The sequence below is a fragment of the Streptococcus oralis genome, from assembly GCF_023109315.1.
In the GTDB taxonomy this organism is placed as follows: domain Bacteria; phylum Bacillota; class Bacilli; order Lactobacillales; family Streptococcaceae; genus Streptococcus; species Streptococcus oralis_BS.
Genome location: NZ_JALDUF010000002.1, coordinates 202,162 through 259,832 on the forward strand (window position 1 = coordinate 202,162; position 57,671 = coordinate 259,832).

At 41.1% G+C, this 57,671-nt stretch carries 54 protein-coding genes and 1 pseudogene (1 of these 55 running past the window's edge); 52 read left to right on the forward strand and 3 right to left on the reverse strand.

Annotated elements, in window-relative coordinates; genetic code table 11:
* The 19 genes and pseudogenes from M1F74_RS03670 to M1F74_RS03760 all read left to right on the forward strand — a co-directional run.
* Nucleotides 1-654 (forward strand): Spy0128 family protein (locus M1F74_RS03670; RefSeq protein WP_247946315.1); only part of this gene is annotated, 654 nt, incomplete at its 5' end.
* Nucleotides 655-841: 187 nt separating this feature from the next.
* Nucleotides 842-1,252, forward strand: a complete 411-nt coding sequence (locus M1F74_RS03675) for a GNAT family N-acetyltransferase (RefSeq protein WP_247946316.1) — start codon at nucleotides 842-844, stop codon at nucleotides 1,250-1,252.
* Between the two features lie 204 nt (nucleotides 1,253-1,456).
* Nucleotides 1,457-2,053, forward strand: coding sequence for an HAD family hydrolase (locus tag M1F74_RS03680; protein ID WP_247946317.1), 597 nt, complete (start codon nucleotides 1,457-1,459; stop codon nucleotides 2,051-2,053).
* A gap of 146 nt (nucleotides 2,054-2,199) precedes the next feature.
* Nucleotides 2,200-2,409 (forward strand): helix-turn-helix transcriptional regulator, encoded by a 210-nt coding sequence (locus tag M1F74_RS03685; RefSeq protein WP_001107495.1) that lies wholly within the window; start codon nucleotides 2,200-2,202, stop codon nucleotides 2,407-2,409.
* A pseudogene (locus M1F74_RS03690) lies at nucleotides 2,399-2,886 on the forward strand (DUF6773 family protein). Before M1F74_RS03685 ends, M1F74_RS03690 begins: the two are co-directional and overlap by 11 nt.
* A 116-nt stretch (nucleotides 2,887-3,002) precedes the next feature.
* A complete protein-coding gene (locus M1F74_RS03695) occupies nucleotides 3,003-4,463 on the forward strand; it encodes a nicotinate phosphoribosyltransferase (protein ID WP_247946318.1) in 1,461 nt (486 codons plus the stop codon).
* Nucleotides 4,460-5,284: an ammonia-dependent NAD(+) synthetase gene (nadE, locus tag M1F74_RS03700; RefSeq protein ID WP_247946319.1), complete on the forward strand. Its 825-nt coding sequence runs from the start codon at nucleotides 4,460-4,462 to the stop codon at nucleotides 5,282-5,284. Before M1F74_RS03695 ends, nadE begins: the two co-directional genes overlap by 4 nt.
* 207 nt (nucleotides 5,285-5,491) lie before the next feature.
* A complete protein-coding gene (locus M1F74_RS03705; protein ID WP_247946320.1) occupies nucleotides 5,492-6,043 on the forward strand; it encodes a GNAT family N-acetyltransferase in 552 nt (183 codons plus the stop codon).
* 163 nt (nucleotides 6,044-6,206) lie between these two features.
* Nucleotides 6,207-6,917, forward strand: coding sequence for a cytochrome c biogenesis CcdA family protein (gene ccdA2, locus M1F74_RS03710; protein ID WP_247946321.1), 711 nt, complete (start codon nucleotides 6,207-6,209; stop codon nucleotides 6,915-6,917).
* A gap of 13 nt (nucleotides 6,918-6,930) precedes the next feature.
* Nucleotides 6,931-7,494, forward strand: coding sequence for a redoxin family protein (locus M1F74_RS03715; RefSeq protein ID WP_247946322.1), 564 nt, complete (start codon nucleotides 6,931-6,933; stop codon nucleotides 7,492-7,494).
* Nucleotides 7,495-7,503: 9 nt separating this feature from the next.
* The gene (gene msrB, locus M1F74_RS03720) at nucleotides 7,504-8,616 is read left to right on the forward strand and encodes a peptide-methionine (R)-S-oxide reductase MsrB (protein ID WP_247946323.1); all 1,113 of its coding nucleotides are present in this window, start codon (nucleotides 7,504-7,506) and stop codon (nucleotides 8,614-8,616) included.
* A 262-nt stretch (nucleotides 8,617-8,878) separates the two neighbouring features.
* On the forward strand, nucleotides 8,879-9,616 hold the full coding sequence (locus M1F74_RS03725; RefSeq protein ID WP_033584528.1) for a response regulator transcription factor: 738 nt from the start codon (nucleotides 8,879-8,881) through the stop codon (nucleotides 9,614-9,616).
* Complete coding sequence (locus M1F74_RS03730; protein ID WP_247946324.1) at nucleotides 9,613-11,304, forward strand: cache domain-containing sensor histidine kinase; 1,692 nt, start codon at nucleotides 9,613-9,615, stop codon at nucleotides 11,302-11,304. The genes M1F74_RS03725 and M1F74_RS03730 overlap by 4 nt, the downstream gene beginning before the upstream one ends.
* A 109-nt stretch (nucleotides 11,305-11,413) precedes the next feature.
* A complete protein-coding gene (locus M1F74_RS03735) occupies nucleotides 11,414-11,977 on the forward strand; it encodes a TIGR01440 family protein (protein WP_247946325.1) in 564 nt (187 codons plus the stop codon).
* 2 nt (nucleotides 11,978-11,979) lie between these two features.
* Nucleotides 11,980-17,913: a ZmpA/ZmpB/ZmpC family metallo-endopeptidase gene (locus tag M1F74_RS03740; RefSeq protein WP_247946326.1), complete on the forward strand. Its 5,934-nt coding sequence runs from the start codon at nucleotides 11,980-11,982 to the stop codon at nucleotides 17,911-17,913.
* A 74-nt stretch (nucleotides 17,914-17,987) separates the two neighbouring features.
* Nucleotides 17,988-19,706, forward strand: coding sequence for an aminodeoxychorismate synthase component I (gene pabB / locus M1F74_RS03745; protein WP_247946327.1), 1,719 nt, complete (start codon nucleotides 17,988-17,990; stop codon nucleotides 19,704-19,706).
* Nucleotides 19,707-19,830: 124 nt separating this feature from the next.
* On the forward strand, nucleotides 19,831-20,790 hold the full coding sequence (locus tag M1F74_RS03750) for an ROK family glucokinase (RefSeq protein ID WP_000078551.1): 960 nt from the start codon (nucleotides 19,831-19,833) through the stop codon (nucleotides 20,788-20,790).
* A gap of 93 nt (nucleotides 20,791-20,883) precedes the next feature.
* Nucleotides 20,884-21,318 (forward strand): GTP pyrophosphokinase, encoded by a 435-nt coding sequence (locus M1F74_RS03755; RefSeq protein ID WP_247946328.1) that lies wholly within the window; start codon nucleotides 20,884-20,886, stop codon nucleotides 21,316-21,318.
* A gap of 51 nt (nucleotides 21,319-21,369) precedes the next feature.
* Nucleotides 21,370-22,209, forward strand: a complete 840-nt coding sequence (locus M1F74_RS03760) for a thymidylate synthase (protein WP_084868725.1) — start codon at nucleotides 21,370-21,372, stop codon at nucleotides 22,207-22,209.
* Nucleotides 22,210-22,252: 43 nt separating this feature from the next.
* Here the strand turns inward: M1F74_RS03760 and M1F74_RS03765 are convergent, their stop codons facing one another.
* Complete coding sequence (locus M1F74_RS03765; RefSeq protein ID WP_001051782.1) at nucleotides 22,253-22,423, reverse strand: DUF3042 family protein; 171 nt, start codon at nucleotides 22,421-22,423, stop codon at nucleotides 22,253-22,255.
* 120 nt (nucleotides 22,424-22,543) lie between these two features.
* Here M1F74_RS03765 and miaA point away from each other — a divergent pair, with 120 nt between their 5' ends.
* The 15 genes from miaA to bgaA all read left to right on the forward strand — a co-directional run bounded on the left by miaA (nucleotide 22,544) and on the right by bgaA (nucleotide 42,578).
* On the forward strand, nucleotides 22,544-23,428 hold the full coding sequence (gene miaA, locus M1F74_RS03770; RefSeq protein ID WP_247946329.1) for a tRNA (adenosine(37)-N6)-dimethylallyltransferase MiaA: 885 nt from the start codon (nucleotides 22,544-22,546) through the stop codon (nucleotides 23,426-23,428).
* On the forward strand, nucleotides 23,421-24,659 hold the full coding sequence (gene hflX / locus M1F74_RS03775; protein WP_247946330.1) for a GTPase HflX: 1,239 nt from the start codon (nucleotides 23,421-23,423) through the stop codon (nucleotides 24,657-24,659). Before miaA ends, hflX begins: the two co-directional genes overlap by 8 nt.
* Complete coding sequence (locus M1F74_RS03780; protein ID WP_247946331.1) at nucleotides 24,652-25,275, forward strand: cystathionine beta-lyase; 624 nt, start codon at nucleotides 24,652-24,654, stop codon at nucleotides 25,273-25,275. The genes hflX and M1F74_RS03780 overlap by 8 nt, the downstream gene beginning before the upstream one ends.
* Nucleotides 25,276-25,289: 14 nt before the next feature.
* Nucleotides 25,290-26,219 carry a ribonuclease Z gene (gene rnz / locus M1F74_RS03785; protein ID WP_247946332.1) on the forward strand — a complete coding sequence of 310 codons (930 nt, stop codon included), beginning with the start codon at nucleotides 25,290-25,292 and terminating at the stop codon, nucleotides 26,217-26,219.
* Nucleotides 26,220-26,240: 21 nt separating this feature from the next.
* Nucleotides 26,241-26,996, forward strand: a complete 756-nt coding sequence (locus tag M1F74_RS03790) for an SDR family NAD(P)-dependent oxidoreductase (protein WP_247946333.1) — start codon at nucleotides 26,241-26,243, stop codon at nucleotides 26,994-26,996.
* 202 nt (nucleotides 26,997-27,198) lie between these two features.
* Entirely contained in the window at nucleotides 27,199-27,768 is a 570-nt protein-coding gene (locus M1F74_RS03795; protein WP_247946334.1) for an SMI1/KNR4 family protein, read from the forward strand.
* Between the two features lie 18 nt (nucleotides 27,769-27,786).
* On the forward strand, nucleotides 27,787-28,224 hold the full coding sequence (locus M1F74_RS03800; RefSeq protein ID WP_247946335.1) for a hypothetical protein: 438 nt from the start codon (nucleotides 27,787-27,789) through the stop codon (nucleotides 28,222-28,224).
* A 2-nt stretch (nucleotides 28,225-28,226) separates the two neighbouring features.
* The gene (locus M1F74_RS03805) at nucleotides 28,227-29,291 is read left to right on the forward strand and encodes an ankyrin repeat domain-containing protein (RefSeq protein WP_247946336.1); all 1,065 of its coding nucleotides are present in this window, start codon (nucleotides 28,227-28,229) and stop codon (nucleotides 29,289-29,291) included.
* A gap of 44 nt (nucleotides 29,292-29,335) precedes the next feature.
* Nucleotides 29,336-29,923: an SMI1/KNR4 family protein gene (locus tag M1F74_RS03810; protein WP_247946428.1), complete on the forward strand. Its 588-nt coding sequence runs from the start codon at nucleotides 29,336-29,338 to the stop codon at nucleotides 29,921-29,923.
* The gene (locus M1F74_RS03815) at nucleotides 29,920-30,669 is read left to right on the forward strand and encodes a hypothetical protein (RefSeq protein ID WP_247946337.1); all 750 of its coding nucleotides are present in this window, start codon (nucleotides 29,920-29,922) and stop codon (nucleotides 30,667-30,669) included. The genes M1F74_RS03810 and M1F74_RS03815 overlap by 4 nt, the downstream gene beginning before the upstream one ends.
* An 18-nt stretch (nucleotides 30,670-30,687) precedes the next feature.
* Nucleotides 30,688-31,644 carry a hypothetical protein gene (locus M1F74_RS03820; protein ID WP_247946338.1) on the forward strand — a complete coding sequence of 319 codons (957 nt, stop codon included), beginning with the start codon at nucleotides 30,688-30,690 and terminating at the stop codon, nucleotides 31,642-31,644.
* Nucleotides 31,645-31,840: 196 nt separating this feature from the next.
* Nucleotides 31,841-33,592, forward strand: coding sequence for a glycoside hydrolase family 13 protein (locus tag M1F74_RS03825; RefSeq protein WP_247946339.1), 1,752 nt, complete (start codon nucleotides 31,841-31,843; stop codon nucleotides 33,590-33,592).
* 52 nt (nucleotides 33,593-33,644) lie between these two features.
* Nucleotides 33,645-34,367, forward strand: a complete 723-nt coding sequence (locus M1F74_RS03830; protein ID WP_247946340.1) for a DUF4241 domain-containing protein — start codon at nucleotides 33,645-33,647, stop codon at nucleotides 34,365-34,367.
* 11 nt (nucleotides 34,368-34,378) lie between these two features.
* On the forward strand, nucleotides 34,379-34,936 hold the full coding sequence (locus M1F74_RS03835; protein WP_247946341.1) for an SMI1/KNR4 family protein: 558 nt from the start codon (nucleotides 34,379-34,381) through the stop codon (nucleotides 34,934-34,936).
* Nucleotides 34,937-35,339: 403 nt separating this feature from the next.
* Complete coding sequence (gene bgaA / locus M1F74_RS03840) at nucleotides 35,340-42,578, forward strand: Ig-like domain-containing protein (protein ID WP_247946342.1); 7,239 nt, start codon at nucleotides 35,340-35,342, stop codon at nucleotides 42,576-42,578.
* 178 nt (nucleotides 42,579-42,756) lie between these two features.
* Here bgaA and M1F74_RS03845 read toward each other — a convergent pair whose 3' ends face one another.
* Nucleotides 42,757-43,119, reverse strand: coding sequence for a DUF3397 domain-containing protein (locus M1F74_RS03845; protein WP_247946343.1), 363 nt, complete (start codon nucleotides 43,117-43,119; stop codon nucleotides 42,757-42,759).
* Nucleotides 43,120-43,210: 91 nt separating this feature from the next.
* Here M1F74_RS03845 and M1F74_RS03850 point away from each other — a divergent pair, with 91 nt between their 5' ends.
* From M1F74_RS03850 to M1F74_RS03870, 5 genes are read left to right on the forward strand one after another with little or no spacing between them, the layout of a single operon-like run.
* Entirely contained in the window at nucleotides 43,211-44,167 is a 957-nt protein-coding gene (locus M1F74_RS03850) for a TIGR01212 family radical SAM protein (protein WP_000867027.1), read from the forward strand.
* Complete coding sequence (locus M1F74_RS03855) at nucleotides 44,151-44,708, forward strand: tRNA (mnm(5)s(2)U34)-methyltransferase (RefSeq protein ID WP_247946344.1); 558 nt, start codon at nucleotides 44,151-44,153, stop codon at nucleotides 44,706-44,708. Before M1F74_RS03850 ends, M1F74_RS03855 begins: the two co-directional genes overlap by 17 nt.
* On the forward strand, nucleotides 44,701-44,955 hold the full coding sequence (locus M1F74_RS03860; RefSeq protein ID WP_000361094.1) for a hypothetical protein: 255 nt from the start codon (nucleotides 44,701-44,703) through the stop codon (nucleotides 44,953-44,955). The genes M1F74_RS03855 and M1F74_RS03860 overlap by 8 nt, the downstream gene beginning before the upstream one ends.
* 11 nt (nucleotides 44,956-44,966) lie before the next feature.
* Nucleotides 44,967-47,021: a cation:proton antiporter gene (locus M1F74_RS03865; RefSeq protein WP_247946345.1), complete on the forward strand. Its 2,055-nt coding sequence runs from the start codon at nucleotides 44,967-44,969 to the stop codon at nucleotides 47,019-47,021.
* 29 nt (nucleotides 47,022-47,050) lie between these two features.
* The gene (locus M1F74_RS03870; RefSeq protein WP_000759526.1) at nucleotides 47,051-47,911 is read left to right on the forward strand and encodes a YihY/virulence factor BrkB family protein; all 861 of its coding nucleotides are present in this window, start codon (nucleotides 47,051-47,053) and stop codon (nucleotides 47,909-47,911) included.
* A gap of 69 nt (nucleotides 47,912-47,980) precedes the next feature.
* On the opposite strand, the gene queA is transcribed toward M1F74_RS03870, so the two are convergent.
* Complete coding sequence (gene queA, locus M1F74_RS03875; RefSeq protein ID WP_001090141.1) at nucleotides 47,981-49,009, reverse strand: tRNA preQ1(34) S-adenosylmethionine ribosyltransferase-isomerase QueA; 1,029 nt, start codon at nucleotides 49,007-49,009, stop codon at nucleotides 47,981-47,983.
* A gap of 149 nt (nucleotides 49,010-49,158) precedes the next feature.
* Here queA and M1F74_RS03880 point away from each other — a divergent pair, with 149 nt between their 5' ends.
* From M1F74_RS03880 to M1F74_RS03940, 13 genes are all read left to right on the forward strand, one after another.
* On the forward strand, nucleotides 49,159-49,866 hold the full coding sequence (locus tag M1F74_RS03880) for a glucosamine-6-phosphate deaminase (RefSeq protein ID WP_247946346.1): 708 nt from the start codon (nucleotides 49,159-49,161) through the stop codon (nucleotides 49,864-49,866).
* A 103-nt stretch (nucleotides 49,867-49,969) separates the two neighbouring features.
* The gene (locus M1F74_RS03885) at nucleotides 49,970-50,587 is read left to right on the forward strand and encodes a class I SAM-dependent methyltransferase (RefSeq protein WP_247946347.1); all 618 of its coding nucleotides are present in this window, start codon (nucleotides 49,970-49,972) and stop codon (nucleotides 50,585-50,587) included.
* Nucleotides 50,588-50,599: 12 nt separating this feature from the next.
* Nucleotides 50,600-51,220 carry a Type 1 glutamine amidotransferase-like domain-containing protein gene (locus M1F74_RS03890; RefSeq protein WP_247946348.1) on the forward strand — a complete coding sequence of 207 codons (621 nt, stop codon included), beginning with the start codon at nucleotides 50,600-50,602 and terminating at the stop codon, nucleotides 51,218-51,220.
* A gap of 117 nt (nucleotides 51,221-51,337) precedes the next feature.
* Complete coding sequence (locus M1F74_RS03895) at nucleotides 51,338-51,895, forward strand: hypothetical protein (protein ID WP_000695595.1); 558 nt, start codon at nucleotides 51,338-51,340, stop codon at nucleotides 51,893-51,895.
* A 93-nt stretch (nucleotides 51,896-51,988) separates the two neighbouring features.
* On the forward strand, nucleotides 51,989-52,165 hold the full coding sequence (rpsU, locus tag M1F74_RS03900; RefSeq protein ID WP_000048054.1) for a 30S ribosomal protein S21: 177 nt from the start codon (nucleotides 51,989-51,991) through the stop codon (nucleotides 52,163-52,165).
* 131 nt (nucleotides 52,166-52,296) lie between these two features.
* Nucleotides 52,297-53,232: an HPr(Ser) kinase/phosphatase gene (hprK, locus tag M1F74_RS03905; protein ID WP_033585588.1), complete on the forward strand. Its 936-nt coding sequence runs from the start codon at nucleotides 52,297-52,299 to the stop codon at nucleotides 53,230-53,232.
* On the forward strand, nucleotides 53,225-54,013 hold the full coding sequence (gene lgt, locus M1F74_RS03910; RefSeq protein WP_212576447.1) for a prolipoprotein diacylglyceryl transferase: 789 nt from the start codon (nucleotides 53,225-53,227) through the stop codon (nucleotides 54,011-54,013). The genes hprK and lgt overlap by 8 nt, the downstream gene beginning before the upstream one ends.
* Nucleotides 54,014-54,397: a DUF948 domain-containing protein gene (locus M1F74_RS03915; RefSeq protein WP_007520313.1), complete on the forward strand. Its 384-nt coding sequence runs from the start codon at nucleotides 54,014-54,016 to the stop codon at nucleotides 54,395-54,397.
* A 15-nt stretch (nucleotides 54,398-54,412) separates the two neighbouring features.
* Nucleotides 54,413-54,811 (forward strand): YtxH domain-containing protein, encoded by a 399-nt coding sequence (locus tag M1F74_RS03920; protein ID WP_247946349.1) that lies wholly within the window; start codon nucleotides 54,413-54,415, stop codon nucleotides 54,809-54,811.
* A gap of 73 nt (nucleotides 54,812-54,884) precedes the next feature.
* Complete coding sequence (hemW, locus tag M1F74_RS03925; RefSeq protein ID WP_247946350.1) at nucleotides 54,885-56,015, forward strand: radical SAM family heme chaperone HemW; 1,131 nt, start codon at nucleotides 54,885-54,887, stop codon at nucleotides 56,013-56,015.
* A gap of 4 nt (nucleotides 56,016-56,019) precedes the next feature.
* The gene (locus tag M1F74_RS03930) at nucleotides 56,020-56,757 is read left to right on the forward strand and encodes an acyl-[acyl-carrier-protein] thioesterase (protein ID WP_000524790.1); all 738 of its coding nucleotides are present in this window, start codon (nucleotides 56,020-56,022) and stop codon (nucleotides 56,755-56,757) included.
* Nucleotides 56,758-56,767: 10 nt separating this feature from the next.
* The gene (locus tag M1F74_RS03935; protein WP_000323537.1) at nucleotides 56,768-57,541 is read left to right on the forward strand and encodes a TIGR01457 family HAD-type hydrolase; all 774 of its coding nucleotides are present in this window, start codon (nucleotides 56,768-56,770) and stop codon (nucleotides 57,539-57,541) included.
* Nucleotides 57,531-57,671: the 5' portion of a TIGR01906 family membrane protein gene (locus tag M1F74_RS03940; protein ID WP_000694706.1), read on the forward strand. 477 nt of this gene lie beyond the right edge of the window; only the first 141 of its 618 coding nucleotides appear in the window; its start codon is at nucleotides 57,531-57,533; its stop codon lies beyond the right edge, outside the window. The genes M1F74_RS03935 and M1F74_RS03940 overlap by 11 nt, the downstream gene beginning before the upstream one ends.

Below are 57,671 nucleotides of genomic sequence, written 5' to 3' on the forward strand. Positions count from 1 at the left end.
AACGCTACTGTGACTGTAAATGTCACAAAAGACGCTCAAACAGGTCTGTTGAACGCTGCTGTAACAATGCCAGCTGACAGCGAATTTAACAACTATGCGGTAGCCCCAGTCACAGCGCAGTTCAATTTCACTAAGAAGCTTGAAGGTCGTAAATTGAAGGCTGGTGAGTTTAGTTTTGTTCTGAAGGACGAAAAAGGAAATGTGATTGAAACTGTAACCAACGATGTAACTGGTAAGATTCAATTTTCAGCTCTTACATTCAAACGTGGCGAGGAAGGAATTTATATCTACCATGTAGAAGAAGTGAAAGGTACGGAAGCTGGTATTGAGTACGATCGCATGATTGCTACTGTTGGTATTAAAGTGAAGAAGGATGGTAGAGTGTTGACTGTAACTACTCAGTTGCCAGCCGATACCGAGTTTAACAACAAGGTGACACCACCGACACCACCGACACCACCGACACCACCAACACCATCAACACCACCGACACCATCAACACCACCGACACCACCAACATCAGAAAAATCTAAGGGTCGTGAGTTGCCCAACACTGGTGAACAATCTAAATCTGAAGTTGTCACTCTTGGTGCTGCACTTGGTCTGGTAGGTCTAGGTTTGATTGCAAAACGCAAAAAGGAAGATGAAGCATAATATTTCGTTTTCTAAAATGAATCAAGATTTGGCTTATAATATCTAAATTAAAGATATTATAAAAGCGCTAATACCTTTATTAAATAAATTATGAACTCATCAACTCTGCTTGGTGAGTTTTTTTCTAGTTTGACAGTCTATTGAAATAAGATTATAATCAAGCTGTAACAGTTCGAAGGAGGTTTGGATGCATTTTAGATTGGAAAATAAGGAATCTCATAAAGCGCAAGAAATAAGAAATTTGATTCGTGCTTATAATCGTTCCAAAAGAGAAGAGGCTGAAAGCGAGCCCCTGAACCTTTATGTTGAAGACGAAAAGGGCAATCTCCTGGCAGGCTTAGTAGCAGAGACTTTCGGAAATTGGCTGGAAATCGAATATTTGTTTGTGAGAGAGGAATTGCGAGGACAGGGAATCGGTTCAAAACTATTGGAGCAAGCTGAAAGTGAAGCTAAGAATCGAAACTGTCGTTTTGCTTTCGTCAATACTTACCAGTTTCAAGCGCCAGATTTTTATAAAAGCCATGGCTACAAGGAAGTCTTTACCTTGCAAAACTATCCCTACACAGGACAAAGATACTATTACCAAAAGGATTTGTAAGCTATTACTCTGCGAAAATCAAATGCAAACCACGTCAGCGTCGCCTTGACGTGTGTATGTTACTGACTTCGTCAGTTCTATCTACGACCTCAAAGCTGTGCTTTGAGCAACCTGCGGCTAGCTTTCTAGTTTGCTCTTTGATTTTCATTGAGTATACAAATAAAATCAAAGAGGAAATCTTCACATCACTATGGAGGTGGGTTAATGGATATCATACTGGATATGGGCAACGTCTTGTTAGAATGGAACAAGGATAAGATTTTACAAGGTGTTTCGGATACGAAGGAAGAATATTTGATTTTAGATAAGGCCATTTTTCAGTCGGGGCTTTGGGAAAGATTAGATCTTGGAACCATGACGAGAGAAGAGTTGGTGCTTAAAGTTGTGTCTATGCTTGGCAGGGCCTATCAAAAGAAGGTCGAAGAAGTTATCTGGAATTGGCCTAGCCACATTGATATTTATAGGGAAGTCTTTCCTGTCTTGTCAGAACTAAAGAAAAAGGGGCATCGCATCTTTGTCTTGTCCAATACCTCAAAGGTATTTTATGACTTGCTGGAAGAGCAACTATCTCCCTTAAAAGAACTTTTAGATGGCTTTGTCCTATCCTGTGATATAAAAGCTATAAAGCCTGATTTGGCAATGTTTAAGGAGATTCTTGATAAATACCAGCTAGATCCCGCAAATTGTGTCTTTCTAGACGATATTGAGGACAATACAATCGCAGTTGAGAAATTGGGCATCAAGGCCTATCAGGTCAAGAAAAGAAGTGATGTCGTTGATATTTTGAAATCCTATATTTAAACACAACACTCTCTATTTTTTGTGGTAGAGAGTTTTTTGTTAATAAAATCTTACAAAATGACATGTATATATTGCATTAAGTTAGATATATGGTATAATGTTTTTAAAAGAAGCGCAACTTTTTAAAAATGTGAAGGAGGACGCTAGTGGCTAAAAATTTAAAATTAAAATTAGCTCGGGTGGAGCTTGACTTAACACAGGGGGATTTGGCAGAAGCTGTAGGTGTTACTAGGCAGACTATAGGCTTGATTGAAGCTGGGAAATACAATCCTAGTCTCTCCCTCTGTCAGTCCATTTGCAGATGCTTAGGCAAAACTTTAGATCAATTATTTTGGGAGGAAGAAGATGAAAAATAGATTTTTTTATTATCAATTATTAGACGAAAGAGAAGAACAACTGATGAATAAAGCTGGGACAGAGTCTTTCCATGTGTTTATCGGGCTCATTCTGCTAAGTTATTTGGTGGCTGTATTAGCACCTGCTCTTTTTAATCCTAATATTCTTCTGGTTACCCTTCTTTTAGGAATTTTCTTCTTTTTCAATCGTGCACGACAACTTGGAGTGACCTACTATAGTCGTTTTCATTTTATGATTGTAGGGTGTTTGCTGGTAACTCTCTCTATTACGACTCTCTTGATGTTGCAGAATTATCAATTCAATATCGAAATTTATCAGCACAATCCTTTAAATTTTAAATACTTGTCTGCTTGGGTTATTACTTATTTGATTTATCTTCCTTGGGTTTTTATCGGCAATCTCGGACTTAAAAGTTATGGCGAATGGGCTCAAAAAAGTTTGAGCAAGATATGGATGAACTGGAGAATGGAGAATAGCTTGTTATCTTTTTATCAATCTTGGTAAAATGTGTTATAATAGTACTAATTTATCGGATGGTGTGAAAGTGGTAGAATACGTTCATACCTTTGTAAAGTAGGAAGAAGGAAAACAGATGTATCCAGATGATAGTTTGACATTGCACACGGACTTGTACCAGATCAACATGATGCAAGTTTACTTTGACCAAGGGATTCACAATAAAAAGGCGGTCTTTGAAGTTTATTTCCGTCAGCAACCGTTTAATAACGGCTATGCGGTTTTTGCTGGTTTGGAAAGAATTGTACATTATCTTGAAGACTTACGCTTTTCAGATAGCGATATTGCCTACTTGGAGTCGCTTGGCTATCATGGGGCGTTCTTAGATTACCTCCGCAATCTCAAGTTGGAGTTGACGGTTCGTTCTGCTCAGGAAGGGGACTTGGTCTTTGCCAATGAGCCGATTGTACAGGTAGAAGGACCTCTAGCCCAATGTCAATTGGTCGAAACGGCTCTCTTAAACATCGTTAACTTTCAAACCTTGATAGCGACCAAGGCAGCACGTATTCGTTCGGTCATTGAGGATGAACCTTTGATGGAGTTTGGGACACGTCGTGCGCAAGAAATGGATGCAGCTATCTGGGGAACACGCGCAGCGGTGATTGGTGGCGCCAATGGAACCAGCAACGTGCGTGCTGGTAAGCTCTTTGATATTCCAGTCTTGGGGACTCATGCCCATGCCTTGGTACAGGTTTATGGAAACGACTATGAAGCCTTTAAGGCCTATGCGGCGACTCATCGTGATTGTGTCTTTTTAGTAGATACTTATGATACACTTCGCATCGGTGTGCCAGCTGCTATTCAGGTGGCGCGTGAACTGGGTGATCAGATTAACTTTATGGGTGTGCGGATTGACTCTGGGGATATTGCTTACATTTCCAAGAAAGTCCGTCAGCAACTGGACGAGGCTGGATTTACAGAGGCTAAGATCTATGCTTCTAATGATCTGGATGAAAATACTATCCTAAACCTCAAGATGCAAAGAGCCAAGATTGATGTCTGGGGTGTCGGAACCAAGCTGATTACAGCCTATGACCAGCCAGCTCTTGGGGCAGTTTATAAGATTGTAGCTATTGAAGATGAAAATGGTCAGATGCGCAATACCATCAAACTGTCTAATAATGCTGAAAAAGTGTCGACGCCAGGTAAGAAGCAGGTATGGCGCATTACCAGTCGTGAAAAAGGCAAGTCAGAAGGTGACTACATCACCTATGATGGTGTTGATGTGAGCGGCATGACTGAAATCAAGATGTTCCATCCAACTTATACCTACATCAAAAAGACTGTTCGTAATTTTGATGCTGTCCCTCTCTTGGTGGATATTTTCAAAGAAGGAACATTAGTTTACAGCTTGCCTAGTTTGACTGACATTCAGGATTATGCCCGTAAGGAATTCGACAAGCTATGGGATGAATACAAGCGCGTATTGAATCCACAGCACTATCCAGTAGATTTGGCGCATGATATTTGGCAAGATAAGATGGAATTGATTGACAAGATGCGTAAGGAAGCCCTTGGTGAAGGAGAAGAAGAATGAGTTTGCAAGAGACTATTATCCAGCAACTAGGGGTTAAACCAATGATTGACGCCCAGGAGGAAATTCGTCGTTCCATTGACTTCTTAAAAAAATACCTAAAAAAACACCCCTTCCTTAAAACTTTTGTACTAGGGATTTCTGGGGGACAAGACTCGACTTTAGCGGGACGTTTGGCGCAATTAGCTATGGAAGAAATGCGAGCAGAGACAGGAGATGACAGTTACCAATTTATCGCTGTCCGCCTGCCCTATGGCGTGCAAGCTGATGAAGCGGATGCTCAAAAAGCCCTCGCTTTCATCCAACCAGATGTCAGCTTGGTTGTGAATATTAAGGAATCAGCTGATGCCATGACAGCTGCAGTTGAAGCGACAGGAAGTCCTGTTTCAGACTTTAACAAGGGCAATATTAAAGCTCGTAGTCGTATGATTGCCCAATATGCCCTTGCGGGTGCCCATAGCGGAGCGGTCATTGGAACAGACCATGCTGCGGAAAATATCACAGGATTCTTTACTAAGTTTGGTGACGGTGGTGCAGACATTCTCCCTCTTTACCGCCTCAATAAACGCCAAGGAAAACAACTTTTGAAGGAACTTGGTGCAGACCCAGCACTTTATGAAAAAATCCCAACAGCAGATTTGGAAGAAGAAAAACCAGGTATTGCAGACGAAGTCGCACTTGGAGTCACTTACAATGAAATTGATGACTACCTCGAAGGCAAATCAATCAGTCCAGAAGCTCAAGCGACTATTGAAAACTGGTGGCACAAAGGCCAACACAAACGCCACCTACCAATCACCGTCTTTGATGACTTTTGGGAGTAAAAAGGTCCGGGGGACCTTTTTAGCTTCTTGCCTTGAAACTCGAGAGCAAGAATAACCTCCAGTGGAGGTTTTCAGCCCGAGTCTAGAAACGGGAAAACGAGGAACCTCCAGTGGAGGTTTTTACCCTGAGCCTAGAAATGAGAAAGCGAAGAAGGTCCGGGGGACCTTTTTAGCTTGAGCCTTAAGCTTAGAAAGCGAGGTAACATTATGGAAGCAATCGGTACGCAAACGATACAGACAGATCGTTTGATTTTGAGAAGGTTTGTGGAGAGTGATGCGGAAGCCATGTTTCAAAATTGGGCTTCGTCTGCTAAGAATCTGACCTATGTCACCTGGGATCCTCATCTTGATGTTGAGGTGACTCGAAATTCGATTCGAAATTGGGTTGCATCCTATCCCAATCCCAACTATTACAAATGGGCCATTTGTCTCAAAGAAAATCCTGAGCAAGTGATAGGAGATATCAGCATCGTTGAGATGAATGAGAAAGATTCAAGTTGTGAAATTGGATATATTTTAGGAAAAAACTATTGGGGTCGTGGTATGATGACGGAAGCCTTGAGAGCTGTGTTAGACTTTTGTTTTACTCAAGTTGGTTTTCAAAAGGCCAGAGCTCGATATGCTAGTCTCAACCCAGCTTCAGGCCGTGTTATGGAAAAAGCGGGAATGTCTTATCTAAAAACCATTACCAATGGTGTGGAGAGAAAAGACTACGTTGCGGACCTTATTTATTACCAGATAAGCAGGGAAGACAGGTGATTCTCTTTTCTGTTTCTATCAAAGTCAGACCTTGTCTGGCTTTTTTTGTGCCAGATTTCTGAATAAACTGATTAAATTCCTATTTTTTCCTATCATTGTCCCTGTTTTTTCTTAGAGTTGGGAATTATAATAGACTTATCAAATCAAAGAATGGAGGAAGGCAATGGACAATGTATTCTTTTTTACCAGTGTTTTTCTTGCTGGAATTCTTTCCTTCTTTTCTCCTTGTATCTTACCCTTGTTACCGGTCTATGCAGGGGTCTTGTTGGATGACAAAGATGGTGCTCAGGCTTCTAGCGGAAAAATTTCAATCTCACTTGTTAGTTTAGTGCGAACTCTGGCCTTTATAGCAGGGATTTCTTTTATCTTTATCTTACTGGGCTATGGAGCTGGTTTTTTAGGCAATTTGCTGTATGCTTCTTGGTTTCAGTATGTGACGGGTGCGGTTATCATTCTCTTTGGCTTACACCAGATGGAAGTCTTACATTTGAAGGGGCTCTACAAGGAAAAAAGGCTACAATTAAAGAGACAGGGTCAAAACGCTAACGGCTATAGTCAGGCATTTTTACTGGGGTTGACCTTTAGTTTTGCTTGGACGCCATGTGTGGGGCCAGTTCTGGGGTCTGTTTTGGCCTTAGCGGCTTCAGGAGGCTCAGGTGCTTGGCAGGGAGCTGGTCTCATGTTGGTTTACACGCTAGGTTTGGCGCTACCATTTTTGGTTCTAGCTCTCGCCTCCAGCTATGTTTTGAAACATTTTCGAAAACTCCATCCTTACCTCGGAACCCTCAAAAAAGTGGGTGGTTTCCTCATTATCCTGATGGGAATCTTGGTGCTTTTGGGAAATGCTTCTATTTTGACAAGATTATTTGAATAGAGAGGAAGAAGAAATGAAGAAATGGCAAACATGTCTACTTGGAGTAGGCTCAATCTGTTGCTTGGCAGCTTGTTCGGCTAAAAACATGTCAGACGAATCAACTATGAAGGAGCAAACCAAAACAGAACAAGTCGGTGCGCAAACTGCGACTAAAGGTCAGGCAGTCGCTGATTTTGAACTAACAGGAGTAGATGGTAAGACCTATCGTTTATCTGACTACAAAGGCAAGAAAGTCTATCTTAAATTCTGGGCTTCTTGGTGTTCCATCTGTCTAGCCAGCCTTCCAGATACGGACGAAATTGCTAAGGATGCTGGTGATGACTACGTGGTCTTGACAGTGGTATCTCCTGGCCACAAGGGGGAGCAAGCAGAAGCGGACTTTAAGAACTGGTACAAGGGCTTGGATTATAAAAATTTTCCAGTTCTAATTGATCCGTCAGGCAAACTTTTGGAAAGTTATGGTGTTCGTTCTTACCCGACTCAAGCCTTTATAGACAAGGAAGGCAAGCTGGTCAAAACGCAACCAGGTTTTATGGATAAGGATATGATTTTAAAAGAATTGAAAGAAATGGGGTAGAGAAAGGCTATGAATGATAAAGTAAAACTTTTTGTCTTGGCAGGGGTCATTCTCCTAGTCCTAACCGGTCTTTATTTTTTATTGATGCGAAATGCAGGGCAGACAGATAGCTCGCAAATTGAGAAAGCATCAGTTAGCCAAGGAGGAAAAACAGTGAAAAAAACAGAAGTGAGTAAAGACGCAGACTTGCACGAAATTTATCTAGCTGGGGGATGTTTCTGGGGAGTTGAGGAATACTTCTCACGCGTGTCTGGAGTGACAGATGCCGTTTCAGGCTATGCAAATGGTAGAGGGGAAACAACCAAGTACGAATTGATCAACCAAACAGGACATGCGGAAACCGTCCATGTCACCTATGATGCTAATCAAATTTCTCTTAAAGAAATCCTGCTTCATTACTTCCGCATTATCAATCCAACCAGCAAAAATAAACAAGGAAATGATGTGGGAACCCAGTACCGTACTGGTGTTTATTACACAGATGACAAGGATTTGGAAGTAATCAACCAAGTTTTTGATGAGGTGGCTAAGAAATACGATCAACCTCTGGCAGTTGAAAAGGAGGCCTTGAAGAATTTTGTGGTGGCTGAGGACTATCACCAAGACTACCTCAAGAAAAATCCAAATGGCTACTGTCATATCAATGTCAATCAGGCTGCCTATCCCGTTATTGATGCCAGCAAATATCCTAAACCAAGTGATGAGGAATTGAAAAAGAACTTGTCACCTGAGGAGTATGCAGTTACCCAGAAAAATCAAACAGAACGAGCTTTTTCAAACCGCTATTGGGATAAATTTGAATCCGGTATCTATGTGGATGTGGCAACTGGCGAACCCCTCTTTTCATCAAAGGACAAGTTTGAGTCTGGTTGCGGATGGCCTAGTTTCACCCAACCAATCAGTCCAGATGTTGCCACCTACAAGGAAGATAAGTCTTACAATATGACGCGTATGGAAGTGCGGAGCCGAGTTGGAGATTCTCACCTTGGCCATGTCTTTACAGATGGACCACAGGACAAGGGGGGCTTACGCTACTGTATCAATAGTCTTTCCATTCGATTTATTCCCAAAGACCAAATGGAAGAAAAAGGCTATGCTTATTTACTAGATTATGTCGATTAAGACTCTTCAAACTACTTCAGCGTCGCCTTACCGTCCCCATACGTATAGTTACTGACTTCGTCAGTTTCATCTACAACCTCAAAACAGTGTTTTTGAGCTGACTTTGTCAGTTTTATCTACAACCTCAAAGCTGAACTTTGCACAACCTGCGGTTAGCTTCCTAGTTTGCTATTTGATTTTCATTGAGTATAAGAGGGCTTTCCTAAGCGGTTAGAGGAGAATTTTGCTATACTGATACTAGTAAGTGACAAAGGAGCAGAGCATGACCTACACAATCTTAATCGTAGAAGATGAGTATCTGGTAAGACAAGGCTTGACCAAGTTGGTCAATGTAGCAGCCTACGATATGGAAATCATCGGTCAGGCTGAAAATGGAAGACAGGCTTGGGACTTGATTCAAAAGCAGGTGCCAGATATCATTTTAACTGATATCAACATGCCTCAGCTGAATGGCATCCAGTTGGCTAGTCTGGTACGAGAAACCTATCCTCAGGTTCACCTAGTTTTTTTGACGGGTTACGATGATTTTGATTATGCCTTGTCTGCCGTCAAACTCGGTGTAGATGACTATCTGCTCAAGCCCTTTTCTCGTCAAGATATTGAGGAAATGTTGGGGAAAATAAAGCAAAAACTAGACAAGGAAGAAAAAGAAGAGCAGTTACAAGATTTATTAACCGATAAGTTTGAGGGAAATCTGGCCCAGAAAATCCAGTCTCATCTGGCTGACAGTCAATTTAGTTTAAAGAGCTTGGCCAGTGATTTGGGCTTTAGCCCAACTTATTTGAGTTCCTTAATTAAGAAAGAGTTGGGCCTGCCTTTTCAGGATTATCTGGTGAGAGAGCGTGTCAAACAAGCCAAGCTCTTGCTTCTGACCACAGATTTAAAGATTTATGAGATAGCCGAAAAGGTTGGTTTTGAAGATATGAACTACTTTACTCAACGTTTTAAACAGATTGCAGGTGTGACACCTCGTCAGTTTAAGAAGGGAGAAGGCCGATGAAGCGTTCTTCTCTTTTAGTCAGAATGGTTATTTCCATCTTTCTGGTCTTTCTCATTCTACTAGCTGTGGTCGGGACTTTCTATTATCAATCTAGTTCATCAGCCATTGAGGCTACTATTGAGGGCAATAGCCAAACAACTATCAGCCAAACTAGCCACTTTATTCAGTCATATATCAAAAAATTAGAAACCACCTCTACCAGTTTAACCCAGCAGAAGGATGTGCTAGCCTATGCTGAGAATCCCAGTCAAGACAAGGTCAAGGGAATCCGAGATCTGTTTTTGACTATCTTAAAGGCAGACCAGGACTTGAAAACGGTGGTACTGGTAACCAAATCCGGTCAGGTTATTTCTACAGATGACAGTGTGCAGATGAAAACTTCCTCAGATATGATGGCTGAGGATTGGTACCAAAAGGCTATTCATCAGGGAGCTAAGCCAGTTTTAACCCCAGCTCGTAAATCAGATAGTCAATGGGTCATTTCTGTTACTCAGGAACTTGTTGATGCAAAGGGGGCCAATCTTGGCGTGCTTCGTTTGGATATTTCTTACGAAACTTTAGAAGCCTATCTCAACCAACTCCAATTGGGTCAGCAGGGTTTTGCCTTTATCATCAATGAAAATCATGAATTTGTCTACCATCCTAAACGTACTGTCTATAGCTCAGCGAGTGAAATGGAGGCCATGAAACCCTACATCGAGACGGGACAGGGCTATACGCTGGATCACCAATCCTATGTCAGTCAGGAAAAGATTGCAGGAACAGATTGGACAGTGCTTGGAGTGTCTTCACTTGAGAAGTTAGACCAGGTTCGGAGTCAGCTCTTGTGGACCTTGCTTGGTGCTAGTGCCTTATCTCTTCTTGCCTGTCTCTGCTTGGTGTGGTTCAGTCTCAAGCGCTGGATTGCCCCTTTGAAGGATTTGAGAGAAACCATGCTGGAAATTGCTTCTGGTACACAAAATCTGCGTGCCAAGGAAGCTGGTGCCTATGAACTGAGAGAAGTGACTCGTCAGTTCAATGCCATGTTGGATCAGATTGATCAGCTGATGGCAGCTATTCGCAGGCAGGAAGAAGCGACCCGGCAGTATGAGCTTCAAGCCTTGTCAAGTCAGATTAACCCCCATTTCCTCTATAACACCTTGGACACTATCATCTGGATGGCTGAATTTCAGGATAGTCAGCGAGTGGTTCAGGTGACCAAGTCTCTGGCAACCTATTTCCGCTTGGCGCTCAATCAAGGAAAGGATTTGATTTCTCTTTCTGATGAAATCAATCATGTCCGCCAGTATCTCTTTATCCAGAAACAACGCTATGGTGATAAGCTGGAGTATGAGATTGATGAAGATCCTGCTTTTGGTAACTTAGTCTTGCCCAAGCTGGTGTTACAACCTCTTGTAGAAAATGCTCTTTACCATGGCATTAAGGAGAAGGAAGGTCAGGGCCATATTAAAGTCTCTGTTCAGAAAAAGGATACAGGGCTTGTCATCTGCATTGAGGATGATGGTGTTGGTTTCCAAGCTGCTGGCGATAGTAGTCAAAGTCAGCTCAAACGTGGGGGAGTTGGCCTTCAAAATGTCGACCAACGACTCAAACTTCATTTTGGAGACAATTACCAGATGAAGATTGATTCTGCACCCGAAAAAGGAACGACAGTTGAAATATACCTCAATAAAATCGCAACAAGCTAACTCCCAGTCTATTCTGGGAGTTTTGCTTTTAAAAATCAGAATGATTAGTTGGCCTTGATAAAATCAGTAAAAAAAGATATGATAGATAGTGACAAAAGAGGTATCAAGTATGAAGGGAAAAGACATTCAAAGAGCAACAAGCCAGATTGTAGAAGATGTATTAGAAAAGGCTAATTTGAAGCAAGGAGCTATCTTTGTTTTGGGCCTTTCTTCTAGTGAGGTGATAGGTGGTCAGATTGGCAAGGAATCCAGCCAAGAAATTGGGGAAATCATTGTGAAGACCATCCTAGATATCCTAGAGGAAAAAGGGATTCATCTAGCTGTTCAAGGTTGTGAACATGTCAATCGAGCCCTCGTCGTTGAACGTCAGGTGGCAGAGCAGTTTGGTCTTGAAATCGTCAGTGTCCTTCCTACACTTCATGCAGGAGGTTCGGGTCAGTTGGCAGCCTTCAAGTTTATGCAGGATCCAGTTGAGGTCGAATTCATCAAGGCTCATGCTGGATTGGATATTGGAGACACTGCAATTGGCATGCATGTCAAGCATGTTCAGGTTCCGATTCGCCCTCTTTTGAGAGAAATTGGGCATGCCCATGTAACGGCTCTTGCAAGTCGTCCAAAATTAATCGGAGGTGCGCGTGCGCAGTATCCACAAGATTCTATCAGAAAGTCGTGAGAATGAGAAAAACAAAACAACAACTAGAAAAAATCACCAAATATTCGATTCGTAAGCTAACTGTTGGGGTAGGTCCTGTAGCCATCGGGGCCTTCCTTTTTGGTGCTAGTACCTTTTCAGTAGATAAGGTGCAAGCCAATGAAGTTGGCGGAGCTCATAGCGTTCATTACCGTTATCTGGCGGAGCAGGAATTGACTGAGTCTGAAAAAGCCTTGATTCACCATGAAGTTCCTACAGAATTTCAAGATGAAGATATTCTCTATGTAGTTTATCGCAAGAAAGCAACTAACAGTCAACAACTTCCTTACACAGGAAGTAAAGAACTAGCCTTGGCTGGTCTTGGCTTGGCAACAGCCTCACTAGCAGTCTTTTTGGTATTCAAAAAAGGTCGCAAAGAGGTCCTAGGTGTTCTCTTGATTGGTTCTTTGGGAGCCAGCACTTTTGTACCTTATGGGACATTTGCATTTGAAAATAAAGAATTGCTTTCTTATAACCAAACTATTTCGACCTCTACACATGAAGGTTTGGCTGAAGGGATTATCCATATTGATGGCTATGAATACATTGGTTACTTCAAGGAAGCAGAACTCCACCCATCAAGACCAGCTTCAGCTGAAAAGTCTCAGTTGCCAGTAGAAAAGCAAAGTTCAAAAGAAATCGAGAAAACAGAAGTAGCTCAGGAAAGACCTGCTGTTGCTTCGGAAATTGCCGTCGAAAAATCTGTAGTAGAGAATCCAGTTGCGCCTGCGGTTGAAGAAAAACCAGTTTCTGAGAAGCCTCAGGCTAGACAGGAAGAGAGCTTGGTAGAGATTCCTTTTGAAACGGTCACAAGCCCAGATGCGAATCTAGCAGAAGGACAGACTCGTATCGTCACAGCCGGAGTAAATGGTCAGCGTCGTCTTGTAACCAAAGTTTCGATGGTCAATGGTCAAGAAGTTAGAGAAGTCATCGAAGACCAAGTGGTTCAAAAACCTGTGTCGCAAGTCATTGCAGTCGGAACTAAGAAAGAGGTGCAACCTGCTCCAACTCCAGTACCACAAGCTGAACCAACTCACCAAGTAGCTAAAGGTACGCAAGAAGAAGGCAAAGAAGGTCAATCTTTAACGCAACCATCCTTACCAGAAGCTACGATAGATGCCAAAGGAACTCAAGAGGCAGGTAAAGAAGGTCAATCCTTAACGCAACCATCCTTACCAGAAGCTACGATAGATGCCAAAGGAACTCAAGAATCTGGCAAAGAAGGTCAAGCTTTAACTCAACCTGCATTACCAGATGCTCCAGTAGAAGTAAAAGGTACACAAGAGGAAGGTAAAGTAGGTCAAGCTCTTGTACAAGAACAGTTACCTGAGTACAAAGTAACTGAGGGAACCCTTGTTGAAACATCGACTACAGACCTAGACTACAAAACTGAAACGACTGAGGATCCAACCAAGTATACGGACGAAGAAACTGTCGTAAGAAATGGTGAAAAAGGTAGTCAAGTTACTAAAACAACTTATAAAACAGTAGAAGGTGTTAAAACTGACCAAGTTCTTTCAACTAGCACAGAAGTTACCAAGGAGTCTGTAAACCAACAGGTAAGTCGTGGGACAAAACCAATTGAAGGAACTCTTGTAGAAGAAAGTCTTGAAAAGATTCCATTTAAGGAAGTTGTTAAAGAAGATGACCAACTGAAAAAAGGCTTAGAAGTTGTAGCTCAAGAAGGAAAAGAAGGCCAGAAAAAAATCACCAAGACCTTTAATACCATTAAGGGAGTTAAAACAGAGGACGCTCCAAAAGTTACAGAGGAAATCCTTGAGGCACCTCAAGACAAAATTTTGAAACGTGGTACCAAGACCTTTGAAAAACCAGTATTGACCATCACAGCAGTTGAGCCTAAGGATTTGAAACGGACTTCAGATGTTAAATACAGTCTAGAAAATCCAAGCAAGGCGGCCATTAAATCTATCACCTTAACTCTGAAAAAAGGTGATGAGATTGTGAAAACATTGAATGTTTCACCTGACAACTTAACAGCTAGCCTGACAGATTTGCAATACTACAAGGATTATAAACTTGAAACGAAGATGGTTTATGACCGTGGTGAGGGTGATGAGGAAGAGGTTCTGAAAGAAGAACCGCTAAGACTTGACCTTAAAAAAGTTGAAATCAAAAACATCAAAGAAACAAGCTTGATGAGTGTGGATGATGCTGGTGTTGAAACAGATAAGAGCTTACTTACTGAAAAACCGACAGACGTTGCTCCACTTTACTTACGAGTGACAACTCATGATAATAAGACAACAAGACTTACGGTAAGTTCTGTTGAAGAAGTGGTTGTCGATGGAAAAACATTGTACAAAGTGGTAGCAAAAGCTCCAAACTTAGTTCAACGTAGAGCAGATGATACTTTCAGTGAAGAGTATGTTCATTACTTTGAAAAACAAAAATTAAAAGAAGGTAATGTATATTACAACTTCAATGAGCTTGTAAAATATATGCAAGCTAACCCAACGGGTGAGTTTAAACTTGGTGCGGATCTTAATGCAGCAAATGTTCCGACTCCGAATAAACAATACGTGACGAACATTTTTAAAGGTAAGTTGTATAGTGAAGGTGATAAACGTTATACCATTCACAATCTAGCTCGACCATTGTTCAACCGTGTTGAAAATGCTCATATTCATGACATCAACTTTGGTAATGTGAATATCAATATGCCGTGGGCTGATAAAACAGCTCCACTTGGAGATATGTTTAAGAACTCAACGATTGAGAATATTAAGGTTACGGGTAATGTGGTTGGTAATAACGACGTTACAGGTATGGTCAACAAACTAGATGAATCCAATATGCGTAATGTAGCCTTTATCGGTAAAATCGAAAGCGTGGGTAACAAAGGTTGGTGGTCTGGTGGACTTGTAAGTGAAAGCTGGAGAAGCAATGTAGATAGTTCTTATGTTGAAGCTGACATTAAAGCCAACAATGCTAAATTTGGTGGATTGATTGCCAAAGTCAACCATGGTGGAAATCCAAATGATGTTAAACAAAAAGGTCGTTTAACTAAATCTGTGGTCAAAGGGACATTGACACTCAAAACCAACAATCAAAGCGGTGGTTTAATTCACGAAAACTATGACTGGGGTTGGGTTGAAAATAACGTCAGCATGATGAAAGTGACAAATGGTGAAATGATGTATGGTTCAGGGTCAGTTGACTCAGGTGACCCATACTTCGGATTTGATTACTTCAAGAACAATGTGTATGTGAACGATGTTGCATCAGGTAACGTTTCTTATAACCGTTCAAAACAGATTAAGGGTGTCGACCAAGCAGAAGCGGATAAACGTATTGCTTCATTCAATATCACAGCCGATAAATATGAAATCACACCATATTTGACTGATAAATTAAATCACGTAGCGTATAAAGAAGACATGTACAAAACTACTCAAGATTATAATGCAGAACGTGAACTTGCTTACCGAAATGTTGAAAAACTTCAACCGTTCTACAATAAAGAGTGGATTGTGAATCAAGGTAATAAGACTCCTGAAGGATCTAAATTATTAACTACAGAAGTATTATCTGTGACAGGTATGAAAGATGGGCAATTTGTAACTGACTTGTCAGATGTTGATCATATTATGATTCATTATGCTGATGGTACTAAGGAAGAAAAAGTTGTCACACGTAAAGCTGATTCTCAAGTCCAACAAGTTCGTGAATATAGTATCGAAGGTCTTGGTGACGTCGTTCATACACCGAATATGGTTGTTAAAGATAGAACACAATTAATCAACGATATTAAAGCAAAATTAGCAGGTGTTGAATTGATTTCACCTGAAGTGCGTGCGTTAATGGACAAACGTGGTAAAGCTGAAGAAAATACTGATGGTCGTAAAGATGGTTATATTAAAAATCTATTCCTTGAAGAAAGCTTTGAAGAAACGAAAGCTAATTTGGATAAATTAGTCAAAGCTTTAGCCGAAAACGAAGACCATCAATTGAATAGTGATGAAGCTGCCATGAAAGCTCTTCTTAAAAAAGTAGAAGACAACAAAGCTAAAATTATGATGGCTCTTACTTATTTAAATCGTTATTATGGATTTAAATACAATGATATGAGCATTAAAGACCTTATGATGTTCAAGCCTGATTTTTATGGTAAGAACGTTAGCGTTATCGATAGATTGATTCAAATTGGTTCACGTGAACATTTCTTGAAAGGAGACCGAACTCAAGATGCTTATCGTGATGTGATTGCGGGAGCAACAGGTAAAGGTAATTTAAATGACTTCTTAACATATAACATGAAACTCTTTACAGAAGATACTGATATGAATGTATGGTATAAGAAAGCTATTTCTCATACTAACTATGTAGTTGAGAAACAATCATCTAACCCTGATTTTGCTAATAAGAAATATCATTTATATGAAAACTTAAATAACGGTGAACATGGTCGATACATTTTACCACTTCTTAATACGAAGAAGGCTCACATGTTCTTAATTTCAACGTACAATACGCTAGCGTTTAGTGCATTTGAGAAATATGGTAAGAATACAGAAGCTGAACGTGAAGCGTTTAAGAAAGAAATCGACTTACGTGCACAAGAGCAAATTAATTACTTAGACTTCTGGTCAAGACTTGCTGCTGATAATGTACGTAATCAATTGTTGAAATCTGAAAATATGGTTCCATCAGCAATTTGGGATAACCAAGATGTTCCAGGTAATGGATGGGCTGACCGAATGGGTCATAATAAGAATGGTGACTATGCTCCAGTTCGTGAGTTCTATGGACCTACAGGTAAATGGCACGGATATAACGGTATGGGTGCGTATGCTTATATCTTTTCTAACCCACAAAATTCAGAAGCTGTATACTACATCATCTCTAGTATGATTAGTGATTATGGTACATCTGCATTCACTCACGAAACAACTCATATCAATGACCGTATGGCCTACTTAGGAACATGGCGTCACCGTGAAGGGACAGATATTGAATCATTTGCTCAAGGTATGCTACAATCACCATCTCTTACAAACTATAATGGTGAATATGGTTCACTTGGATTAAATATGGCGTACGAACGTAAAAATGATGGTACACAAATTTATAACTATGATCCTAATATGTTAAGTAGTCGTGAGAAGATTGATCACTACATGAAGAACTATAACGAATCAATGATGATGCTTGATTACTTAGAAGCAGAATCTGTCATCAAGAAAAATACTGGAACTAACGATAAGTGGTTCAAGAAAATCGATAAGAAATATCGCGAAAAAGCGAGCTATAATAAGTTAGAAGGTGCACCACACCAATGGGATTTAGTTCGTGATTTAAATGATGATGAGAAGAGTATGAAACTGACAATTATTGATCAACTTGTAGATAACAACTTCGCTACTAAACACGGGCTACCAGGTAATGGTCATTACCGTACTGAAGGATTCGATTCTGCTTATACTGTTGTGAATATGATGACTGGTATTTACGGTGGCAACACAAGTAAGAGTACGGCTGGCTCAATCTCATTCAAACACAATACATTCCGTATGTGGGGCTACTACGGTTACCTTGATGGATTCTTAGGGTATGCATCTAATAAGTATAAACAAGAATCTAAAGCAGCCGGTAACGTAGGTCTAGGTGATGACTTTATCATCCAAAAAGTTTCTAAAAGTAGATTTAATACATTAGAAGAGTGGAAGAAAGAATGGTATAAAGAAGTCAGAGCTAAAGCTGAGAAAGGTTTTGTAGAAATTGAAATTGATGGTCAAAAGATTTCAACATATGAAAAACTTCAAGAGCTATTCGATGCTGCAGTTGAAAAAGACCTTCAAGGTAATAAATTTGATAATACAGTGAATCTTAAATGGAAAGTTTACAAACAACTCTTGCAGAAATCAGACGGATTTACTGGAGATTTATTCACTAAATAGTAGATAGGACTAGTAAAATGAAAAAAGGTAGATCAGCTTTGTCTGTATCTGCCTTTTTGTGCTATACTTAAGATATGCATAGAAAAACAGTGATTGATTTTAGAGATTTGGGGGAGAGATACACTTTTACCCAGCCTATCAAAGAGTTAAAAACGAGAGATTTAGCAGAAGTGACGGACCTGCTGTCACAAGTGGAAAGCTACCAAGAGCAAGGCTATTATGTCGTGGGCTATGTCAGTTACGATGCTGCACCTGCATTTGAGAAGAAATTAGCAGTTCATAAAGCTCCTTTACTGGCAGAGTATCTGCTATATTTTACAGTTCATGATAGGGTAGAAACATCGCCTATTCCTCTGACTTATGAGGAAGTAGATCTGCCTTCAAAGTGGCAGGAAGAAACATCTGCAGAAAATTATGAAAAGGCTATTGCCCAGATTCACCATCATTTGCGTCAAGGGGACACCTACCAGGTCAACTACACCGTCCAACTCAAGCAAGACTTAAACGCCAATCCTTTTGCCATCTACAATCGTATGGTGGTAGAGCAGGAGGCGGGCTACAATGCCTATGTGGAACATGACGAGATGGCAGTGATTTCCATGAGTCCAGAGCTCTTTTTTGAGCAAAATGACCGGGAATTAACGACTCGCCCGATGAAGGGAACAACTAAACGTGGTCTGACTGACGATGAAGATTTGAAAGAGGCAGCTTGGTTGGAGCAAGATCCTAAAAATCGCTCTGAAAATATGATGATTGTGGATCTCTTGCGCAACGATATGAACCGTATTTCTGAAGTTGGCAGTGAGCACGTGGAGCGTCTTTGCCAAGTGGAACAGTATTCGACCGTTTGGCAGATGACTTCGACCATCAAGAGCCAGTTGCGACCGGATGTGGACCTTGTTGAAATCTTCCGTTCGCTTTTTCCTTGTGGTTCCATAACGGGTGCACCCAAAATTGCGACCATGGAAATTATCAAGAACTTGGAGCCCCAACCCAGAGGAGTTTACTGTGGAACGATTGGTCTCTTACTTCCAAATGGGCGACGAATTTTCAATGTTGCCATTCGGACCATTCAACTCTACAAGAGTCAAGCCATCTATGGAGTTGGCGGAGGGATTACTTGGGATAGTACTTGGGAATCTGAATACCGTGAGGTTCATCAAAAGGCGGCTGTTCTCTATCGTAAACAAGCTCGTTTCAAATTGATTACAACTGGGAGAATCAGCCAAAAACAACTGTTGTTTGAAGATCAACATCTGGAAAGACTGACAAAGGCGAGTCGTTATTTTGCCTATCCTTTTGATTCAGAAGAACTGAGACAAAAGATAGAGGAAGAGTGCCAAGCTTGTGATTCCCACCAAGACTACCGTTTGCGAATTAGTCTCAGCAAATCTGGAGAGATGGAACTCAGTCGGCAAGTAATAACACCTCTTAGTCCAGAGTTCTGTCAGGCTAAACTCTGTCTGCAAGAAGCAGATTTGAATCAATCATTTACCTACTTTAAAACAACTCATAGACCACATTTAAGTCTAGGGGAACAGGAAATCATTTACCATAATGCAGCAGGAGAATTGCTTGAGACCTCTATTGGAAATCTGGTCTTAAAAATTAATAGTAAACTCTACACACCGCCTATCAGACTTGGAATTTTGCCAGGAATTTACCGCCAGCATTTGCTAGGAAAAGGACAGGTAGAAGAGAAAATTCTGACTTTGGCAGACTTGAACCAAGCAGAAGCTGTATTCGGCTGTAATGCAGTCAGAGGTTTGTATGAGTTGGAATTCGAACCTTAAGAAATTGTAGCTTAGGCAAATGAAATGATAGAAATTAACAATAAAATCACGCAAACCTTTGCATAAAGCTGATGATTCTGTTATACTATATCTGTAAGCATTTTCAATTAAAAAGGAGAAGACGATGAGTCAAAAGATTATTGGGATTGACCTTGGTGGAACATCTATCAAGTTTGCAATTTTAACTCAAGAGGGAGAAATCCAAGAAAAATGGTCTATCAAGACTAATATTTTGGATGAAGGAAGCCATATCGTAGATGATATGATTGAGTCTATTCAACATCGTTTGGACTTGCTTGGATTGTCAGCTACGGATTTCCGAGGGATTGGGATGGGATCACCTGGTGTGGTTGACCGTGAAAAAGGGACTGTTATCGGTGCCTACAACCTCAACTGGAAAACCCTTCAACCAATTAAAGAAAAGATTGAAAAAGCCTTGGGGATTCCATTCTTCATTGATAATGATGCCAACGTAGCTGCTCTTGGTGAGCGCTGGATGGGGGCTGGTGAAAACCAACCAGACGTTGTCTTTATGACACTTGGTACAGGTGTTGGTGGCGGTATCGTGGCAGAAGGCAAATTGCTTCACGGTGTTGCTGGTGCAGCAGGAGAGCTTGGCCACATCACTGTTGACTTTGACCAACCAATCGCATGTACCTGTGGTAAAAAAGGCTGTCTTGAGACAGTTGCTTCTGCAACAGGGATTGTCAACTTGACTCGTCGTTATGCAGATGAATACGAAGGCGATGCGGCCTTGAAACGTTTGATCGATGACGGTGAAGAAGTAACAGCTAAAACTGTCTTTGACCTTGCAAAAGAAGGGGACGACCTTGCCTTGATCGTTTACCGTAACTTTTCACGTTACTTGGGGATCGCATGTGCCAATATTGGCTCAATCCTCAACCCTTCAACGATTGTTATCGGAGGTGGGGTATCAGCTGCGGGAGAATTCCTTCTGCAAGGCGTTCAAAAAGTCTATGACGAAAATACCTTCCCACAAGTACGTACATCCACTAAATTGGCTCTTGCAACTCTAGGAAATGACGCTGGAGTTATCGGAGCAGCATCACTTGTATTGCAATAAAATAAAATGATTATAGAGCTTGGTGTTTATCAAGCTCTTTTTTAAAAATCGAATAAAACGAAATAGGTTTAAATTTTGGGAAGGAGTCGCTAGATGAACACATCAAAACAACCCATGCTTGAATTAGCATTATCTATCGCTATGGAAGCTCATAGAGGGCAATTTGATAAGGCAGGGATAGATTATATAGAACATCCAATCTATGTAGCAAGCCAAGTTGATTCTGAAGAAGAGAAAGCAGTGGCTCTGCAACATGATGTCATTGAGGACAGTCCTTTTACAGCTAAAGAACTATTACTAGCTGGTTTACCAGAAACAGTAGTTACTGCCGTTCAGGTTTTGACAAAGAAAAAGGAGCAAGATTATCAAATATATCTGGATACTGTAAAATCTAATCCCCTAGCACGCGTTGTCAAATTAGCAGATTTAAAACATAATTCAGATTTATCGAGACTTGAGACTATTACTGACAAGGATTTGGAACGATTAGAAAAATATAAAAGGGCCATTGATTATCTGAGTATGTAGAAAAGATTTTTTATGCTATACTAGTTAGGACAATAAATGAGGTGAGAGTAAATGACAAAAGCAGATACGATTTTTAAAGAGAATATTGAACGAATCCTCAAAGACGGTGTCTTTTCTGAGCAGGCTCGTCCCAAGTACAAGGATGGGACAGTTGCTAATTCCAAGTACGTAACGGGTGCCTTTGCGGAGTATGATTTATCTAAGGGGGAATTTCCCATCACAACCTTGCGTCCCATTGCAATCAAATCCGCTATCAAGGAAGTACTTTGGATCTACCAGGATCAGTCGAATAGCCTAGAAGTGCTGAATAACAAGTACAATGTTCACTACTGGAATGACTGGGAAGTGGGAGATACGGGAACCATCGGTGAGCGCTACGGTGCGGTCGTTAAGAAGCACGATATCATCAACAAGATACTCAAGCAGTTAGAAGCCAACCCTTGGAACCGTCGCAATATCATCTCTCTCTGGGATTACCAAGCATTTGAGGAGACAGACGGCCTCCTTCCATGCGCCTTTCAGACCATGTTTGATGTCCGTCGAGTAGATGGAGAAATCTATCTGGATGCGACTTTGACCCAGCGTTCGAATGATATGCTGGTGGCCCACCATATCAATGCCATGCAGTATGTGGCTCTTCAAATGATGATTGCCAAGCATTTTGGATGGAAGGTTGGAAAGTTTTTCTATTTTATCAACAACCTTCATATCTATGATAATCAGTTTGAACAAGCAGAGGAATTGCTCCGTCGTGAGCCGTCAAACTGCCAACCACGCTTGGTTTTAAATGTTCCTGATAGAACCAATTTCTTTGATATCAAAGCGGAAGATTTTGAGTTGGTTGACTATGATCCAGTCAAGCCACAACTGAAGTTTGATCTAGCTATTTAAGAAAATAAAAAAGAAGTTGAGATTGCTCAACTTCTTTTGTTGCTTAATGTGATACGCGGCGGCGAGCTGCTTTTTTGCGGTTTTCTTCGATGAAAGCTGCTTTTTGCTCTTCTGGCTCAATCACTTTCTTTTTAATTGCGTATACTGCACCTGCAACGGCAGCGACAGTGCCTGCGACACCTGTTACAAGACCTTTAGCGAATCCTTTAGCCATGAGTCTTCCTCCTTTATCTTCCCGAACAGTCAGGCTCCTCAAGAGGTAGCATTTTTCTGACTGACCTTTTTGTGATATAATAATAGTAACGAAAAAATGGGAATTTTTCAAGGAAAAAAGATGAAAACAAAAATAATTGTGATTGTTGGACCGACTGCTGTTGGGAAGACAGCCCTTGCTATTGAAGTAGCCAAGCGCTTTGGTGGAGAGGTGGTCAGCGGTGACAGTCAGCAAGTATACAGAGGGTTGGATATTGGGACGGCCAAGGCTAGCCCAGAGGAGCAAGCTGCTGTTCCTCATCATTTGATTGATGTCAGAGAGGTGACCGAGTCTTACTCGGCTTTTGATTTTGTTTCAGAAGCTAAGAAGGCTATTGAGGATATTCAAAGCCGTGGTAAGCTTGCTATTATTGCTGGTGGCACAGGGCTTTATATTCAGAGCTTGCTTGAAGGCTATCATCTAGGTGGGAAAACACCTCATGAGGATATTTTAGCCTATCGAGCTAGTTTAGAGCCTTTATCAGATGAGGAATTAGCCCATCTTGTGGAGCAAGCAGGTCTTGAAATTCCCCAGTTTAACCGTCGTCGTGCCATGCGAGCCTTAGAAATTGCCCATTTTGGTCAGGATTTGGAAAATCAAGAGACCTTGTATCAACCGCTGATTATCTGCTTGGATGATGAACGCAGTCAGCTTTATGATCGTATCAATCGCCGAGTAGATCTGATGTTTGAGGCTGGGCTTTTGGATGAGGCCAAGTGGCTCTTTGACCATTATCCAGACGTGCAGGCAGCTAAAGGCATTGGTTACAAGGAACTCTTTCCTTATTTCCGTGGGGAGCAAACTCTTGAGGAAGCCAGCGAGAGTCTCAAGCAGGCGACTCGTCGTTTTGCCAAGCGTCAGCTGACTTGGTTCCGCAATCGCATGCAGGTGATCTTTTATCAGATAGGAGAGCCTGGCGTGCAGGACCGCATTTTAAGCCAGATTGAGGAGTTTTTAAATGATTGAAACGGAGAAAAAAGAGGAACGCGTCCTACTCATTGGTGTGGAATTACAGGGCATGGACAATTTTGACCTCTCTATGGAAGAATTGGCTAGTCTGGCTAAGACAGCTGGGGCAGTCGTTGTAGATAGCTACAGGCAAAAACGGGAAAAGTATGACTCCAAGACTTTCGTCGGTTCTGGTAAGTTGGAAGAGATTGCGCGGATGGTGGATGCAGAAGAAATTAGCACTGTCATCGTCAACAATCGTCTGACACCAAGGCAGAATGTCAATTTGGAGGAAATTCTCGGAGTAAAAGTCATTGACCGTATGCAGTTGATTTTGGATATCTTTGCCATGCGAGCTCGAAGCCACGAAGGGAAACTCCAAGTGCATTTGGCTCAGTTAAAATATCTCCTGCCTCGCTTGGTTGGTCAAGGGATTATGCTCAGCCGTCAAGCAGGGGGAATTGGTTCCCGTGGACCTGGTGAAAGTCAGCTGGAACTGAACCGTCGTAGTGTTCGTAATCAAATCACAGATATTGAACGCCAACTCAAGGTGGTAGAGAAAAATCGGGCAACAGTCAGAGAAAAACGTCTGGAGTCAAGTACCTTTAAGATTGGTTTGATTGGTTACACTAATGCTGGGAAATCAACCATCATGAACACCTTGACCAGTAAGACCCAGTATGAAGCGGACGAACTCTTTGCGACTCTGGACGCGACGACTAAGAGTATCCATCTGGGAGGCAATCTTCAGGTAACCTTGACTGATACCGTTGGCTTTATCCAAGATTTGCCAACAGAATTGGTGTCCAGTTTTAAGTCAACCTTGGAAGAAAGTAAGCATGTAGACCTTCTGGTTCATGTCATTGATGCCAGCAATCCTTATCACGAGGAGCATGAAAAAACGGTTCTGTCTATCATGAAAGACTTGGATATGGAGGATATTCCTCGTCTGACCCTTTATAATAAAGCGGATTTGGTGGAGGATTTCACGCCTACTCAAACGCCGTATACCCTCATTTCTGCCAAGTCTGAGGATAGTCGTGAGCAGTTGCAAGCTTTATTTTTAGAAAAAATCAAGGATATTTTCGAACCCTTTACCCTGCGCGTGCCTTTTTCGAAATCCTACAAGATTCATGATTTAGAAAGTGTAGCGATTCTTGAAGATCGTGACTACCAAGATGATGGAGAAGTGATTACAGGCTATATTTCAAAGAAAAACAAATGGAGATTAGAGGAATTTTATGACTGATATCAAAACCTTGGCTCTAAAATATGGGGGCTATACAAGTCTGGACAAGATCTATCTGGATCAACTTCTAGCTGGCAAAACAGAGCAGGAGCAGCTAACCCTCATTACCCCTCCGCCTAGCGTGGTCAATGCTTACTTCGCAGAACTCTACCAGAAAAAGAGCCCTCAAGCTGCGACTGATTATTTTGCAGAACTTTCTCAGGAACTGAATCTCTACAACGCTGAGCCAAGTTTTACTATAGAAAACAAGCCCTTTATTCGCCTCAATCTATCTGGCAAGTCTTTTGGTTTTTGCTATGAGGAAGAAGGTCTTGGGCGGATTTTCTCAGAAACTGAGGAAGCAATCACTGCTGACTTGCTCTTTGAAATTGCTCAGATTTTCCCTCATCAGCTAGTCTATGAGGAGTCTGGAAAGATTTACATGAAGGAGCTTGGAGAGGAAAAAGTCGTCTCTGTGGAGAGTTTGACTCCTCTGACAGACCTGGAAACCTTGGCAGATGGTCGCAAGCGTCTCAAAGGCTATAGTCAAGAGGATTTACTGCAAGAAGCTAGAGTTTTTTCTGGCAAGCCTTATTTCCGATCGGAAAATCGCACAGCTATGTTATATATTGATTAATTAGAAAGTATCGAATGGATATTCAATTTTTAGGAACGGGGGCTGGTCAGCCCTCTAAAGCCCGCAACGTTTCAAGTCTTGCCCTCAAACTCTTGGACGAGATTAACGAAGTCTGGCTCTTTGACTGTGGCGAAGGAACGCAAAATCGCATTCTGGAAACCACGATTCGACCACGTAAGGTCAGCAAAATCTTTATCACTCACCTGCATGGAGACCATATCTTTGGCTTGCCAGGATTCCTTTCTAGTCGTGCCTTTCAGGCCAATGAAGAGCAGACAGATTTGGACATCTATGGACCTCAAGGGATCAAGTCCTTTGTCTTAACCAGTCTACGTGTGTCAGGTTCTCGTCTGCCTTACCGCATTCATTTCCATGAGTTTGACCAAAATTCTCTAGGGAAAATCCTTGAAACCGAGAAATTCACTGTGTATGCAGAGGAGCTGGACCACACTATTTTCTGTGTTGGCTATCGTGTTATGCAAAAGGACTTAGAAGGAACCTTGGATGCTGAGAAGCTCAAGGCTGCTGGTGTCCCATTTGGTCCGCTTTTTGGAAAAATCAAAAACGGCCAGGACGTTGTTTTAGAAGACGGAACTGAAATCAAGGCAGCTGACTATATCTCAGCACCGCGCCCAGGTAAAATTATCACTATATTGGGTGATACTCGAAAAACCAATGCCAGCGTGCGTCTAGCTGTCAATGCTGATGTCCTTGTCCATGAGTCCACTTATGGCAAGGGTGATGAAAAAATTGCTCGTAACCATGGTCACTCTACTAACATGCAAGCTGCTCAGGTTGCAGCAGAAGCTGGAGCCAAACGCCTCTTGCTCAACCATATCAGCGCCCGCTTTCTCTCAAAAGATATTAGTCAACTCAAGAAAGATGCGGCCAGCATTTTTGAAAATGTCCATGTCGTTAAAGACTTGGAAGAAGTGGAAATTTAAGTGCCACATAAAGGAAGAAAGATGCGAACGATTCTCATTACAGGTGCTAGCGGTGGCTTAGCCCAAGAAATGGTCAAGCTCTTGCCAGATGACCAACTCATTCTACTTGGTAGAAATAAGGAAAAATTAGCTCAGCTCTACGGAAATCATTCTCACACAGAATTAGTTGAGATTGATATTACTGATGATTCAGCCCTAGAAACTTTAGTAACTGACCTCTATCTTCGCTATGGAAAGATTGATGTCTTGATTAACAATGCTGGTTACGGGATTTTTGAAGAGTTTGACAAGATTTCTGACCAAGACATTCACCAGATGTTTGAGGTTAATACCTTTGCTTTGATGAATCTGTCTCGTCGCATTGGTTGTCGAATGAAGGAAAATCGAAAAGGGCATATCATCAATATCGTTAGCATGGCAGGTTTGATAGCAACTGGCAAGTCCAGTCTCTACTCAGCGACCAAGTTTGCGGCTATTGGTTTTTCCAACGCTCTACGCCTTGAACTCATGCCTTACGGTGTCTATGTCACGACGGTTAATCCAGGACCGATTCGTACTGCCTTTTTTGACCAGGCAGACCCAGATGGGACCTACCTCAAGTCGGTTGACCGCTTTCTCTTAGAACCAGATGCAGTCGCTAGAAAGATTGTCAAAACCATAGGAAAAAACAAACGGGAACTCAATCTCCCAGTTTTGTTGAACCTAGCCCATAAGTTTTATACCCTCTTTCCTAAGCTAGCTGATAAGTTGGCAGGAGGAATCTTTAATTATAAGTGAGAAAGCTGTTCCCTTGAGGAATGGCTTTTTGCTTTAATAAGGAGGAGTTGTTGATCAAAAATAATTCCTGAAAATACTGGTAGTTTATCTCTATTTGATAGTTTTGGAGTATAATTGAGATAAGAAAGTTCATTAGATAAATGAAGTCCCAAACTAGCTAGCTTACCCTAGATAATGCCCTATGTATAGCCGGAGGTTGACAATGGAATTATTGACAATTGACCAAATTATTTCCATTATTGAGGAAGCAATACAAGGGCTTGACCCTGAGATAAGAGAAGGAATTGTCCTGAGCCATACTGAAGTGCCTGTGTCTGAACTGGATCGTTTGAAAAAACAACTGCAAATACAAGATTTGGATCCGATTTTTAGGAAGTATATTTTGGCCTATAACTGGGGGCAGGTCGGTTTTTTAAGTTACCAGTTTGGATATGGGGACGACACTAGTCTTACTTGGCTGATCAATCGCAATTTGGAATACCACGATTACTCGACTCTACAAGAAAGAGGCTTGATCATCATTGCAAATGGAGATCCCTACACTATTTTGCTGGATTGTCAATCTGGGGCGGTCTATGCTCTTGATTCAGAGATGAACTATGATGAAAAAATATGGCTGACACCAGATTTTCTAGCATTTGTGAGAGCCATGGGAACGGCCCAATCTGCAGTTTGGAAGGGTTGTGAAAGTGACTTCATCCACTTGATGACTAGAATAGGTCATGCGTCCAGTTTGATATTTTGGCAGAGTCTGGTCGGGTTTTATGATTGAAAATAGAAGGAGCAGGTCATGGAATTTATTGTAGCTGAGGAAGGGATTCCTCAAAATATCGGATGTCAGGGAGCCCTGATTGCCTATTATGGTAGTGAGATAGAATTTCATTATGAAACCGTTCCACCATACGGTGATGAGATTTTTTCTGCCAAGTTGCCTTTGTTGGGGCTTGATCTACCCTTTTGGATCTATGGGAGAAATCTCATATTTTTAGATGCTTACTACCTCTTAGCAGAAACAGTTAAGAAAGGGACTTGGAATCCCATAACGAGTATGCTCATCAACATTCATACGGGGGAATACGCCAGCCTAGACCACTGGTACAATCATATATCTATTGAGCAAAATGGTCTTGAGTTGAAAAATGATTATGATGGAAAAGTCAGGACTTTAAAAAATATTGACAATCTTCATTGGCTTGCCCTAGATGCTGAATCAGAAGAAAGGAACTAAAGATGGCAAAGAAAAGAGTTACATTACCAAAAGAGTTTAAGGATTTAATGGATGAAGGAAATATTGAAGCCCTTAAAGCAGTCTATGATCGTTGTGAATTAACCGCCCATGATGGAAGATTTAGCTTATGTACACCTCTGCATATGGGAGGAGTCCCGGATGAATTGGTTATCTGGCTTGTCGAAAAGGGCTTGGATATCAATATTCCTGATTATTATGGAGGGACTCCTTTATACCGTCAAGCAATCTTGGGTAGAGATACAGTAAAACTCTTGTGTGAATTGGGGGCAGACATTGAAAAGCCCAATAGATATGGCAAGACCCCTCTACATATGGCAGCTGAGTTTTTTCATCCTAAAACAGTCAAATTTTTGATTAACAAGGGAGCAAATGTCAATGTAGAGAATGATATGGGAAGAACTCCACTAGCTTCAGTCTTGATGGTTTGTCGGGGAATCTATATTGCCCAAACTGCTGAAATTGCCTCTATGTTACTAGAAGCAGGTGCTAAGAAAACCTCTGCTATGAAAGAAAAGGTCGAAAATATCGGTAAAGATTTTGAATTTCATAGAGAAGGGATCAATCCCGACTATCTAGAAGCAGCAGATCAGGGTCTAGAAAAACTTTATGCTTTGTTTGATGTCAAGCCGGTAGCCAAACGAATAACCCACGATGGAGTTTCTCCGATTCTCGTAAAAGAAGGTAGCTGGGAGGAGCAATATGAGGAACTATGGTCTTTCTTGATTCCTTCAAGTGGAGCAGCCAAAACTGTTCAGGGAGAAGTTATTCGTATACCAGGTCGAGTTCGAGATGAACTGGATCGCAATGGTGGGGTCAACTGGGACAGGGACTATAGAAAAATGCTTCAAGCTCTCCCTCAATACTTGTCTCTAGGACTCCCCCTTTCAGATCAAGAATTAGAAGAGACTAAAGAGCTTATTGCTCAAGTTCATGGGAAAGATTTTGACGACGAGCCTCGCCTAGACCGCCTGTGTCAGCTAGCTATTGCTTGGATTAAGCAAAATCCTGAACCCCTTCTCCTAGAAAAAACAAGTTATAAGCGGTAAAAAACATTGGAAGACAGATAAAATAAAGAAATCATGGTGAAATGATGCAACTAATTGACCAAGTTAAAAAAATAGAAACTTATATTTGTGAGTGTTTTGAAGACTGGGATTTGGATGATCCTGTAGAGGAAGGATATCTGGAAGATTATCAGGGCATTTCTGGTGCTTCTGAGGAAGAGCTTCAAGCCTTTGAGGAAATATTTGGCATTCGTCTACCTAGTGACTTCAAAGAGCTTTATAGCTATAAAAATGGGAGTAAATACCTCTCTATTTTACCTTGTGTAATTGACCAGAGAGATTTGACTTTTTCTCTCATGAGTCTACAGGAAATTGAGACTTGTAAAAAGTACTTTCAAAATAGAGATGCTCTGTTAACCGAATTTCCCGACTATTTTTCTAGTCAAGACCTAGAAAACATGCATGATAGTAGAATAAAGCCCTATCTTTTTAATAAAAAATGGCTTCCTTTTGCTCAGTATTGTGACTCTTGTTATCTTATGCTGGATTTTGATCCAGACCAGGAGGCTCAGGAAGGTCAGGTTATTTGCTACATCCATGATCCTGACCAGGTGATCTATGCGGCTGAAAGCCTTACAAATCTGATTGAAGGGATAATGGAAGAGATCATATGAATGGACAAATGTACCAAATAGCCTGTATCGTGGCAGCAGCTAGGAAGGCTTTAAAAACTGATCAGGCAATCTTGTATCATCCTGACCAATATATCAATAAGATTTGCTTTCAAATTTTGCCGTCAGAAAAGGGGGAAGTTATAGAACTATCTGTATCTGATTGGTTTGAAAATCTTAAGGAAAAAGGTTTGAAGGACTTGCAATTATTTTGTCCTATTTCAGTTGAAGACAGAGGTATTTTAGGCTTCTCCAATACAACACAGAGTTCAATTCTCTGTTTTTATAAAGATGGGAAGGCAGGTTATTTCCTACCAAATTGGAAATCTGCTTCCGCAGGTAGGGGCTGGGATGTTACCTACACCGAGTATGAATGGGAAAGGTCTTCTCAAGACATTCCCCACTATGAAAATAATATCGAAGAATTTAAGGACATATTGACTCGTATAGAAAATCTAGCAATTAAAATTGAATGTGACAACTTTGCCAAAGTCTTTCAATCTGCTAGAAACTTTTTGCTAGACCCAGAATCTGGTAAAGGGCTGGCAGAACCTCAAATTCCACTGCAACATCTAAGCATATTTAGAGCTGCAAGCTCAGCGGATGTTTTTGGAGGAATGGGCTCCTGGAATGATGAACCTGGATGGCTGGCACAAGATAAGGGACTGGGTCAAGTATACGATGAACTTTCAGATCAATTGCTAAGAAATATTAGATCAGCCATTCTATTTGCCATCAACGAGTGGTGATGGATTAGGAGAGAGAAAATGGGGAAGTTAAAGTTAAGTCTATTGAATAAATGGGAACTAGACAAGGACTACAATAGTGTTTTCAATTCTGTCATGTTACATGATGGTAGAGCCTTTGTCTTGACCAGTGAGAAGGAAGTTTTCAATCTCTACTGTCTGCTTGAAGTATCACCTTTGGGTGTGAAGGAGATAGATGCTTGGTATTGTGACCATGTTTGGGAGGAAGAGCCTCTACTCTTTACAGATGGACAAAATATTGGCATCATCAAGGCTGGCAAGGAAATAGTCTATTATACTGGTGATTTTTCTAATCCAGAAATCATTGCCATAAAGGATCCGCAAAGTATACTTCCTAAAAAGGCACAAGAGAGATATTTTCAAATCGTATCAGATAGCGACCAGATACCCGTGTGTTTTGAAAATCAAGTTTATACAAATCAGGCAAGAAACTTTGCCCTTTTAGAATTTGATCGAGAGAAAAAGCAGGCGAAGTGGACCACTTATTCGCATATTGATAAAAAAGAGTTAAATCACCACGACACGAACTCAAGTTTTTGTCCTAAAATCGATAGTATGAAATCTTGGAAGCAAGAGCTCTATGCCTTTAGCTCTGGAGAAAGTCAAACCTCCGTCAATAAATGGGGCATGGACTATTATGCCCTAGTTAAAATCTCTAGTGATGGTCGTATTATCGAAAAGTTATTAGAATCTGAACATTTAAAGGCTTCAGGTAAAAAAGCTGGTGTCAATGGAATTTTTACGGATTCGCCTTATCTTATCCTGAGTCCCCTATTTCAGAATGATGACTGGAAGGGCAAGCAAAAGCTATTTTCTCTGGCAACAAGAGAATGGTGCGATATAGCCTTGCCTAGAGGAATGAGTAAACACAAGCTTCAAAATATAACAGACAACTTTTGTTTAACCTTCCTTTACGACAGAGGATTAAAAGAACTTGCCCTTTGTCAGATTGACTAGGCTGTGAGGCTGAGTTTGGGAGCTTTTTATAGATAGGTGCTGATATTTCTTGATTAGTCTACAGTATTTATTTTGAGCTGTTTTCTTGTCAAATTTGACCAAGTATTGCAAATCGAATCTTAAAATAGTATACTAGAAATAGCAATTGTGAAAACGTTTGCGTTTTTGTTGATGATGATTATTTAGGAGACAAAATATGGAATTAACAGCCATTTATCATAGACAAGAATCAGAGTATGCTTATCTTTACAAAGAAGGTCAGCTACATATCCGAATCAGAACCAAGAAAAATGATGTCCAGCAGGTCATTTTACATTATGGAGATCCCTTTATCTTCATCGAGGATAAGTATGAAGCCAAGAAAGAAATGACTAAAGCAACCTCGGATGCTTTATTTGATTATTGGCAGGTTACAGTATCGGTTGATTTTGCACGGATTCAGTATCTCTTTGAACTCCTTGATGAGGAAGGTCAGGGTATTTTCTACGGTGATAAGGGTTGTGTGGAACATACTCAAGAAAACTTGGATGCAGAAGGAAATGGCTTTAAGCTTCCCTATATTCATGAAATCGACGGATGTCAGGTTCCTAGCTGGGTTTCAAATACCGTTTGGTACCAGATTTTCCCAGAACGATTTGCTAATGGAAATCCTAATTTGACTCCAGATGGAGCTCGAGAATGGGATGCTGCTATTACACCTAATAGGGATGACTTTTTTGGTGGAGATTTACAAGGGATTATCGACCATCTAGACTATCTAAAAGATTTGGGAATCACTGGACTTTATCTATGTCCGATTTTTGAAGCAACGACCAATCACAAGTACGATACGACGGATTATTTTGAAATTGACCGTCACTTTGGAGATAAAGAAGTCTTTGCTAATTTAGTCGAGGAAGCTCATAAACGTGGCATTAAGATTATGCTAGATGCTGTTTTCAATCATATCGGCTACCAGTCTGCCCAATGGCAGGATGTTCTAAAAAATGGAGAAAATTCCCCTTATAAAGATTGGTTCCATATTCAAGAGTTTCCAATTACAGAGGATAAACTTCAGAATCCAAGAGAACTCCCTTATCATACCTTTGCCTTTGCTAGCTATATGCCTAAGTTAAATACAGCAAATCCTGAAGTCAAAGACTATCTTCTCAGTGTTGCAACTTACTGGATTGAGAATTTTGATATCGATGCTTGGCGCTTGGACGTTGCCAATGAAATTGACCATCAGTTCTGGAAAGATTTTAGAAAGGTAGTTCTCGCTAAAAAGCCTGATTTGTATATTTTAGGTGAAATCTGGCATACGTCTCAGCCTTGGCTAAAAGGAGATGAGTTCCATGCAGTCATGAACTACCCGCTCTCTGAAAGTATCAAGGATTATTTCTTGCGTCAGCATAAAAAGACAGAGCAGTTCATTTCAGAAATCAATAGCCAGTCAATGTACTACAAGCAACAAATCTCAGAGGTTATGTTCAATCTCCTGGATTCTCACGATACAGAGCGTATTCTTACAACTGCCAAAGGAAATCTCCAACATGTCAAGGCTGCTTTAACCTTCCTCTACCTTCAAAAAGGGACTCCTTGTATCTATTACGGAACAGAGCTAGCACTAATTGGTGGACCAGACCCTGATTGCCGTCGTGTCATGCCTTGGGACCGTGTGTCTGAGGACAATGATATGCTAAATTTCATGAAGAAATTAATCCAAGTCCGTAAAGAAGTTGCAAGCATTATTCAGCATGGTTCCTATAGCTTGCAAGAAGTGAAACCAGATGTTCTAGCATTAACGTGGAACTACGAAGGGAAAGAAGTTCAGGGTATCTTTAACCAGTCTCCTGAGAATTTTGTTTTAGAAAGAGACTCTGTTGATTTAGCGAGTCATTGCCAGGTTAAGGAGGGACAACAAATCATCTTACCAGATGGATTTGTAGTTTATTTAGATTCGATTTAAACCGGTTTTTAACTCCAACACATGCTTGTTTTAAACTAGAAAGGAAAGACCGATGGAAAAACTTCAAGTTTCTGAAGAATGGTTGCAAAAATACCAAGAAATCAAACATATTTTGACCTCGTCTGTCAATTACGCAGCGTGTTTCGAGATGAAAGAAATAGACGGCAAGGAAGTCTTTGTCTTAGATATGGGGGAAGTGACCTTCTCAAGTGGAGAAATTTTAGTTAGGGATCCCTTGGTCTGGCTCCGTAGGAATGAAAAACCCTATTTAGAGACCGTTCCAAAAGGAACATTTCCTCTCAAAACCTTGGTAGTTAAAATCGAAGAAGATCATTATAGGTATGTTGCAACAAGAGTTCAATTTACAGATAAACTTCCAGTTGTTTACTATGAAGCTTTAACTGGTACTGAAAACCTGGATTCTGTTGAAGAAGATTCTTATTTTGGATTTTCAGTCGATGCAGGCTTGGCAACTATTGTGGATGTTGAGACAAAAAATGCCTACTGTGATTTTGAAGAAAAATGGTATCAAGAAAATCCTGAAAAAAACATCTATGATGATTTCTTTGCGGAAATTTTTGCTCAAAATGCCATAGAACATCCCCTATATCAACGAGAAGGCGGTGATTGGATTAACTTTAAAATACCACATACAGACCTGACTATTCCAATGATTCAATCTGGTTTTGGAGATGGAAATTATCCTGTTTACTTTGGCTATGACAAGGATCATCAACTATGTGATGTGGTTATTGAGTATATCTATGTAGGATAAGGAGTTGGATAATGGCACTCAATGAAGTTTATGATTATTTTCGTCACTATGATAAGGAAACTTATCAGGTTGTCGCCTGCATGGGCAATGAACCATCGGAAGAAGATGTTCAGGATTTTGAAAATCAATACGGCATTCGTCTGCCAGAAGATTTCAGGGAATTCACCATGTCATCTCTGGGAGGTCTCTTTATGGAAGTCAGAGAAGATCTATGGCCAAGAGCCAAGGCTTACGATGTAGCCCCTTTTTGGACTTTCTGTCGAGGTATTAAGGTTTTTGGAATTGCAAATGGCATCCCAGATTTCTTAGATATTCGAATTAAAACCAAGGAATTACACGCTCTGGGCTTTGTGGATTATATTCCATTTCTGTCTATCATCGGTGATGGAGATGTAATTTTCTGCTTTGATAAGGACAATCACATAGTAGCTTTGGATTGGTATAATAGTGGCGAAACTGAAGAGCTTAATTGTGATTTTTCAGGACTTTTACTCCAGCAAATTGCCGAGCTAGAAGAGCGTAAAAATGAGATGGTCAATCTTTTGGAAAAGGGGAAATCTAGTCAATAATCTATAAGGAAATACCAGTTTGATAGTCCGTAAAAGAGGTTGGGACAAAAGATCCCGACCTCACTTTTTTAGCAATCAAACTTTGACGCGGTAGCTGATTGAACTTTTTGTTCGTCTTTTAGACTCCAAAAAGCTCCTAATCATCCTCGCGAGGCTGGGACTACGAAATCGAGACTTTGTCTATCGATTTCTGTCCCACCGCCTTTTTTAGTAAAACCATTCACTAAATCTACATTCAGATTTTTAAACTTTTCTACAAATTATAGAAAAAACAATCAAAAATATGATTTTTTGTGTTTAGGGTATTGAAATTTCCTATATTATTTTATAGAATAAGGGTAAAAGGCTATGAAAAAGTAATACGTTTACAAGAAAATGGAAGCGGTTACTAAAGGAGGATTTTATGGAAAAAGGCCATTGGAATCGTAAAAGAGTCTACAGCATTCGTAAGTTTGCCGTAGGAGCTTGCTCTGTCATGATTGGAACCTGTGCGGTTCTATTTGGAGGAAGTGTCATTGGAGAATCACCAGTTTTCGCGGATGAAACTCCAATTACTCACACCGTGGAACAAGCAAAAGAGGAAAGTCCGGCAGTGGAGGTAAAAGAAGATCAAGCCGTAGCAGAGCACAAGGATGCTGCAAGTGTCGACCAAAGTCAAGCTGCACCAATTGAAGCAAGCAAACCAGAGGTGAAAGAAGATGAACCTGTAGCTCCAAAAGAGGAGAAAGCATCTCTAAAACCTGAAGAAACAGCTCCAAAGGTAGAATCTCAAGCTTCAAGTCAAGAAAAGCCTGTCAAGGAAGAGTTGAAAGCTGCGACAAATGAAGAAGTGAATCAAATGATTGAAGATAGAAAAGTGAATTTTAATCAAAATTGGCACTTTAAACTCAATGCGAATCCTAAAGAAGCTGTGAAATCAGATGCCGATGTATCAACATGGCAAAAATTGGATCTCCCACACGACTGGAGTATCTTTAACGATTTTGACCATCAGTCACCTGCTCAAAACGAGGGTGGACAGCTCAATGGTGGTGAAGCTTGGTATCGCAAGACCTTTAAACTTGATGAAAAAGATCTCAAGAAAAATGTTCGTGTCACTTTTGATGGTGTCTATATGGACTCTCAAGTCTATGTCAATGGTCAGTTAGTGGGGCATTATCCAAATGGTTATAACCAGTTCTCATACGATATCACCAAATATCTTCACAAAGATGGTCGTGAGAATGTGATTGCTGTCCATGCGGTTAACAAACAACCAAGTAGCCGTTGGTACTCAGGTAGTGGTATCTACCGTGATGTGACCTTGCAAGTGACAGATAAGGTTCATGTTGAGAAAAATGGGACAACTATCTTAACACCAAAACTTGAGCAACAGCAACACAGCAAGGTTGAAACTCATGTAGCCAGCAAAATTGTCAATACAGACGATAAAGACCATGAACTGGTGGCAGAGTATCAAATCGTTGAACGTGGTGGTCAGGCTGTAACAGGCTTGGTTCGTACAGCGAGCCGTACCTTGAAAGCACATGAATCAACAAGTCTTGATGCTATTTTAGAAGTTGAACAACCAAAACTCTGGACAGTTTTAAATGATAAACCTGCCTTGTACGAATTGATTACGCGTGTTTACCGTGACGGTCAATTGGTTGATGCTAAGAAAGATTTGTTTGGTTACCGTTACTATCATTGGACTCCAAATGAAGGTTTCTCTTTGAATGGTGAACGCATTAAATTCCATGGTGTTTCCTTGCACCATGACCACGGAGCGCTTGGAGCAGAAGAAAACTATAAGGCAGAATACCGTCGTCTCAAACAAATGAAGGAGATGGGCGTTAACGCCATCCGTACAACTCATAACCCTGCAAGTCCACAGACTTTGCAAATCGCAGCAGAACTTGGTTTGCTGGTTCAGGAAGAGGCCTTTGATACGTGGTATAATGGAAAGAAACCTTATGACTACGGGCGTTTCTTTGAAAAAGATGCCACTCACCCCGAAGCTAGAAAAGGTGAAAAATGGTCTGACTACGATCTTCGTACCATGGTCGAAAGAGATAAAAATAACCCAGCTGTCTTCATGTGGTCTATCGGGAATGAAATTGGTGAAGCAGATGGAAAGGCTCACTCTCTTGCAACGGTTAAACGCTTAGTAAAAGTGATTAAAGATGTTGATACTACACGTTATGTTACCATGGGAGCAGATAAGTTCCGCTTTGGTGATGGTAGCGGTGATCATGAGAAAATTGCTAATGAACTGGATGCAGTTGGTTTCAACTACTCAGAAGACAACTACAAGAAACTTCGTGCGAAACATCCAAACTGGTTGATTTATGGTTCGGAAACATCTTCAGCAACCCGTACGCGTGGCAGCTATTATCGTCCTGAACAAGAATTGGTACATAGCAACCAAGCTTATCGTAACTATGAACAGTCAGATTATGGAAATGATCGTGTTGGTTGGGGTAAAACGGCAACAGATTCATGGACGTTTGACCGCGATAACGCTGGCTATGCTGGACAGTTTATCTGGACAGGTACGGACTATATCGGTGAACCTACACCATGGCACAACCAAAACCAAACTCCCGTTAAGAGCTCTTACTTTGGTATCGTAGATACAGCCGGTATTCCAAAAAATGACTTCTATCTTTACCAAAGCCAATGGGTTTCTGCTAAGAAGAAACCAATGGTACATCTTCTTCCTCACTGGAACTGGGAAAACAAAGAATTAGCAGACAAAGTTGCTGACTCAGAAGGCAAGATTCCAGTTCGTGCTTACTCAAACGCTGCAAGCGTAGAATTGTTCTTAAATGGTCAATCTCTTGGAGTTAAGAAGTTCAACAAAAAACAAACTAGTGATGGCCGTACCTACCAAGAAGGTGCCAATGCTAAGGAACTCTATCTTGAGTGGAAGGTTGCGTACCAACCAGGTACCTTGGAAGCTGTAGCTCGCGATGAAGCTGGAAAAGAAATTGCACGTGATAAGATCACGACTGCAGGCCAACCAGCAGGAGTTCGTCTCGTCAAGGAAGAACACGCAATCGCAGCAGATGGAAAAGACTTGACCTACATCTACTACGAAATTGTAGACAGCCAAGGAAATGTGGTACCTACTGCTAATAATCTGGTTCGCTTCCAATTGCATGGCCAAGGTCAACTTGTCGGTGTCGACAATGGGGAACAAGCCAGCCGTGAACGCTACAAGGCGCAACCAGACGGTTCTTGGATCCGTAGAGCCTTTAACGGTAAAGGGGTTGCCATTGTCAAATCAACTGAACAAGCAGGTAAATTCACGCTAACAGCCCATTCAGATCTCTTGAAATCTGGTCAAGTAACTGTCTTTACTGGTAAAAAAGAAGACCAAGAAAAGACAATTCTAGGAACAGAGGTACCAAAAGTACGTACTGTTATTGAGAAAGAACCGAAAATGCCGAAGACAGTCGGTTTTATCTACAGTGATGGCAGTCGTGAAAAACGTCCAGTAACTTGGTCTTCAGTTGATGTGAGCCAAGCAGGAGTTGTGACTGTTAAAGGTATGGCAGACGGACGTGAAGTTGAGGCCCGTGTCGAAATTCTAGCAATTGCGAAAGAACTACCAACTGTTAAACGTGTTGCTCCAGGAACAGACTTGAGTGCTGTTGATAAATATGTTTCTATCGCTGTAACGGATGGAAGCGTTCAAGAATACGAAGTTGATAAGTGGGAGATTGCGGAAGCAGATAAAGCTAAACTGTCAGTTGCAGGATCACGTATTCAAATGACTGGCCAACTGGGTGGTGAGACTATTCACGCTACCCTTGTAGTAGAAGAAGGTGAGGCTGCGGCACCTGCAGTACCAACTGTAACGGTTGGTGGTGAAGCTGTCACAGGACTTACTAGTCAAAAACCAATGCAATACCGCACTCTTGCTTATGGAGCTAAGTTACCAAAAGTCGCAGCAAGTTCCGAAAATGCAGCTGTTACAGTGGTGCAAGCAAGCGCAGCAAACGGCATGCGTGCAAGCATCTTTGTTCAACCAAATGATGGTGGCCCTCTTCAAATGTATGCTATTCAATTCCTCGAAGAAGCGCCAAAAATTGACCATTTGAGCCTACAAGTGGAGAAAGCTGATAGCCTCAAAGAAGACCAAACAGTGAAACTGTCTGTCCTTGCACACTATCAAGACGGAACACAAGCAGTTTTACCAGCAGATAAGGTGAACTTCTCTACAAGTGGTGAAGGGGAAGTCGCAGTTCGTAAAGGAATGCTTGAGTTACATAAGCCAGGAACAGTCACTCTCAAAGCAGAATATGAGGGGGCTACAGGTCAAATCGATCTCACGATCCAGGCCAATACTGAGAAGAAGGTTGCGCAATCTATCCGTCCAGTAAATGTAGTCACAGATTTGCATCAGGAACCAACTCTTCCATCAACAGTAACAGTTGAGTATGACAAAGGTTTCCCTAAAGCCCACAAAGTCACTTGGCAAGCCATTCCAAAAGAAAAACTTGATCACTATCAAACCTTTGAAGTTCTAGGTAAAGTTGAAGGTCTTGATCTTGAAGCGCGTGCTAAAGTATCTGTAGAAGGCATCGTTTCAGTTGAAGAAGTCAGTGTGACAACTCCAATTGCAGAAGCACCACAATTACCAGAAAGTGTTCGTACCTACGATTCAAATGGTCACGTTTCATCAGCTAAGGTTACATGGGATACGATTCGTCCAGAGCAATACGCCAAGGAAGGTATCTTTACGGTTAATGGCCACCTAGAAGGTACGCAATTAACAACTAAACTTCATGTTCGCGTATCTGCTCAAACCGAGAAAGGTGCAAACATTTCTGACCAATGGACCGGTTCAGAATTGCCACTTGCCTTTGCTTCAGACTCAAATCCAACTGATCCTGTTTCAAACGTCAACGATAAATTGATTTCCTTTAATGACCGCCCAGCTAACCGTTGGACAAACTGGAACCGTAGTAATCCAGAAGCTTCAGTTGGTGTCCTATTCGGAGATTCAGGTATCTTGAGCAAACGTTCGGTTGATAATTTAAGTGTCGGATTCCACGAAGACCATGGAGTTGGTGTACCGAAGTCTTATGTGATTGAGTATTATGTCGGTAAGACCGTTCCAACAGCTCCTAAAAACCCTAGCTTTGTAGGTGAGGAAAACCATGTATTTAACAATCCAGCCAACTGGAAACCAGTTACCAATCTCAAAGCACCAGCTCAATTAAAAGCTGGAGAAATGAATCACTTTAGCTTTGATAAAGTTGAAACCTATGCTGTCCGTATTCGTATGGTTCGACTTGATAGCAAGAAAGGAACTTCTATCACAGAAGTACAAATCTTTGCAAAACAAGTCGCAGCAGCCAAACAAGGGCAAACGAAAATCCAAGTTGACGGTAAAGACTTAGCAAACTTTAACCCAGATTTGACAGACTACTATCTTGAGTCTGTAGATGGAAAAGTTCCTGCAGTAACAGCAAGTGTTAGCAATAATGGTCTTGCTACCGTTGTTCCGAGCGTTCGTGAAGGTGAGCCAGTTCGTGTTATCGCGAAGGCTGAAAATGGCGACATTCTAGGAGAATACCGTCTACACTTCACAAGCAATAAAGACTTGCTCTCTCGTAAACCAGTTGCTGCGGTCAAACAAGCTCGCTTGCTACAAGTAGGACAACCACTTGAATTGCCAACTAAGGTTCCTGTTTACTTCACAGGTAAAGACGGCTACGCAACAAAAGACTTAGCAGTTGAATGGGAAGAAGTTCCAGCAGAAAAGCTGACAAAAGCAGGTCAATTTACCGTTCGAGGCCATGTCCTTGGTAGTGATCTTGTTGCTGAGTTCACTGTACGAGTGACAGACAAACTAGGCGAAGCTCTCTCAAATAACCCAGAGTATGATGAAAATAGTAACCAGGCCTTTGCTTCCGCAACTAATGATATTGATCCAAGTTCACATGACCGTGTAGACTATATCAATGATGGAGACCACAATGAAAATCGTCGTTGGACAAACTGGTCTCCAACACCATCTTCTAATCCAGAAGTATCAGCAGGTGTGATCTTCCGTGAAAATGGTAAGATTGTCGAACGGACTGTTGCGCAAGCCAAACTTCATTTCTTTGCAGATAGTGGTACGGATGCCCCATCTAAACTCGTTTTAGAACGCTATATTGGCCCAGATTTTGAAGTGCCAACCTACTATTCTAACTACCAAGCCTACGATGCAGCTCATCCATTTAACAATCCAGAAAATTGGGAATCTGTGCCTTATCGTGCGGATAAAGACATCGCAGCTGGTGATGAAATCAACGTAACATTTAAAGCTGTCAAAGCCAAAGCCATGAGATGGCGTATGGAGCGTAAAGCTGACAAGAGCGGTGTTGCGATGATTGAGATGACCTTCCTTGCACCGAGTGAATTGCCTCAAGAAAGTACGCAATCGAAGATTCTTGTAGATGGAAAAGAACTTTCTGACTTCGCTGAAGATCGTCAAGACTATCAAATCACTTATAAAGGTCAACGTCCAAAAGTCTCAGTCGAAGAAAGTAATCAAGTAGCTTCAACAGTTGTAGATAGCGGAGATGATAGCCTTCCAGTACTTGTTCGCCTTGTTTCAGAAAGTGGAAAACAAGTCAAGGAATACCGTATCCAGTTTACAAAAGAAAAACCAGTTTCTGAGAAGACTGTTGCTGCTGTACAAGAAGATCTTCCAAAACTCGAATTTGTTGAAAAAGATTTGGCCTACAAGACAGTTGAGAAAAAGGATCCAACACTGTATCTAGGTGAAACTCGTGTAGAACAAGAAGGAAAAGTTGGTAAGGAACGGATCTTTACAGCGGTTAATCCTGATGGAAGTAAGGAAGAAAAACTTCGTGAAGTGGTAGAGGCTCCGACAGACCGCATCGTCTTGGTTGGAACGAAACTAGGAACCTCCCTTCCAGAAGATGAAGTGAAGAATCTTGTCCTTAACAGACCAGAACTTGTAATCGAAGAAGAAACAATTGATTTCAAGGTTCAGGAACGTAAGTCTGATAAGTTGTATCTAGGTGAAACTCGTGTTCTCCAAGAAGGTCAAAAGGGTATCCGTGTTCACTTGATCGAGGTTGAAAATGGTAAGCGGACTGAAAAAGAAAGCTATGATAAAGTTTTAACTCAGGATCGCATCGTAGAAGTAGGAACAAAACCAGGAACCTCCCTTCCAGAGGATGAAGTGAAGAACCTTGTCCTTAACAGACCAGAACTTGTAATCGAAGAAGAAACAATTGATTTCAAGGTTCAGGAACAAAAGAACGATAAGCTTCCAGCAGGTCAAACCCGTGTTCTCCAAGAAGGACAAAAAGGTATCCGTGTTCACTTGATCGAAGTTGAAAATGGCAAACGAACTGAAAAAGAAAGCTATGATAAAGTCGTGGCTCAGGATCGCATCGTAGAAGTAGGTACGGCTGGTGAAACGACCAAACCAGTACCTCAAGAATCTACAAAACCACAAGTATCAGAAAAGGCAGATACAAAAGAAATTGCTTCAAATGCAGCTAGTCAAGCTCAAGAAGAGCAGTTACCAAATACAGGAAGTGCAGAAGGTCAAGCAGCCCTAGCAGCAGGCTTAGCTCTTCTTGGTTTGAGTGCAGGACTAGTAGCTACTAAAGGCAAAAAAGAGGATTAGATATTTTTGATACCTTATTTGCCATTTAAGACCTGAGAGAAACTCTCGTCTCAGATAAAAAGTCCTTAGAATACAAGTTTCTAAGGGCTTTTCTTTGTGTAAAATCGTATAATTTTACTGTCTGTGTAATTTTGGAGAGAAAGCAAGAATCCCTAGAAGGCATTTTCTAGAGATTTCATTATTGTTTCAGTAAGAACAATTCAACAATCATAGCGATATAGAGGACTAAGGTCAAGAGGAAACCTGCTCTCCAGAAGAATTTGATAAATTTAGGGTAATAAAAACTTCGTTTTTTGACAAGGAAAAAGACTACAAGGAGGATTGCTAGGAGAGAAAGTGCGACTCCAAGTCGCGGTAGAAAGTTGTGGGTAAAGGCTTTAGCAGTAATCAGGTAGTACTCAAATACCAAAAGTGGAAAAGCTATATCCGCGAAATTAAACCCTATTTTCCTAAGTCCGAAAAGCTTGGTGACAATAAAGCAAACCACCAAGGTTAATATCAATAATAAAATAGATGCTATTTTCATTAAAATCATACCCATATTGTATCATAAAAAAACGCTAAAGGAAATGAGAAACAAGGGAATTTGTTTGAAAGTCAGGCTTTTGAGATTGTGGGTGTTTTTTGTTATAATGAAAGTTATGAAATCTTATAATACCTTGAATGATTATTATCGAAAACTTTTTGGAGAGAAGACTTTCAAAGTTCCTATCGATGCGGGATTTGACTGTCCAAATCGGGATGGAACTGTAGCCCATGGTGGTTGTACTTTTTGTACGGTTTCAGGTTCTGGAGATGCCATCGTGGCACCGGATGCCCCTATTCGTGAGCAATTTTATAAGGAAATTGACTTTATGCACCGCAAATGGCCAGATGTTCAGAAGTACTTGGTTTATTTTCAAAATTTTACCAACACCCATGAAAAGGTGGAAGTGATTCGGGAGCGATATGAGCAGGCTATCAACGAGCCAGGTGTAGTAGGGATCAATATCGGAACACGGCCAGACTGTCTGCCAGACGAAACCATCGAATATTTGGCTGAGTTATCGGAACGTATGCACGTGACAGTTGAATTGGGCTTACAGACTACCTTTGAAGCAACCTCTGACCTGATTAACCGTGCCCATTCTTATGAATTGTATGTGGAAACAGTAAAACGCTTGAGAAAGTATCCCAAGATTGAGATTGTTTCCCATTTGATCAATGGTTTGCCCGGTGAAACCCATGAGATGATGGTTGAAAATGTCCGTCGCTGTGTTACGGACAATGATATTCAAGGAATTAAACTGCACTTGCTTCACCTCATGACCAATACACGGATGCAGCGAGATTACCACGAAGGACGTTTGCAACTGATGAGTCAGGACGAGTATGTCAAGGTCATTTGTGACCAGTTGGAAATCATTCCCAAGCATATCGTCATCCATCGAATTACAGGAGATGCACCGAGAGATATGTTGATTGGTCCTATGTGGAGCCTCAATAAATGGGAAGTGCTAAATGCTATTGAAACTGAGATGCGCCGTCGTGGAAGTGTGCAAGGATGCAAGGCTGTAAAACAGGAGTTTAAAAATGAAAAGACCACTTGAGATGGCACATGATTTTTTGGCTGAGATTGTGACAAAAAAGGATATCGTAGTGGATGCGACCATGGGCAATGGCCATGATACCCTTTTTTTAGCTAAGCTAGCCAAGCAAGTCTATGCCTTTGATATCCAGGAGCAGGCTTTGGAGAAAACCCAAGAGCGTTTGGATCAGGCTGGAATGACAAATGCCCAGTTAATCTTGCAAGGGCATGAGACGCTCGACCAGTTTGTGACAGAAGCTAAGGTAGGGATTTTTAATCTGGGTTATTTGCCTTCTGCTGACAAATCCGTCATCACTCAACCTCAGACTACTATCGAAGCCTTAGAAAAGCTTTGCCATTTGCTTGTCAAAGGAGGACGGATTGCTATCATGATCTACTATGGTCATGAAGGAGGAGACACCGAGAGGGATGCTGTGTTGGATTTTGTTAGCCAGTTGAACCAACAAGAGTATACAGCTACCATTTACCGGACACTCAACCAAGTTAACAATCCACCGTTTTTAGTTATGATTGAAAAATTAGAAAGGTATAGACATGGATAAACAATACCTTCGTGAGAAGCTTGAGGCCATGCGCCAAAATTTTGTTGAGTCAACGCATCATGAGCGAGCAGTCGGGGTGCTCGACGAAGCACATATGAGCAAGAAAATGCTTAAAATTAAGAAAAAATTAGTGGCTCTTGAAATGGAACGATGCCAGAAAAAAATTGAGCACAAAGACTGTTCTAAGATTGATCAGAAAATCCAAGAGCAAAAGGAGATTTTTGAATCCTGTTGTAAAAAAGATTAAGGAGGAATTGTGTGGAATTACTCATTTACTTGATTCTATTTTTGTTTGTCTTAATCATTTCAACTACGACCAATAAACTTCTTCCTTTTTTGCCCCTTCCTCTTGTGCAAATCCTTTTGGGGCTTGGGATTGGTTTATTTGTTCCCGATGCGGACTTTCATCTCAATACAGAGCTGTTTCTGGCCATGGTTATTGGTCCCTTACTTTTCCGGGAGGCAGAAGAAGCGGATATTACGTCCATTTTGAAGCATTGGCGGATTGTCGTCTTTCTGATCTTTCCTGTGATTTTTATCTCGACCTTAAGCTTGGGGGGCATGGCTCACTTCCTTTGGATGACTCTTCCTTTAGCTGCCTGTTTAGCAGTTGGAGCGGCACTTGGGCCAACAGATTTGGTTGCCTTCGCATCTCTTTCTGAACGTTTTCGTTTTCCTAAACGGGTTTCTAATATTCTAAAAGGGGAAGGGCTCTTAAATGACGCTTCTGGGTTGGTTGCCTTTCAGATGGCCCTGGCTGCTTGGACAACAGGAACTTTTTCTTTCAGCCAAGCTGGGACTTCCCTAGCACTTTCCATCCTTGGTGGTTTTGTAGTCGGTTTTGTGACGGCTATGGTCAATCGTTTCTTGCATACCTTTTTACTGAGTGTGCGAGCGATAGATATAGCCAGTGAACTATTGCTAGAGCTAAGTTTGCCACTCATGACTTTTTTTATCGCAGAAGAGTTTCATGTTTCAGGGATTATCGCAGTAGTGGTTGCGGGTATTTTGAAGGCCAGCCGCTTTAAGAAAATTACGCTCCTTGAGGCTCAAGTAGACACTGTGACGGAGACCGTCTGGCATACTGTGACCTTTATGCTAAATGGCTCAGTCTTTGTTCTCTTGGGAATGGAATTAGAGTTGATAGCAGAGCCAATTTTGTCTAATTCTCTCTATAATCCCCTTCTTTTACTGATTTCAGTTGTCGTTCTGACCTTCTTGCTTTTTGCTATCCGCTTTGTCATGATTGCTGGTTTTTACTTTGTGAGGACGCGTCGACTTAAGAAAAAAATTCATAAGTACATGAAAGATATGCTTCTTTTGACCTTCTCTGGTGTCAAAGGGACAGTATCTATCGCGACCATTCTCCTCATACCAAGTCATTTGGAGCAGGAGTATCCTCTGTTACTCTTCCTTGTAGCAGGCGTTACACTATTGAGCTTTCTAACAGGTTTATTAGTTCTCCCCCACTTGTCTGAGGAACAAGAGGAAAGCAAGGACCATTTGATGCATATTGCGATTCTGAATGATGTGGCTGCAGAATTAGAAAAAGAGCTGGACCATCACAAGAACAAACTTCCTCTTTATGCAGCTATTGATAATTATCATGGTCGGATTGAAAATCTCATCCTTAGTCAGGAAAATAAAAGAGTCCAAGAGGACTGGGAGTCTCTCAAGCTTCTTATCTTGAGTATTGAGAGTGACGGTTTGGAGCAAGCCTACGAAGAAAATAGAATCAGCGAGCGTGGCTATCGAGTTTACCAGCGTTACCTAAAAAACATGGAGCAGAGTATCAATCGGAATTTCGCTTCTAGAGTGACTTATTACTTCCTAGTTTCTTTACGGATACTGCGCTTTCTACTCCATGAAATGTTTACCTTTGGCAAAACTTTCCGTAGCTGGATGAATGAAGAATCTCGTAAACTACTAGCAGTTGACTATGATCAGATTTCAGAGTTGTATTTGGAAAATACAGAGCTGATTATCGAGAGTTTGGAAAACCTCAAGGGGGTTTACAAGAGTTCTCTGATTAGCTTTATGCAAGAGTCTCGTCTGCGCGAGACGGCCATTATCGGAAGTGGTGCCTTTGTTGAGCGGGTTATCAATCGCATCAAGCCAAACAATATCGATGAAATGCTACGAGGCTACTATCTCGAACGTAAGGCAATCTTTGAATACGAAGAAGCTAAACTGATAACAGCCAAGTATGCCAAAAAACTACGCCAAAATGTGAATAATTTAGAAAATTATTCTCTGAAAGAGGCCGCAAATACTTTACCTTATGATATGCTAGATTTAATCAGAAAAACTTAGATGATGAAGAAAATGACGGAGGATGGAACATGAAAAAGTGGTGGAAAGAGCTGATGGAACGGCCCTTATTGAAAGCTTTTTTGTATTATTATCAAGCATCTGATAGCGAGTTGACTAGTGTTGCGGTTGCTTACTATTGGTTGATTTCAATCTTTCCTTTGCTAATGATAATGGTCAATATCTTGCCTTATTTTCAGATTCCGGTCTCAAATTTCTTACTGACGATCAAGGAATTCTTGCCTGATACGGTGTATGATGTGGTCGCCAAGATTGTCCGAGAAGTTCTGACTCAACCATCGACTGGTTTGCTGAGTTTTGCCGTTTTATCTGCACTCTGGACCTTTTCAAAATCAATGGATTTCCTCCAAAAAGCTTTTAACAAAGCCTATGGGGTGACCAAAAGTCGAGGGATTATCTCCCATCAGTTGATGAGTTTGCTTGTTAGCCTCGGCTTGCAGATTCTTTTTGCCCTAGCCTTGTTTTTGAGTATGTTTGGTCGTATGTTGCTCAACCTCTTCAAAACTTACTGGCAATCAGACAGCCCACTATTCTCTTACTTGCAAGATTTTACAGGCCCTCTAGTCTATGCCTTGATCTTTGCCATTCTAGTCATGATTTACTATTTCCTTCCAAAAGTAAAAACACCACGAATCCGCTATGTTTTACCAGGAAGTGTCTTTGTCTTGCTAACTCTTATCTTTTTATTGAATATCTTTTCTGTCTATTTTAATAACTATGTCAATCATCTAGTTGACGTCCGATTTTTCAGTTCCATCATCGTTGTAGTCATGATGTTCTGGTTTATTCTTATTGCAAAGATTTTGATTATCGGAGCAGTTATCAATGCCAGTGTTCAGAGCTTGAAAGATCCAACCTTTACAATAAATTAACTAATAAAGTTATCTATTACAAAACGCATAGAATCAAATCTGATTCTATGCGTTTTTTGATTATGAGAATTAATAGATAAACATGGCATCACCGAAACTGAAGAAACGGTAGCGTTCTTGAATAGCGTGCTGGTATGCATCTAAGACTAAGTCACGGCCTGCAAAGGCAGAAACCAACATGACGAGAGTTGATTTTGGCAGATGGAAGTTGGTTGAAAAGGCATCCACAACCTTCCATTCGTAACCAGGTTTGATAAAGATATTGGTCCAGCCAGAATCAGCCTGGATTTGCCCATCAAACTTGGAACCAATAGTCTCTAACGTGCGGATAGAGGTGGTTCCGACAGCGATGATACGGCCTCCATCTTCCTTAACAGAGCGAAGGGTGGCAGCTGCTTCCTCAGAAAGTTGGTAGAATTCGGAGTGCATTTCGTGTTCGTCCAGATTGTCCACAGAAACAGGTCTAAAAGTTCCTAAACCAACGTGGAGAGTCAAATAAACCAAATGGACACCCTTGGCTTGGATTTCTGCTAGCAGTTCTTTGGTGAAGTGGAGGCCAGCAGTTGGTGCAGCAGCAGAGCCACTTTCTTTAGCGTAGACCGTTTGATAGCGTTCACGGTCATCTAGTTTTTCGTGGATGTAGGGCGGTAGTGGCATTTCACCGAGACTTTCCAAGACTTCTAGAAAAATTCCTTGGTATTCAAAGCGGACAATGCGGCCCCCGTGGGTCAATTCTTCCGTGATGACAGCGCTGAGGCGACCATCACCAAAGTTGACACGAGTTCCGACCTTGAGGCGTTTGGCAGGTTTGGCGAGAACCTCCCACTCATCTCCACTGGTATTTTTGAGTAGGAGAAGCTCCACATGGCCTCCAGTTTCTTCCTTTTGACCATAGAGGCGGGCAGGGAGAACACGGGTGTCATTCATGACAAGAGCATCACCAGGTTCCAACATATCAATAATAGAGTGGAAGTGTTTATCCTGCATTTCTCCCGTTTCACGATTAACGATAAGGAGTTTGGAGGCATCTCGTTTTTCAAGGGGCGTTTGGGCAATCAATTCCTCAGGCAAGTGGAAATCAAAATCAGCTGTATTCATTTTTTCATCATTCTTTCTAAGTTCTAATCTTATCCATTATAACATGTTTCAAGTTTGGGAGCTCTTTTTTTAGAAATTAAATCGTTTTCACTTGACAAAAATTGGTCTATACCATATAATGAATATAGATTAAAATGGAGGATGAAAAGATGAAAGTTATTAAAGTTGAAAATCAAGTTGAAGGTGGAAAAGTTGCTTTTGAGATTTTGAAGGAAAAATTGGCCAATGGTGCTCAAACATTAGGACTTGCAACGGGAAGCAGCCCGCTTGAATTTTACAAGGAAATCGTTGAGAGTGACCTTGATTTTTCAAATCTAACTAGTGTAAACCTCGATGAGTATGTAGGGCTTGATGGGGACAATCCACAGTCTTACCGTTACTTCATGCAAGAAAACTTGTTTAACCAAAAACCATTTAAAGAAAGCTTCTTGCCACGTGGTGTTAAGGATAATGCTGAAGAAGAAGTTGAACGCTACAATCAAATTTTGTCTGACCATCCAGTTGATCTCCAAATCTTAGGGATTGGTCGCAATGGACACATCGGCTTTAACGAGCCAGGAACTCCATTTGATAGCCAAACGCATTTAGTAGAACTAGACCAGTCTACAATCGAAGCCAATGCTCGCTTCTTTGACAAGATTGAAGACGTCCCAACTCAAGCCATTTCAATGGGAATTAAAAACATCTTGGATGCCAAGTCAATTATTCTCTTTGCTTACGGTGAGTCAAAAGCAGAAGCCATTGCTGGAACAGTATCTGGCCCGGTGACTGAGAACCTCCCAGCAAGCAGCCTACAAAACCACCCTGATGTGACTATTATCGCAGATGCTGAAGCGCTCAGCTTTCTTGAAAAGTAAAATGACAAGAACCACTTGCTCTTTGGAGTGAGTGGCTTTTTACTTCAAATGTTCACTATCCTGCTAAAGTGGTATAATATAGCTATACGGGGAGGCTCGAACTTTGATTTATATAATCGGTTTTATTTGTTTTTTACTTTTAATGTTTCTGTTTAGTCGCTTAATTCAGCAATCAAAGAATCCTTCGGGCTTTCTAGGAAAACGAATGATGAAATTGTGGAATCGATCCTATCTCCCCATGTTTGTATGGGCAATTCGTCATCTGGATAGGACATTTTACCCTGTAATCTTAGATGTAGGAGTTGGGAATGGTCGTTCAACCATCCTGCTGAAAGAAACTTTTCCGCAAAGTACCATAACTGGAATCGATATTTCAGATACTGCAATAGCTCAAGCCAAACAGGTAGAGATAACTAATCTAAATTTTGAACGAAGAGACGTTAGGGAGACAGGCTTTTCTGATGAAAGTGTTGATTTAATCACAGCTTTTCAAACTCATTTTCATTGGCAGGATCTAGAGGCTTCTTTTATGGAACTTAGAAGGATACTCAAATCAGACGGGATGCTCTTACTGGCTTGTGAATATAACAAGTTGTCTTACTTTTTACCAGAGGTTCAAAGCGAAGAAGCATTCAGACGATTCTTGTTATCAGTAGGGTTTGAGCTCGTAACTAGTCAAAGAAAGGGATCATGGATCCTTTATAAAATTGTTAAACATTAATGGAGGTACATCATGAAACAATTATTTTTATGTTCATATTTTGCTGAAGTCAAAAAGCTTTTTAGCGATTATGCAAAGGAAAAGAATCTAGAAAATAAGGTTTTATTTATTCCTACCGCTGGGAACAAAGAGGACTATACTGCCTATATCGATGAGGCTCAGCAAACATTCAGGGATTTAGGATTTGAGATAGAGGTTCTAGATATTGCTTCTTGTGATCGAGAAACTGCTCAGGCAAAGATTTTCCAAAGCAAGATTCTTTATATCTCAGGCGGGAATACCTTTTATTTATTGCAAGAATTAAAGAAAAAGCAACTCTTACCTCTCATCAAAGAGCAAATAAGAGATGGGTTGGTCTATGTGGGAGAATCAGCAGGGGCTATCATTACAGCCAAGGATATTGACTACAATAAACTCATGGGCGACAAGACGGTAGCGACAGAGTTATCTGATACAGCGGGATTGGATGAAGTGGATTTTTATATCCTTCCACATTATGGTGAGGAACCTTTTACTGATAGTAGCAAAAAGACCTTTGAAATGTATAAAAAGCAGCTTGAATTGCTACCGCTTCATAACCACCAAGCAATTATCGTTAACGATGAGCAAATAGATATCTTGACAATAGAATAAAGATGTGGTTGGAAGAACATTAATATTTTACCAATAAAACGATTAGCGGTTGATAATTCACTTAGTGGGAATCTGCCATGGATAGATTAATTTTATGAATTCAAGAAGGGAAAAGTTATGAAAATAAAAACGCTAGATAAAATAGGTGGGGTTATTTTCTTGTTTCTAACGATTGCTATCATTGTTGTTTTTTTATCAGATACGAGCTTCTTTGAGTGGGCGTTTACTAGACACCAGAATACTCTGAGTTGGTATATTCGCCCTCTCTTTATTATTCCAATTGTAATGGGAGCTTATAAAAAATCCTATAGCCTGATTTTCTTTTCTATATTTTGCCTATTTACTAGCATGTTTTGGTTCCCAAAGCCGGAAATAGTTGATGTAAAAGTAATTGAGTTTTTGAATTTTGAGAAGACTTATTTTACGAGCGGATGGAGTATTGAAAAAGTTATCATTCTGGCGACGATTCTAGCATTTTTTACGGCGATTATATCCTTAACGTGGAGTAGACGTTGGTATGGATTATTAGCAACGGTAGTAATTGGAGCGTTTCTGAAGGTTGCCCATAGTCTTTTATTTAGTGGAGGAAGTGGTATATCGATTGTAAAACCAGCTGTTTTGGGCTTGATTCTCTGCATCTTAGTGATTTATTTCATCTTCAAAAGAAGAAAGTAAAAATAATAAAAGTTTATGGTTGCTTTTCTCTTGACAATTATTCACTTTGTGTGTAAAATGGAATAGATCTTGAACTTGAAGGGAGTGAAAAAAATGTCTAAAACAGTAGTACGTAAGAATGAATCTCTTGACGATGCACTTCGTCGTTTCAAACGTGCGGTTACTAAAGCTGGTACTCTTCAAGAAACACGCAAACGTGAATTCTATGAAAAACCTTCTGTAAAGCGTAAACGTAAATCAGAAGCAGCTCGTAAACGTAAAAAATTCTAATTTGAAATGAAAGGCTAGACTTGTCTAGCCTTTTTTCTTTCCAAATAAATACTGTAAATCCTGCAAAAAAAGGAAACTTCCTACCACAATTTGATATAATAGTAGGGAGAACTCGATTGAAGGAGGAAATTATGTCGGTTTTAGTAAAAGAAGTCATTGAAAAGCTCAGATTAGACATTGTTTACGGTGAAGGTGATTTACTTGAAAAAGAAATCAATACTGCGGACATTTCTCGACCAGGTCTTGAAATGACAGGCTATTTTGATTACTATACTCCGGAGCGGCTTCAACTGTTGGGAATGAAGGAATGGTCTTATTTAGTCTCCATGTCTTCTCATAACCGTTATCAAGTTTTGAAGAAAATGTTTCTACCTGAAACACCCGCTGTCATCGTTGCTCGTGGCTTGGTAGTGCCAGAAGAAATGTTGAAAGCTGCTAGGGAATGCAAGATTGCGATTTTAACCAGTCGAACATCAACCAGTCGTTTATCTGGAGAGTTATCTAGCTACCTTGATTCCCGTTTGGCTGAACGTACGAGTGTGCATGGTGTCTTGATGGACATCTATGGCATGGGTGTCTTGATCCAAGGGGATAGTGGTATCGGTAAGAGCGAGACAGGTCTTGAGCTTGTGAAACGTGGGCACCGTTTGGTAGCAGACGATCGTGTAGATATCTTTGCCAAGGATGAAATGACCCTTTGGGGAGAGCCCGCTGAAATTTTGAAGCATTTGCTTGAGATTCGTGGAGTGGGTATTATTGACGTGATGAGTCTCTACGGAGCAAGTGCTGTAAAAGATTCTTCACAAGTTCAGTTGGCTGTTTACTTGGAAAATTATGATACCCATAAGACCTTTGATCGTCTAGGAAACAATGCTGAAGAAATCGAGATTTCTGGTGTAACGATTCCGCGTATCCGCATTCCAGTAAAAACAGGACGCAATATCTCTGTTGTTATTGAGGCGGCAGCCATGAACTATCGCGCTAAAGAAATGGGATTTGATGCGACGCGTTTATTTGAAGAACGCTTGACTAATCTCATCTCCAAAAATGAGGTGAAAAATGATTAATCCAGTTGCATTTGAAATCGGTCCTTTTTCTATTCGTTGGTATGCTTTGTGTATTGTGGCTGGTTTGGTTTTGGCAGTCTACCTTGCCATGAAGGAAGCTCCTAAAAAGAAAATCCTATCAGATGATATTTTGGATTTCATTCTGATTGCTTTTCCAGTTGCGATTTTAGGTGCTAGACTATACTACGTACTCTTTCGCTTAGATTATTACCTGCAAAATCCAGGTGAAATCATTGCCATCTGGAATGGTGGTTTGGCCATTTATGGAGGTTTGATAGCAGGGGCTATTGTCCTTTATATCTTTGCAGATAGAAAGCTGATCAATACTTGGGACTTCTTAGATATTGCAGCACCGAGCGTCATGGTTGCCCAGAGTTTAGGACGCTGGGGGAACTTCTTTAACCAAGAAGCCTACGGTGCAGCAGTAGATAGTCTGGATTATTTGCCGGGCTTTATCCGTGACCAGATGTACATTGATGGTAGCTACCGTCAGCCGACCTTCCTATATGAGTCGGTTTGGAATCTGATCGGATTTGCTTTGATTCTGATTTTTAGACGAAAATTAAAGGGAATCAGACGTGGTCATATTACGGCATTCTACTTGATTTGGTATGGCTTTGGTCGTATGATTATCGAAGGCATGCGGACGGATAGTCTCATGTTCTTTGGTCTGCGAGTTTCCCAATGGTTATCAGTTGTCCTTATCGGACTCGGTATTTTTATCATACTTTATCAAAATCGAAAGAAAGCCCCTTTCTATCATACAGAGGAGGAAAACTAAATGTTAGAAGTTGCATATATACTTGTTGCGATTGCTTTGATTGTCTGTTTGGTCTATTTGACAATCACGATTCAAAAAGCAGGTCGTATGATTGATGAGACAGAGAAAACCATCAAAACGTTGAGCTCAGATGTGAACGTTACCTTGCATCAGACCAATGAATTGTTGGTTAAGGTCAATGTGTTGGCAGATGATATTAATGTCAAAGTTGCGACGATTGATCCACTCTTTACGGCGGTGGCGGACTTGTCTGAGTCAGTATCTGACCTCAACCAACATGCACGTGTCTTGGGTAAAAAAGCCTCATCAGCTGGTTCAAAGACCATTAAGACAGGTGCAGGCTTGTCCGCTCTTCGTGTCGCAAGTAAATTTTTCAAAAAATAAAAAAGGAGAAATCTTATGGGAAAACTATCCTCTATCCTTTTAGGTACGGTTTCAGGCGCAGCTCTTGCTTTGTTTTTGACAAGTGACAAGGGCAAGCAAGTTTGTAGTCAAGCTCAGGATTTTCTAGATGATTTGAGAGAAGATCCAGAATATGCTAGAGAGCAGGTTTGTGAAAAATTGACAGAAGTGAAGGAGCAGGCAACGGACTTTGTGCTGAAAACAAAGGAACAAGTAGAATCTGGTGAAATCACTTTTGATAGTGTCCTTGACCAAGCCAAGACTTGTGCTCGACAAGCGACAGAAGCGTCAAAGGAAGCCTTTAACAACCTCAAAGAGCAGTGGCAAGAACAGTCAACAACTCCAGACGTTGCTGAAGACCAAGAAGAAATCATCATCGATATTACTGAAGTATAAGGTATCACCATCTCTGGTTTTTGGAGATGGTGATTTTTATCTGCAAGTCTGTCTTTGTGGTATAATAAATACTATGCAGAAAAAACCAACGTCCGCCTATGTGCATATTCCCTTTTGCACACAGATTTGTTATTATTGTGACTTTTCAAAAGTTTTTATCAAGAATCAACCAGTAGATAGTTACCTGGAGCATCTGCTAGAGGAATTTCGTTCTTATGATATCCAAAAGTTGCGAACTCTCTACATTGGAGGTGGGACGCCAACGGCTTTGTCCGCTTCGCAATTAGAGGTGCTCCTGGATGGCTTAACTAAAAACTTGGACTTGTCAGTTTTGGAAGAGTTGACCATTGAGGCCAATCCAGGCGACTTGGATGCGGATAAGATTGCGGTTTTGAAGCAGTCACCAGTCAATCGTGTTTCCTTGGGTGTGCAGACTTTTGATGATAAAATGCTGAAAAAGATTGGGCGTAGTCACTTGGAGAAGGATATTTATGAAAATATCGACCGCCTCAAACTGGCTGGTTTTGACAATATCTCCATCGATCTAATCTATGCTCTTCCAGGTCAAACTATGGCTCAGGTCAAGGACAATGTAGCTAAGGCTATCTCGCTTGATATTCCTCATATGAGCCTTTATAGCTTGATTTTGGAAAACCATACGGTCTTTATGAACCGCATGCGACGAGGGAAGTTGCCCCTACCCAAGGAAGAGTTAGAAGCGGAGATGTTTGAGTACATCATCGCAGAACTGGAGCGAGCTGGTTTTGAGCATTATGAGATTTCCAATTTCTCTAAATCCGGATTTGAAAGTCGCCACAATCTCATGTACTGGGACAATGCCGAATATTATGGTATCGGTGCGGGTGCTTCAGGTTATGTGAACGGGGTGCGCTATAAAAACCACGGGCCTATCCGCCACTATCTCAACGCAGTAGAGGCAGGAAATGCTCGGATTACAGAAGAACACCTGAGTCAAAGGGAACAGATGGAAGAAGAAATGTTCCTAGGCCTCCGGAAAAAATCTGGGGTTTCCATGGCGCGATTTGAGGAAAAATTCGGACGGTCCTTTGATGGACTTTATGGCGAAATCATCAGAGACTTGGTTCAACAAGGACTTATGCAGATCGACGGTGATCGTGTCCGAATGACAAAGAGAGGTCTCTTTTTAGGAGACACTGTAGCAGAACGATTTATTTTGGAGTAGAACAATGGGCTTAACTTATCAAATGAAAATGAAAATTCCTTTTGATATGGCGGACATGAACGGTCATATCAAACTTCCAGATGTGATTTTGCTGTCCTTGCAAGTATCAGGTATGCAGTCGATTGAGCTGGGAGTTAGCGACAAGGATATGTTAGAACGTTACAATCTGGTCTGGATTATTACAGACTATGCGATTGACGTGGTTCGCTTGCCTCGCTTTGCTGAGGAGATTACGATTGAAACAGAAGCATTGACTTACAATCGTCTTTTTTGCTACCGCCGTTTCACTATTTACGATGAAGCAGGTCAAGAAATGATTCGCATGTTAGCAACCTTTGTTCTTATGGACCGCGATAGTCGTAAAGTCCATGCTGTCGAACCGGAGATTGTTGCGCCTTATCAGTCTGAGTTTGATAAAAAACTCATCCGTGGGCCAAAGTATGCAAATCTAGAAAACCCGATCAGTAAAGACTACCATGTTCGTTTTTACGACTTGGATATGAATGGTCATGTTAATAATAGCAAATATCTGGATTGGATTTTTGAGGTCATGGGAGCAGACTTTTTGACCAAGTATATTCCAAAGAAAATCAATCTCAAATATGTCAAAGAAGTGCGACCGGGTGGCATGATTGCTTCAGCTTATGAACTCAAGGGACTAGAAAGCAAGCATGAGATTATCAGTGATGGCGAGATCAATGCCCAAGCTATGATTACGTGGCAAGAAATTGAGGGCAATTAGAAAGGGCGATATGGCTTATAAAGGTTATTTAATTGATTTAGACGGAACCATTTACAAGGGGAAAGACCGAATTCCGGCAGGAGAGGCTTTTGTCCATGAGTTGCAAAAGCGAGAAATTCCTTATCTCTTTGTAACCAACAATACAACTCGTACTCCTGAGAGTGTTCAAGAGATGTTGGCTCAGAATTTTAATATCAACACGCCTCTATCGACGGTTTACACAGCGACTTTGGCAACCATCGACTATATGAATGACTTGGGACTGGAAAAGACAGTCTATGTCATCGGAGAAGCAGGGCTCAAGGATGCCATTCAGGCGGCTGGTTATGTCGAAGACAAGGAAAATCCTGCCTATGTGGTAGTTGGACTGGACTGGCAAGTCGACTATGAAAAATTTGCGACGGCGACTCTAGCCATCCAAAAGGGAGCTCACTTTATCGGAACCAACCCTGATCTCAATATTCCGACGGAACGTGGTCTTTTGCCTGGTGCTGGTTCACTTGTAACTCTGCTTGAAGTAGCAACTCGGGTAAAACCAGTTTATATTGGAAAACCAAATGCTATCATTATGGATAAGGCAGTTGAGCACTTGGGTTTGAAACGAGAAGAATTGCTCATGGTGGGGGACAACTACCTGACAGACATCCGAGCAGGGATTGACAATGGTATTCCAACGCTCTTGGTGACGACAGGTTTTACCAAGGCAGAAGAAGTGGGGGACCTGCCAATCGCACCAACTCATGTGGTTTCTAGCCTTGCGGAGTGGAATTTTGATGAAAATTAAACTGACTTTTGGGGGAAGTATGCTCTTTCTCCTCTCCCTTTCTATTCTCTTAACCATTTATCTGGCTTGGATTTTCTATCCCATGGAGATTCAGTATCTGAACTTAGCGGGTCGAGTCTATCTAAAACCA

What these genes read in the sequence shown, in the direction of transcription:
- M1F74_RS03855 (WP_247946344.1), top strand. Translation starts at nt 44,151, where the DNA reads ATGAAAAGACCACTTGAGATGGCACATGATTTTTTGGCTGAGATTGTG.
- M1F74_RS03725 (WP_033584528.1), top strand. Translation starts at nt 8,879, where the DNA reads ATGACCTACACAATCTTAATCGTAGAAGATGAGTATCTGGTAAGACAA.
- msrB (WP_247946323.1), top strand. Translation starts at nt 7,504, where the DNA reads ATGAATGATAAAGTAAAACTTTTTGTCTTGGCAGGGGTCATTCTCCTA.
- M1F74_RS03870 (WP_000759526.1), top strand. Translation starts at nt 47,051, where the DNA reads ATGAAAAAGTGGTGGAAAGAGCTGATGGAACGGCCCTTATTGAAAGCT.
- M1F74_RS03695 (WP_247946318.1), top strand. Translation starts at nt 3,003, where the DNA reads ATGTATCCAGATGATAGTTTGACATTGCACACGGACTTGTACCAGATC.
- M1F74_RS03805 (WP_247946336.1), top strand. Translation starts at nt 28,227, where the DNA reads ATGGCAAAGAAAAGAGTTACATTACCAAAAGAGTTTAAGGATTTAATG.
- hflX (WP_247946330.1), top strand. Translation starts at nt 23,421, where the DNA reads ATGATTGAAACGGAGAAAAAAGAGGAACGCGTCCTACTCATTGGTGTG.
- rpsU (WP_000048054.1), top strand. Translation starts at nt 51,989, where the DNA reads ATGTCTAAAACAGTAGTACGTAAGAATGAATCTCTTGACGATGCACTT.
- M1F74_RS03880 (WP_247946346.1), top strand. Translation starts at nt 49,159, where the DNA reads ATGAAAGTTATTAAAGTTGAAAATCAAGTTGAAGGTGGAAAAGTTGCT.
- bgaA (WP_247946342.1), top strand. Translation starts at nt 35,340, where the DNA reads ATGGAAAAAGGCCATTGGAATCGTAAAAGAGTCTACAGCATTCGTAAG.
- M1F74_RS03800 (WP_247946335.1), top strand. Translation starts at nt 27,787, where the DNA reads ATGGAATTTATTGTAGCTGAGGAAGGGATTCCTCAAAATATCGGATGT.
- queA (WP_001090141.1), bottom strand. Translation starts at nt 49,009, where the DNA reads ATGAATACAGCTGATTTTGATTTCCACTTGCCTGAGGAATTGATTGCC.
- M1F74_RS03760 (WP_084868725.1), top strand. Translation starts at nt 21,370, where the DNA reads ATGACAAAAGCAGATACGATTTTTAAAGAGAATATTGAACGAATCCTC.
- M1F74_RS03780 (WP_247946331.1), top strand. Translation starts at nt 24,652, where the DNA reads ATGACTGATATCAAAACCTTGGCTCTAAAATATGGGGGCTATACAAGT.
- M1F74_RS03755 (WP_247946328.1), top strand. Translation starts at nt 20,884, where the DNA reads ATGAACACATCAAAACAACCCATGCTTGAATTAGCATTATCTATCGCT.
- M1F74_RS03750 (WP_000078551.1), top strand. Translation starts at nt 19,831, where the DNA reads ATGAGTCAAAAGATTATTGGGATTGACCTTGGTGGAACATCTATCAAG.
- miaA (WP_247946329.1), top strand. Translation starts at nt 22,544, where the DNA reads ATGAAAACAAAAATAATTGTGATTGTTGGACCGACTGCTGTTGGGAAG.
- M1F74_RS03810 (WP_247946428.1), top strand. Translation starts at nt 29,336, where the DNA reads ATGCAACTAATTGACCAAGTTAAAAAAATAGAAACTTATATTTGTGAG.
- rnz (WP_247946332.1), top strand. Translation starts at nt 25,290, where the DNA reads ATGGATATTCAATTTTTAGGAACGGGGGCTGGTCAGCCCTCTAAAGCC.
- M1F74_RS03715 (WP_247946322.1), top strand. Translation starts at nt 6,931, where the DNA reads ATGAAGAAATGGCAAACATGTCTACTTGGAGTAGGCTCAATCTGTTGC.
- M1F74_RS03825 (WP_247946339.1), top strand. Translation starts at nt 31,841, where the DNA reads ATGGAATTAACAGCCATTTATCATAGACAAGAATCAGAGTATGCTTAT.
- M1F74_RS03930 (WP_000524790.1), top strand. Translation starts at nt 56,020, where the DNA reads ATGGGCTTAACTTATCAAATGAAAATGAAAATTCCTTTTGATATGGCG.
- M1F74_RS03795 (WP_247946334.1), top strand. Translation starts at nt 27,199, where the DNA reads ATGGAATTATTGACAATTGACCAAATTATTTCCATTATTGAGGAAGCA.
- M1F74_RS03845 (WP_247946343.1), bottom strand. Translation starts at nt 43,119, where the DNA reads ATGGGTATGATTTTAATGAAAATAGCATCTATTTTATTATTGATATTA.
- M1F74_RS03730 (WP_247946324.1), top strand. Translation starts at nt 9,613, where the DNA reads ATGAAGCGTTCTTCTCTTTTAGTCAGAATGGTTATTTCCATCTTTCTG.
- M1F74_RS03850 (WP_000867027.1), top strand. Translation starts at nt 43,211, where the DNA reads ATGAAAGTTATGAAATCTTATAATACCTTGAATGATTATTATCGAAAA.
- M1F74_RS03890 (WP_247946348.1), top strand. Translation starts at nt 50,600, where the DNA reads ATGAAACAATTATTTTTATGTTCATATTTTGCTGAAGTCAAAAAGCTT.
- M1F74_RS03680 (WP_247946317.1), top strand. Translation starts at nt 1,457, where the DNA reads ATGGATATCATACTGGATATGGGCAACGTCTTGTTAGAATGGAACAAG.
- M1F74_RS03835 (WP_247946341.1), top strand. Translation starts at nt 34,379, where the DNA reads ATGGCACTCAATGAAGTTTATGATTATTTTCGTCACTATGATAAGGAA.
- M1F74_RS03765 (WP_001051782.1), bottom strand. Translation starts at nt 22,423, where the DNA reads ATGGCTAAAGGATTCGCTAAAGGTCTTGTAACAGGTGTCGCAGGCACT.
- M1F74_RS03790 (WP_247946333.1), top strand. Translation starts at nt 26,241, where the DNA reads ATGCGAACGATTCTCATTACAGGTGCTAGCGGTGGCTTAGCCCAAGAA.
- M1F74_RS03735 (WP_247946325.1), top strand. Translation starts at nt 11,414, where the DNA reads ATGAAGGGAAAAGACATTCAAAGAGCAACAAGCCAGATTGTAGAAGAT.
- M1F74_RS03830 (WP_247946340.1), top strand. Translation starts at nt 33,645, where the DNA reads ATGGAAAAACTTCAAGTTTCTGAAGAATGGTTGCAAAAATACCAAGAA.
- M1F74_RS03935 (WP_000323537.1), top strand. Translation starts at nt 56,768, where the DNA reads ATGGCTTATAAAGGTTATTTAATTGATTTAGACGGAACCATTTACAAG.
- M1F74_RS03860 (WP_000361094.1), top strand. Translation starts at nt 44,701, where the DNA reads ATGGATAAACAATACCTTCGTGAGAAGCTTGAGGCCATGCGCCAAAAT.
- M1F74_RS03920 (WP_247946349.1), top strand. Translation starts at nt 54,413, where the DNA reads ATGGGAAAACTATCCTCTATCCTTTTAGGTACGGTTTCAGGCGCAGCT.
- M1F74_RS03740 (WP_247946326.1), top strand. Translation starts at nt 11,980, where the DNA reads ATGAGAAAAACAAAACAACAACTAGAAAAAATCACCAAATATTCGATT.
- nadE (WP_247946319.1), top strand. Translation starts at nt 4,460, where the DNA reads ATGAGTTTGCAAGAGACTATTATCCAGCAACTAGGGGTTAAACCAATG.
- M1F74_RS03675 (WP_247946316.1), top strand. Translation starts at nt 842, where the DNA reads ATGCATTTTAGATTGGAAAATAAGGAATCTCATAAAGCGCAAGAAATA.
- lgt (WP_212576447.1), top strand. Translation starts at nt 53,225, where the DNA reads ATGATTAATCCAGTTGCATTTGAAATCGGTCCTTTTTCTATTCGTTGG.
- hemW (WP_247946350.1), top strand. Translation starts at nt 54,885, where the DNA reads ATGCAGAAAAAACCAACGTCCGCCTATGTGCATATTCCCTTTTGCACA.
- M1F74_RS03820 (WP_247946338.1), top strand. Translation starts at nt 30,688, where the DNA reads ATGGGGAAGTTAAAGTTAAGTCTATTGAATAAATGGGAACTAGACAAG.
- ccdA2 (WP_247946321.1), top strand. Translation starts at nt 6,207, where the DNA reads ATGGACAATGTATTCTTTTTTACCAGTGTTTTTCTTGCTGGAATTCTT.
- M1F74_RS03915 (WP_007520313.1), top strand. Translation starts at nt 54,014, where the DNA reads ATGTTAGAAGTTGCATATATACTTGTTGCGATTGCTTTGATTGTCTGT.
- M1F74_RS03705 (WP_247946320.1), top strand. Translation starts at nt 5,492, where the DNA reads ATGGAAGCAATCGGTACGCAAACGATACAGACAGATCGTTTGATTTTG.
- M1F74_RS03895 (WP_000695595.1), top strand. Translation starts at nt 51,338, where the DNA reads ATGAAAATAAAAACGCTAGATAAAATAGGTGGGGTTATTTTCTTGTTT.
- pabB (WP_247946327.1), top strand. Translation starts at nt 17,988, where the DNA reads ATGCATAGAAAAACAGTGATTGATTTTAGAGATTTGGGGGAGAGATAC.
- M1F74_RS03815 (WP_247946337.1), top strand. Translation starts at nt 29,920, where the DNA reads ATGAATGGACAAATGTACCAAATAGCCTGTATCGTGGCAGCAGCTAGG.
- hprK (WP_033585588.1), top strand. Translation starts at nt 52,297, where the DNA reads ATGTCGGTTTTAGTAAAAGAAGTCATTGAAAAGCTCAGATTAGACATT.